Consider the following 57091-nt stretch of genomic DNA (forward strand, 5'->3'; position numbering starts at 1 on the left):
ACTCTACCACCAACCAGCGGGAGCTTGGCTCCGGGCCCTGCATCACCCGGTCACCCCGGCGACAAAAGAAAGATTACACGCGGCGAAACCCGTCTGAAACAGGGGGGTCCGTTAGCGGTGAAGTCACTGGTCAGAGCACTGGAAGCAGCGTCCTGAGCTCGTACGGCGTCACCGCGCTGCGGTAGTTGTCCCACTCTGCCCGCTTGTTGCGGAGGAAGAAGTCGTACACGTGCTCGCCGAGCGCCTCGGCCAGCAACTCGGACCGCTCCATCTCCGCCAATGCTTCACCGAGATTCTGCGGCAAATGGTCGTACCCGGCGGCTTTGCGCTCGGCGTCGGTCAGCGACCAGATGTTGTCCTCCGCGGGCGGCGGCAACTCGTAGCCCTTCTCGATCCCCTTGAGCCCGGCGGCGAGCACCACCGAATAGGCCAGGTACGGGTTGCAGGCGGAGTCGATCGTGCGGATCTCCACGCGTCGCGAGGACGCCTTGCCGGGCGAGTAGTTGGGCACGCGCACCAGCGCCGACCGGTTCGCCCGGCCCCAGGACACCGTCGTTGGCGCCTCTCCCCCGGTGATCAGCCGTTTGTACGAGTTGACCCACTGATTGGTGACGGCGGAGATCTCCCGCGCGTGGTACAGCAACCCGGCGACGAAAGCCTTCCCCGTCTCCGAGAGTTCGAACGGGTCCTCGGGGTTGTGGAAGGCGTTGCGATCCCCCTCGAACAGGGAGACGTGGGTGTGCATCCCCGAGCCCGGCTGAGCGGTGAACGGCTTCGGCATGAACGTCGCGCGCACGCCCTGGGTCAGCGCGACCTCCTTGATGACGTAGCGGAACGTCATCACGTTGTCGGCCATGGTCAGCGCATCGGCGTACCGCAGGTCGATCTCCTGCTGACCGGGTGCGTTCTCGTGGTGGGAGAACTCGACCGAGATGCCCATCGCTTCCAGCGTCTCGATCGCATGCCGGCGGAAATGCGTCGCGGTGGCGTGGCTCGCCTGGTCGAAGTACCCGCCGTTGTCCGCGGGCTCGGGCTCGCTGCCGTCCTCGGTCACCTTCGAGAGCAGGAAGAACTCGATCTCCGGATGCACGTAGCAGGTGAACCCGGCCTCACCCGCCTTCGACAACTGGCGGCGCAGGACGTGCCGCGGATCGGCCCAGGACGGCGAACCGTCGGGCATCGCGATGTCGCAGAACATGCGCGCCGAGTAGTGCCCGCCTTCCTCGGTCTCCCAGGGCAGCACCTGGAAGGTGGACGGGTCGGGTTTGGCGATCATGTCCGATTCGTAGACGCGCGCGAAGCCCTCGATGGCCGACCCGTCGAACCCGATCCCGTCGGTGAACGCGCCCTCCAACTCGGCCGGGGCGACGGCCACCGACTTGAGAAACCCCAGGACATCGGTGAACCACAGGCGGACGAACCGAATATCCCGTTCTTCGAGCGTGCGCAGCACGAACTCCTGCTGGCGTTCCATGGCCGCACCTTATGCGCGTCGTGTTAACACGATGTTTCGTGGTTCTCCCTGTGCCACGACCGAGGGAATCGCGAGCGAGAAGAGCGCAGCGAGACCGCACAAACCGCCGGCCAGATACCACGCGAGGTCGTAACTTCCGATCTCGTCGTGGATGACACCGGCACCGTACGCGGCGATCGACGCGCCGATCTGGTGCGAGGCGAAGACCCAGCCGAAGACGATCGGGCCGGTGAGGCCGAACCGTTCCCGGGCCAGCGCGACCGTGGGCGGCACCGTCGCCACCCAGTCCAGGCCGTAGAAGACGATGAACGCCCACATCGGCGGCTCGGTCGTCGGCGCGAACAGGTGCGGCAGCAGCAGGAGCGAGGCCCCGCGCAGGAAGTAGTACCCGCCGAGCAGCCACCGCGGATCGATACGGTCGGTGAACCAGCCCGATGCGATGGTGCCCGCGACGTCGAACACCCCGACCAGCGCGAGCAGTGAAGCCGCGGTGGTCGGCGGCATTCCGTGTTCGTGGGCGGCCGGGACGAAATGGGTACCGACCAACCCGTTCGTCGATGCGCCGCAGATCGCGAACCCGCCGGCCAGCAGCCAGAACACGCGGGTCTTGGCGGCGTCCCGAAGGACGGTCAACGCGCGCCTCGCCGTGCCACGGGTCGGCGCGGGCTTCTCCTCCGACTCGGTCGCGCCGTAGGCCGTCGTGCCGACGTCGGTCGGGTGATCGCGCAGGAAGACCAGCACGAACGGCACGACCACGAGCGCTCCTCCGGCGACCGTGAGGGCGGCCGAGCGCCAGCCGTGGTTCGTCGCGAGCGAAGCGATGACCGGCAGGAACACCAGTTGCCCCGCCGCGCCCGCCGCCGTCAGCACGCCGCTGACGAGCCCGCGCTGCCGCACGAACCACCGGCCGGTCACCGTCGCCACGAACGCGAGGGCCATCGATCCCGTGCCGGTACCGACGAGCACTCCCCAGCACAGCAGCAGTTGCCAGCTCGCGGTCATGAACACCGTCAGCCCGCTGCCGGCCGCGACCAGGACGAGCGCGCCCCCGACGACGCGGCGCATGCCGAGCCGTTCCATCAGCGCGGCGGCGAACGGGGAGATCAGGCCGTACAAGAGCAGGTTGATCGAGACGGCGGCCGAGATCGTCGCGGTGGACCAGCCGAATTCCTGATGCAGGGGATCGATGAGCACGCTCGGCGCGGCACGGAAACCGGCTGCCCCGACGAGTGCGATGAAGGCCGCGAAGGCCACGAACCAAGCGCGGTGCACCCGCGTTCCAGTTGCCACCTGATGAGGGTGCAAGATCACCGGCCGGCGAACGAGTGGCCGAAGCGCCAATATGTGCAAGAATGCGGCCATGCACAGGATCGTGGTGCTCGCGCTCTCCGAGGTCGTCGGATACGACCTGAACATCCCGCCGCAGGTGTTCTCCGGCGCCCGCAAGGACGGGCGGGCGCTGTACGACGTGCGAATCTGCGGGGTGGACGACCGGCCGGTGCAGGTCAGCTACGGGTACGAGGCCAAGCTCCAGCACGGGCCGGAGGCGCTCGCCGAGGCGGACACGGTGATCGTCCCGGGCACCCGCGCCACCGCGCCGCGCCATCACGGCACACTGTCCGCCGAACTGGCCGACGCGCTCGCACTCATCCCGGATGACGCGCGGGTGATGTCGATCTGCACCGGCGCGTTCGTGCTCGCCGCCGCCGGCTACCTCGACGGGCGGCGGGCGACCACGCACTGGGCTCACGCCGGGGACTTCCGCCGCCTGTACCCGCGGGTCGAACTGGATGAGAACGTGCTGTTCGTCGACGGCGGGAAGGTGCTCACCTCGGCCGGGCTGTCCGCGGGCGTCGACCTGTGCCTGCACGTGATCCGCTCGGACCACGGCAGCGCGGTGGCCAACCGGGCGGCGCGCTACTGCGTCGTGCCGCCGTGGCGTGACGGTGGTCAGTCGCAGTACATCGAGCGGCCGCTGCCGGCCGACGAGGGCAGCACGGCGGCGACACGCGCGTGGGCGCTCGAACGGCTCGGCGAGCAGCTCGGCCTGGAGTCGCTGGCGCGGCACGCGCGGATGAGCGTGCGGACGTTCAGCCGGCGGTTCCGGGCCGAGACCGGGATGTCGGCGCGCGCCTGGCTGAACCAGCAGCGGGTGCTGCACGCGCGGCATCTGCTCGAGACGACGACGCTGCCCGTGGACCGCGTCGCCGCCGAATCCGGGCTCGGCACGGCCGCGTCGTTGCGCCAGCATCTGAACGCCACGATCGGGGTCGCGCCGCTGGCCTACCGGCGCACCTTCGCCCGCCCCTGACCGGCCCAGCTACCGTGTCGGCATGCTCCGCCGCCGCACCGCGGGTGTGTTCCTGCTGATCATGGCTCTCGCCGCCGGCTGCTCGGCTTCCCCCGACACCCGCGGCCCGCTGCCCGACGCGACCGGACTCGTCACCGCCGCGGCCGCGACGCTCGCCGGTATCCGGAGCGTCCGGTTCGATCTCAGCGTCAGCGGCAGCATTCCCGGGATGGACGTGCGCGAGATCAAGGGCTGGGCGAGCCGGGACGGCACGGCGAGCGGTCAAGCGGACATGCAGGAGTCGACCAACCGGTTCGAGCTGCGGTACGAGATCGCCGGGGACAGGCTGACGCTCACCGACAAGCACGGGACGCGGACGCGCGAACCGATGCCGGCTGAGTACGCGCCGGCCGGGCTGCTGGAGCAGGGCCTGCCGAAACTGCTGACGAGCGCGACCGGGCTGAAGACGGAGACGAAGGAGAACGTCCAGGGCGTCGAGACGTACCGGGTGACCGGGGAGCTCGGCAAGGACGTGATCGCCTCCGTCGTACCGCAGATCCAGTCCGATGTGGACGTGAAATTCTGGGTCACGCGGACCGAGCCGCGCACCCTCGTGCGGATCTGGATGCAGGTGCCGCCGCGGCAGCCGAACGAAGGCGCCGTCATGCTCGAGCTGGCGCTGTCCGGGGTGAACTCGCCGCCCCCGGCCTCGACGCCTACCGGCTAGGGCAGCGCGTTCCCGGCGGGGGCAGGGTGCCGTCGACCAGGTACGCGAGTCCGTTGACGTCGACGCACTGGTCGCCGTGCAGGAACGCCGTATGCTGCGCGCCCTCGTAGGTGAGCAGGCCGCCGTGCATCTGCCGCGCCAGGTTCACCCCGTCCTGGTACGGCGTCACCGGGTCGTCGACCGTCGAAATGACGAGCGGCGAGGGCACCCCCGGCCGGATCGGGTCATGCGGCTGGGCGGTACTCGGCACCGGCCAGGACCCGCAGATACCGGGCTCTCCCTCGTCCGGCCGGCCGCCGCCGAGGAACGGTGCGGCCGCGAGCATCTGCTGATACGTCGCGGCGATGGCGGCGGGCGGCTGGCGCGGGTTGTCGACGCACCGCACGGCGTAGTAGGCGGCCTGCAGGGAGGAGTAACGGCCATCGGGTCCACGCTCGTAGTAACTGTCCGCGAGCTGGAGCAGCAGGCTGCCGTCGCCGGTCGCGAGCAGGTTGAGCGCGGCGTTGAGGATCGGCCAGGACCGCTGGGAGTACATGGCCTCGACGACACCGGTCATGGCGTCGTCGTAGGACAGCCGCCGCCCGCCGGCCGCCGTGGCCGGGGCGGTCAGCAGCGGGCGGGTCAGCTCCTCGAACCGGGCGACCGCATGCGACGGGTCGCCGCCGACCGCGCATCCGGTGTGCTTCGCGCAGGCGGCGGCGAACAGGCCGAACGCGCTGGCGAAGCCGGCACCTTGCGCGACGAGCGACCGCATCTCGTCTTCGGCCGGGTCTATCGCGCCGTCGAGCAGCAGGGCGCGGACGTTCGCCGGGAACGCTTCGGCGTACTGGAACCCGATCTGGGTGCCGTAGGAGTAACCGAGATAGGTCAGCTTCTTGTCGCCGAGCGTGGCCCGCAGGATGTCGAGATCCTTCACCACGTCCCGGGTGCCGACGTTCGCCAGCATCCGCGCGCCGTACTGGGTGCGCTGGACGCATTTCGCCGCGAAGTCCTGGCCTTCCGCGCGCCACGCGGCGTCCGACCCGGGCGTGGTGCCGTCGCCGAGATGGCTCGCGCGTTCGGCGTCGCGCTCGGCATCGGACAGGCAGCGCACGCGTGGCTCGCTGGCACCGACGCCGCGAGGGTCGAAGCCGACGAGATCGAACCGGAGCCCGATCGCCTGGTTCGCGACGGTCGGCACGAGCCGCGCCGCAGCCTCCATCCCCGAACCGCCCGGACCACCAGGATTCATCACCAGCGAACCGATCCGGTCCGCCGGATCGGACGCCTTGTGCCGCAGGACGCCGACCGTGATCGTGGGTCCCTGCGGCTGCGCGTAGTCCAGCGGGACCATCAGGCGCGCGCACTCGACGCCCGGAGTGCGGAACGCTTCCTGGCTCTGCTCCTCCGTCGCGTACGGCGCGCAGCTACCCCAGGCGAGCTTCTGGTCGTAGAACCTGTCGAGGGCGTGGGCGTCGGACACGGGGGAAGGCCCTGGCCGCGGCAAAACCTGGTTGGGCGTGCAGGCGGTCAGCAGGCACAGCACCAGGCCGAGCGCGGCCGGCAGCCGGCTGCGACGGAAAGGCATCCCTCATATCGTGCCAGCCCGGTCACTGCGCGGCACAACGTTTACCCGCCGGTGGGAGTGTCCCGTCCACCAGATAGTCGGTGCCCGCCTGGTCGACGCACGAATTCCCTTGCAGGAACACGGTGTGCTGCGTGCCCTCGAAGGTGAGCAGTGCGCCGTGCATCGCTTGCGCCAGGTTCACCCCGGCCTGATACGGCGTGGCCGGATCGTTCGTGGTCGAGATGACCAGCACCGGCGGGATACCGCCGACCTTCGGCTCGTGCGGCTCCGAAGTGTTGGGCACGGGCCAGTACGCGCACGCGTCGAGCGCCGCGCCGTTGGGCCTGCCGTCGTCGAGGAACGGGGCGACCTGGTCGTAGCGGTTCTCAGCGGAGAGGATCTCGGCCTTGTTCGTGACCCGCGGGTCGTCCACGCACCGGACGGCGGTGAAGGCGTCCTGCGTATTCGTGTAGTGGCCGCCGCTGTCGCGCTCGTTGTACTGGTCCGCGAGTGCCATCAGCGTCGCGCCGCGGCCGCTCTTCAGCTCGTCGAGACCGGAGTTCAGCGACGGCCACAGCTGCTGCGAGTACAGCGCCTGGATCGCGCCGAGCGTCGCGTCGTCGAAGGTGAGCTCACGCCCGTCGGCCAGCCGCGCCGGGTTGTCGATCAACGGCCGGACCAGATCCTGGAAGGCCTTCGTGGCGCCGGCCGCGTTCTGCCCGAGCGCGCAGTCCGAACGCGCGGCACACCACGCGGCGAACCGGTTGAACGCCACGCCGAACCCGGCGCCCTGTGCGACGAGCGATTCCACCTCGTCCTGGTTCGGATCGAGCGCACCGTCGAGGACCATCGCCCGGATGTTGTCGGGGAACTCCTCGGCGTAGGTGTAGCCCAGCCGCGTGCCGTAGGAGTAGCCGAGGTAGGTCAGCTTCTGCTCGCCGAGGGCGGAGCGCAGCACGTCCATGTCCTTCGCGACGTCGCGGCTGCCGAGATTGGCGAGCATCGCCGTGCCGTATTCGGTGCGCTGAACGCATTTGGCCGCGAAGTCCTTCGCCTCCGCTTCCTGCTTGGCCACCCCGGCGGGCGAGCCGTCGGTGTCGAGGTCCTCGGCGCGCTCGGTGTCTCGCTCCTTGTCGGTGAGACAGTTCACCTCGGGTTCGCTCGCGCCTATACCCCGCGGGTCGAAGCCGACCAGATCGAACCGCTGACCGACGTCCGTGTTCGCGACCTGCGAAGAAAGGCCGGCCGCGGCGGCCATGCCGGAGGCCCCCGGCCCGCCGGGGTTGAGCACGAGGGCGCCGATGCGGTCGCCCGAGGCCTTGTGCCGCAGCACCCCAAGACTGATCGTGGCGCCCTGCGGCGCCGCGTAGTCCAGCGGCACGGTCAGTCGCGCACACTGGAGTCCTTGCGTACCAAAGAGGGATTTCGCGTCGTCCGAAGTCGCGTAGGGTGCACAGTTGCCCCAGGTCAGCGGCTGCGCGTAGAACTTGGCCAGACCGGCGGGAACCGGACCGACCGGACCTTTCGTCTCGGTCTGGGTCTGCGGCTGCGGGGTGCTCGGCTGTGTCGAGGTGCAGGCGGCGACCGTCAGCAGGCTGACGCCGACGAGGACGGCTGCTCGCAGGGATCGGGACCGGGCACGCTGGAGGAAGGGCACGGCGTGATCGTGCCATCCTGGCGGGGAACACGGGACCACCACCACCTCGTTGGCAGGTGGACCGCAGGAAGAGACAGGAGACCAGGGGTGCCAGCACTGATCACCCGGATGGGCAAGCGGCTGCGCAGGCTCATCGAGCGACCGGGCAGCGCCGAGCTGACCCGCTACGAGGCGTTGCTCCCCGAGATCGGCGAGCTCGAAGCGGAGCTGGATGGGCTCTCCGACACCGAGCTCACCGAGCGCGCCGGCAAGCTCCGTCTGGAAGCCGAGTTCGCCGAAGCCCAGCTCGTCGAGCTGTGCGCGCTGGGCCGCGAGGCCGCGCGCCGCGCGCTTGACGAGCGCGCCTTCGACGTTCAGCTGCTGGGCACCATGGGCCTGCTCACCGGGCATGTCGTGCAGATGGAGACCGGTGAGGGCAAGACGCTCTCGGGTGCGCTCGCGGCGGCCGGATACGCCCTGCAGGGCAGGCGGGTGCACGTCACGACCGTCAACGACTACCTCGCCCGGCGCGACGCCGAGTGGATGAAGCCGGTGTACGACCTGCTGGGCGTCTCCGTCGGCTGGATCGAACCGTCGCTGACCCGTGACGAGCGGCGCGAGGCCTACGCGAACGACGTCACCTACGGCGCGGTGAGCGAGATCGGTTTCGACGTGCTGCGCGACAGGCTGATCACCCGCGTCGAGGAACTCGCGCAGCCCGAGCCCGAGGTCGCGATCATCGACGAAGCGGACTCGGTGCTCGTCGACGAGGCACGCGTGCCCCTGGTGATGGCGGGTTCGGTGGACCACGCGACCGCCGACGTCGAGGTCGCCAACGTCGTGCGGCGGCTCCGCCTCGGCCTGCACTACGAGACCGACTCCGACGGCCGCAACGCGTGGCTGACCACGGCGGGGGCGTCGGTGGTCGAGAAGGCGCTCGGCGGGATCGACCTGTACGGGGACGCCGGCTCCGAACGGCTCGCGGCGGTCAACGTGGCGCTGCACGCCCACGCACTGCTGACCCGCGACGTCGACTACATCGTGCGCGACGGGAAGGTCCACCTCATCAACACCTCGCGCGGGCGGATCGCCGAGTTGCAGCGCTGGCCGGACGGCCTCCAGGCGGCGGTCGAGGCGAAGGAGCAACTGCCCGCGACCGACCGCGGCGAGATCCTGGACTCGATCACCGTGCAGGCGCTGATGGCGCGGTATCCGCAGGTGGCGGGCATGACGGGCACCGCGGTGGCGGTCGCCGAGCAGCTGCGCGAGTTCTACAAGCTCGAGGTCGCGGTCATCCCGCCGAACACCCCGAACGTCCGCGAGGACCATTCGGACCGGATCTTCGCGTCGCCGTCGCACAAGCTGCGCGCGATCGAGGCGGAGATCCGGGAGGTGCACGAGACCGGGCGGCCGATCCTGGTCGGCACGCAGGACGTGGCCGAGTCCGAGGAGCTGGCGGAGAAGCTCGCGAAGGTGGACTTGCCGTGCGTCGTGCTCAACGCGCGCAACGACGCCGAAGAGGCCGCGATCATCGCCGAAGCCGGGACGTACGGCGCGGTCACGGTGTCGACGCAGATGGCCGGCCGCGGTACCGACATCCGGCTCGGCGGCGCCGACGGCAAGGACCGCGAGCGGGTCGCGGAACTGGGCGGGCTGCACGTGATCGGGACCGCGCGGTACCCGTCGAGCCGCCTGGACGGGCAGCTGCGCGGCCGGTCCGGCCGCCAGGGCGACCCGGGAAGCGCGGTGTTCTTCGCTTCGCTGAACGACGAGCTGGTGCTGTCGAACGCGCCGGACGTGCCCGACGGCATCCACGCCGACGACGACACCGGCGAGATCAGCGACCCCGCGGCCCAGCGGCAGATCAACCACGCGCAGCGTGTCGCCGAGGGCGTGCATCTGGAGATCCACCGCAACACCTGGCGGTACACGCGGCTGATCGAGCACCAGCGGCGCGAGCTGCTGGACCACCGCGACCAGCTGCTGCGGACGGATCTCGCCGTCACGAAGCTGAAGGAAGCGGCCGCGAAGCGGTTCGAGGAGCTGGCCGAGTCGCTCGACGAGGACGCGCTCGACCACGTGTGCCGGGAGATCATGCTGTTCCACCTGGACCAGCTGTGGTCGGATCACCTGGCCTATCTCACCGACGTGCGGGAGAGCATCCACCTGCGCGCGATCGCGCGGGAGACGCCGCTCGACGAGTTCCACCGGCTCGCGATCCCGGAGTTCCACAAGATCATCCCGGCCATCGAAGAGCGTTCCGTGAAGACGCTCGAAGAGGCGGAGATCGGCGAAGACGGGGTCGACCTGTCGGCGTCGGGCGTGCGGCGGCCGAGTTCGACGTGGACGTATCTCGTGCACGACAGCCCGTTCGATTCGGACTTCGAGCAGACCCTGAAGCAGGTCCGCAGCCTGCTCAAGCGCGGAAAGGACTGACCCACCGGGCGGGTTGCGCTTGCGCACATTCCGCTGTGGACAACCGCGGCGGTGCGCGAGAATGGGTGCATGCCGCAACTCAGGATCGCGCTGGCCCAGGTCAACTCGACGGTGGGCGACCTCGCGGGCAACGCGCAACTGCACGTGGACTGGGCGCGCAAGGCCGTCGAGGCGGGCGCCCACGTCGTGGTGTTCCCCGAGATGTCCCTGACCGGGTACCCGGTCGAGGATCTGACGCTGCGCGCGACCTTCGCCCAGGGCTCCCGGCAGGCTGTCGACGATCTGGCGCGTCGACTGGCCGAGGCCGGTTGCGGCGATCTGCTCGCGTACGTGGGGTATCTCGACCTCGACGAGGTCGGTCCGCGTGACGCGGCCGCGGCGCTGTACGGCGGTGAGGTGGTCGGGCGCCAGTTCAAGCACCACCTGCCGAACTACGGCGTGTTCGACGAGCACCGCTACTTCAAGCCGGGGCAGACGCTCGACGTGCTGCGGCTGCACGGGCTCGACATCGGCATGGTGATCTGCGAGGACATCTGGCAGGACGGCGGACCGGTGTCGGCGCTGGGCAAGGCTGGCGTCGATCTCGTGGTGTCGCCGAACGCCTCGCCGTACGAACGGTCGAAGGACGACGTCCGGCTGCCGCTGGCCGCCCGGCGCGCGGCCGAGGCGGGCGCGCCGCTGGTCTATGCGAACCTCGTCGGCGGCCAGGACGACCTGGTGTTCGACGGGGATTCGTTCGTCGTGGGCGCGGACGGTGAGCTGCGGGCGCGGGCGCCACAGTTCACCGAGCACCTGCTGGTGGTCGACCTCGACCTGCCGGCGGGCGGGCATGGTGCCGAGGGGTCGTTCGGGGGGCTGGCGGTACGGCGGCGGACGCTGAGCACCTCGCCGGTGCCGGAGTACGAGCCGGTCCCGGCGCCGATCAGCGAGCCGCTGTCCGAAGAGGCCGAGGTGTGGTCGGCGCTGGTCGTCGGGCTGCGGGACTACGTGCACAAGAACGGCTTCCGCTCGGTGACGTTCGGGTTCTCCGGCGGGATCGACTCGGCGGTCTCGGCGGCGCTGGCGGTGGACGCGCTGGGGCGGGACGCGGTGTACGGGGTGTCGATGCCCTCGGCGTACTCGTCGAAGCATTCTCGTTCCGACGCCGCGGAACTCGCGCGGCGGCTGGGTTGCCACTTCCGGACCGAGCCGATCGAGGACATGGTGCGGGTCTACGTCGATCGGTTGAAGCTCGCCGGGACCGGGCTCGCGGAGGAGAACATCCAGGCGCGGGTGCGCGGGATGCTGCTGATGGCTCTGTCCAATCTGGACGGTCACCTCGTGCTGGCGACGGGGAACAAGACCGAGCTCGCGGTGGGATACTCGACGATCTACGGGGACGCGGTCGGCGGGTTCGCGCCGATCAAGGACGTGTTCAAGACCTACGTGTGGGAACTGGCGCGGTGGCGGAACGCGGAGGCCGAGAAGCGCGGTGAGATGCCGCCGATCCCGGAGAACTCGATCAGCAAGCCGCCGTCCGCGGAGCTGCGTCCTGGCCAGCTGGACACCGACTCGCTGCCGGACTACCCGCTGCTGGACGACATCCTCGACGACTATGTCGAGGGCGACCGGGGGTACGCGGACCTGCTCGCGGCGGGATTCGACGCGGAGACGATCGACCGTGTGATCCGGATGGTGGACAGGGCCGAGTACAAGCGCCGCCAGTACCCGATCGGCACGAAGATCACGTTCAAGGCGTTCGGCCGCGACCGGCGGCTGCCGATCACGAACGGCTGGCGTGAGGGCGATCAGCGCGGCTGAACGGCCGGCGCGCCTTCGGTGTGGCGCGGTAGCCCGGCCAGATCACCGGCAGGCGCTGAGCAACCGGCGCAGGGCGGCCGGGGTATGGCCGCAGTGCTCGCGGACCGTGCGGGTCAGGTGGGCCTGGTCGGCGAAGCCGAGGTCCGCGGCCAGGCCCGCAAGGTCCGCCTCGCCGCCTTCGAGCCTGTCCAGGGCGCGACCGACACGTACGCGATTGCGGTAGCGGGTCAGCGAAACTCCCAGCTGCTGGGGAAAGGCGCGACTCAGCCGGTACGGGGAGACGGCCAGCATCTCCGCGAGCGGGAGCAACCCGCGCGACGCCGGGTGATCGGCGTGGATCGCCGCGCGGGCCCGCGCCACGAGGGTTCGGTCCGCCCTGGTCGACTCAGGGCGGTCCAGGGTCGCGGCGACGAGCGCGAGCAGCCGCTCGGCGAGCGCATAGTCGACGTCACCGTTCGTGGCGGCGGCCAGTAGCCTGCGGTGGGCGAGGTCGAGCCGGGCATCGACATAGAGGCTCGACGCCGGGCGGTTGTGCACCATCGAGTGCCAGATGCCGGGGCTGAGGCTGATCGAGGTACACACGTCGCCGCCAGCCGGATGCGCGAAACGCTCTTCGTCGCCGGGCAGGCTGAGATAGCCGAGCGTCGGATCGACGTCGGCCGTCAGGCCCGCCACCTTCCGGCGGAAACGACCACGGCGCACGAGGACCAGCCCGTACCCCGAGCGCGGTTCGGGCGCGGACCAGTCGTGGTGGTCGTCCCGGCACGACACCAGGTGCACGGCGAACTCCGGCCTCACGGCCAGTTCGACGGCGATACGCATGGCGCGCACGCTACGCCGGGGGTACGACGATTCCGGGCGCAAGAATCTTCAATACCCGTGGTGTGCGACGCGGCAGGCTCTTGTGCACGGCAAGAGGAGGAACCGCAGATGACAGCCATACTTTCCACCGTTGTGATCGACTGCGCCGACCCGGCCGGGCTCGCCGCGTTCTATGCGAAGGTCACCGGATGGGACATCACCTCCAGCGATGCGGACACCGCGTATCTGAGTGACAAGGGCGCGATCCAGCTGGGGTTCCAGCGAATCGCGGGGTACCGGTCGCCGGGCTGGCCCGACGACGCCAAGCACTTCCACCTCGACTTCGGGGTCACCGACGTCGAAGCGGCCGTGCCCGAACTGCTCGCGCTCGGCGCGGCCAAGCCCGAGTTCCAGCCGGGTGGTGCCGACTGGACGGTGCTCACCGATCCCGAGGGACACCCGTTCTGCCTCGTGCCGGAGAATTGAGCGGTGGCACAGGGCTTCACGGTGTTCGACACCGCCATCGGGTACTGCGGAATCGCCTGGGGTGAGCGCGGTGTGGTGAGTGTGCGTTTGCCCGACGGCAGCGCCGAGCGCACCCGCGCGCGGTTGCGTGCGAGCGTCTCCGACTCGGCCGAAACCGAGCCACCGCCGCACATCCGGCAAGCGATCGCCGCGATCGTGGCGCTGTTACGCGGTGAGCCGCGCGATCTGCGGGAGGTCCGGCTCGACCTGGAGGGCGTGCCGGAGTTCCATCGCCGCGTGTACGAGGTCGCGCGCACGATCCCGCCCGGAAAGACGCTCACCTACGGCGACGTCGCGCGCCGGCTGGGCATGCCGGGTTCGGCGCAGGCAGTGGGAAGGGCGCTGGGCAGTAACCCCTTTCCGATCGTGGTGCCCTGCCACCGGGTGCTCGGTGCCGACGGCAGGATGGTCGGGTTCTCCGCGCCTGGTGGGGTGGCCACCAAGCGCAGGATGCTGGTGATCGAAGGAGCGCGGCCCGACGAGCCGACGCTGTTCTAGGCCGGGGCCGACGAGGTGGTCCGGCGGATCGGGCGTGCACCGACCTCGGGGCGCGGAAGTCGAGTTCGGCGTCTGGAACGTCCAGCTCAGCGTCCCCACGGTCGAACTCGCCGTCTGGAACGTCGAACTCAACGTCCCGAACGTCGAACTCGGCGTCCCCACGGTCGAACTCAACGTCTGGAAGGTAGATGTCGGCGGCGGGAGGCGGGCGGGGCGGGGAGTTAGGGCGGGGGTGGTTGCCAGGGTTGGATCCACGGGGAGGGGGGCCAGCCTTCGGCGGCGGCCAGCAGGGGGAAGGCCTGCGCGCCGTCGATGTGCTCGCGGACGATGTCGGCGTGCCCGGCGTGGCGGGCCGTCTCCTGGATGAGGTGCAACAGCACCCACCGGACCGACCAGGCGTCGACGTCGTCCGGGAACCACGGCACGCCCTTCGGCACCGGCACCGGCCGGCCCAGATCGGGGATGCCGGCGATGATCTCCTCCGTCTCACCCGCGACCTGCTCGTACTCGGCGAGCACGGCAGGCAGTGTGTCCTCCTCGGTGAACTCGAAGTCGGCCGCGTACGCGCTCGCTCTTTCCTCCACCGTGCCGACAGGCTTCCGTTGCAGGACGGTGCCCAGCCAGCCTCGTTCGGTGCGCGCGACGTGCTTGAGCAGGCCGCCGATGGTCAGCGTGCTGCGGCTGGGCGCGAGACGCGCCTGCTCGTCGGTCAGCCCGTGGGCGGCCAGCCGCAGGACGTAGCGCTGGTGAGCGAGAAACGCGAGCAGGCCCTCGCGCTCGTCACGGACAGGGCGGACATTGCCGGACATCGGTGCTCCTTCGCTCGGATGCGGTTACCTGAGTGCATCCTCGCACCGGGGTCCGACAATTTCGGAAAGTCCTTGTGCCACAAGGAGATCAGGCGCGCGGGCGGACGAACGGGAACGGGACGATCTGGCGGATCGGCGCCCCGTTCAGCATCATCAGCAGCCGGTCGATGCCAAGGCCCAGCCCGCCCGTCGGGGGCATCCCGTGTTCGAGCGCCTGCAGGAAGTCCTCGTCCAGTTCCATCGCCTCCACATCACCGCTGGCGGCGCGCAGCGACTGGGCCTCCAGCCGCCGGCGCTGCTCCAGCGGATCGGTCAACTCCGTGTAGGCCGTCCCGATTTCGGCGCCGAACGCGACGAGGTCCCACCGTTCCGCCAGCCGCGGATCCTCGCGATGCTGCCTGGTCAGGGGCGACACGTCGGTGGGGTAGTCCGTGTAGAACGTCGGGGCGATCGTGGAAGCCTCGACGAGATGGTCGAACGCCGCGAGCACCAGGTCACCGTGACCCGCGTCGCTCGCGAACGGAACACCCGCCGCGGCGCAGTAGGAACGCAGCGCCTCCACGGAAGTCGATGGTGTGACCTCTTCCCCCAGCGCCGACGAAACCGCGTCGTGCACGGTGACGACCGGCCAGTCGCCGGAGATGTCGTGCTCACCGTCCGGCCGGCGCACCACGGGGCGCCCGTACGCGGCCACGGCGGCCTGTTGCACCAGATCCCTGGTCAGCGCCCGCATCGAGTCGTAGTCCGCGTACGCCTGGTAGGCCTCGAGCATCGTGAACTCGGGGTTGTGCGTCGCGTCGACACCTTCGTTGCGGAAGTTCCGGTTCAGCTCGAACACCCGCTCCATCCCGGCCACGCACAACCGCTTGAGATACAGCTCCGGCGCGATACGCAGGTACATCCGCATGTCGTAGGCGTTGATGTGGGTGACGAACGGCCGCGCGTTCGCGCCACCGTGCACCCGCTGCAGCATCGGGGTCTCGACCTCGAGAAAGTCGTTGGTGTGCAACCGATCCCGGACCGCGCGGACCACCGTGCCGCGCAGCCGCAACAGCTCCGGCAGGTCCGGATCGAGGTAGCGGCGCCGCACCCGGGTGTCCGGGTCGGCGAGGCCCTTTCGCCTGTCCGGCAACGGATGCAGGCATTTCGCCGTGAGCGTCCAGTCTTCGACACGGACCGAGAGCTCGCCCCGCCGCGAAGTCACCACTTCGCCGCGCACACCCACCTGATCCCCGAGGTCGACCCCGGACCGCCACAGTTCGTCCGCCCCCAGCATCAACTGCAGCTCACCGCTGCTGTCCCGCAGGCGAGCGAAAACCAGCCCGCCGAAGTCCCGCAGCGCCACCACCCGCCCGGCCACGCGCACCTCGCAGCCCGTCCGCGCGTCCGGCGGCAGCCAGCCGAACTTGCGCGAAACCTCGGAAAGCACGGTGTCGCGGACGAACCCGGCCGGATAGGGATCGACGCCCGCCTTCCGCAGCCGGTCCAGCTTCGCGATCCGCACCCGGACCTGTTCCGGTCGTCGCACCGCCGGCGGCTCGGACCGGATCTCGTCGATCTCCTCGACCCCCGCCAGGAACGCCTCGCTCACCCCGCCGCCGGAGATCGACCGGCGCGGCTGCGGCAGGAAGCCCTCCAGCGCCCCCGCGACCAGGCTGACCCGCGCGAGCCGCCGCGCCGAGCCGTAGCAGAGGAACCGCGGCTCCCATTCGGGCCCGTACTTCGCGTTCGAGCGGTACAACGACTCCAGCTGGAAGAACCGCGACGCGACACCCAGCACGGCACGCCAGGCGCGCAGCACCGGCCCGGCGCCGATCCGCTCCCCCGCCGCGAAAACCGCGCGGAACATGGCGAAGTTCAGCGAAATCCGCTGCGCGCCGAACTTGCCGGCCACGTCGACGAGCCGCGCGACCATGAACTCGTTCAAGCCGTTCTCGGCGTCGCGGTCACGGCGCATCAGGTCGAGGGACAACCCGCGGCGCCCCCAGGGCACGAACGACAGCAGCCCGCGCAGGGTGCCGGACGCGTCGTACGCCTCGACCATCACGCACCGGCCGTCGCTCGGGTCGCCGAGCCGGGACAGCGCCATCGAGAAACCGCGTTCGGTCTCCGCGCCGCGCCACTGCTGCGCCCGCTCGACTATCTCGTCCATTTCGGACGGTGAGATCTCGTTGTGCCGCCGGGCGACCGCGGTGTACCCGGCTCGTTCGATCCGGCTGACCGCCTGGCGCACGGTACGCCGTTCCGGGCCGGTCAGGCTGAAGTCGCGGACGTCGAGCACGGCCTCGTCACCGAGTTCGAGCGCCTTGAGCCCGGCCCGCGCATACGCCCGCGCGCCGCGCTCGCTCGCCCCCAGCGCACCGGGCGACCAGCCGTAGGTGTGCGCCTCCGCCAGCCACGCCTCGATCGCCTGCGGCCATGCTTCGGGATCCCCGATCGGATCCGCGCTGGCCACGCTGGTACCGGCGAGCACCCGGTAGGTCACCGCGGCCCGCCCGTTCGGCGCGAAGATGACGCTCTTGTCCCGCCGTGTGGCGAAGTACCCGAGCGAATCGTCTTCGCCGTACTTCGCCAGCAATGCCCGCAGCCGTAGCTCTTCGTGGTCGGTTCGGTGCCGGCGGCTGCGCACACCACGGAAGAACGTCGACAGGGTCAGCACCGCGACGAGGCTGCCGCCCAGGTCGAGCGCCAGATCCAGCCACGGTGGGCCTTCGCGGACACCGAGCCGCCGCAATTGCACAAGCTCACCGGTCGCGTGGTTGGCCGCCCACAGGAAGGTGTCGCCGAGGCCGGTGAGCCTGCCCGGCCACGCCACGAGCAGCGCCCAGCCGCTGAAGATCACCATGAGGATCCCGGACGCGCCCACGATCAGCCCATGCCGCCACGCACCCGGTGCGAGCCGGGCGGGAAACGCCGGGCGCAGGGCGAACAGCAGCACGATCAACCCGATCGAGAGCAGATCGCCGACGCTCAGTGCCCCGAACGGCACATGCGGATGGCGTTCCCCGAGAATCTCCGGCGCCCACAGCAGGGTCGCCTGGTAGCCCAGGTTCATCGCCAGGCCGCCGAACTGGAACAGGATCAGCGTGTTCAGCGCCGCGCGCTTGCGCCGCCGCAACGCCGCGCCCAGTACCACGAGCACCAGAGCGATCAGGATGTTCGAGTCGGCCGGGATGTTGACCAGGCTGAACAGCCCGACGGTCCATACGTAGAACCTGTGGTGCCCGCCCCAGATCAGCAGGGCCACAGACATCAGCGCGCCCAGTTGCACGACGGTGGCGACCACGCCACCGGCCTTACGTCGCCATCGGGGAACCATCGTCACCACCCGTGTGAAGCTCATCGCACGCGCTTGGGCGCGCGCGTCCACCAGTGTCACGCTGGAGTTCCCAGATCCACGACCCGGGGACCCGATGAGGGCCTCGAGGGAAGGTTGGTCGACGACGATGTCCACTTCTGGTGAGACCGCTGCGCCCTACGGCAGCGGGCCACGGCAAGCCGCACCCGTGAAGAAGGTGCGCATCCACCATCTGCAGGAGCTCAAGGACCGCGGTGAGCCCTGGCCGATGCTGACGGCGTACGACATGTACACCGCCGAACTGTTCGACGAGGCGGGCATTCCCGTGCTGCTCGTCGGCGACTCGGCCGCCAATAACGTATTCGGCTACGAAACCTCGCTGCCGGTGACGGTCGACGAACTGCTCCCGCTGGTCCGCGCGGTGACGAGGGCGACCAAACGCGCCCTGGTGGTCGCCGACCTGCCGTTCGGTTCCTACCAGCTCTCGCCGGAGCAGGGGCTCGCGACGGGCATCCGGTTCATGAAGGAGGGCCGGGCGCACGCGGTCAAGCTCGAGGGCGGGCGCCGGTTCGCGCCGCATGTCGAGGCGCTGACCAGCGCCGGTATCCCGGTGATGGGGCATATCGGGTTCACCCCGCAAAGCGAGCACAACCTCGGCGGCTACCGGGTGCAGGGCCGGGGCGAGGCCGGCGAGGCCCTGGTCGAGGACGCGCTGGCGCTGCAGGAGGCCGGGGCGTTCGCCGTCGTGATGGAGATGGTGCCGGCGGAGGTCGCGAAGCGGATCACGCATGAGCTGAAGATCCCCACCGTCGGCATCGGCGCGGGGCCGGACTGCGACGCGCAGGTGCTGGTCTGGCAGGACATGGCGGGGCTGCGCCGCGGGAAGACCCCGCGCTTCGTCAAGCGCTACGCGGACCTGGCCGGAGTGCTCTCCGGGGCCGCGACGGCGTTCGCCGACGAGGTGCGACGAGGCGAATTCCCGGCGCCCGAGCACGCATTCCACTAGGCCAGCCTCTCACCCGACCGCCCACCGACACGCTCCGCGTGGCTCACCTCCGCCGGAACCTTTCGGCGAGCTGAGGATCGTTCTCCCACCAGAGGCCGCTCGGGGCCTCGCCCTTCTCCTCCCGCTCGTCGAGTTCGCGGTCGATCCGCTTGGCCTGCCGGTCGTCGTCGCGCATCCACCGGGTGAACAGCGCGCCGACGAACGGCAGGCCGGCCACGTCGCCGCCGATCCACAGGATGCCCGCGCCGATGATCTGGTCGGTATGCGGGTCAGGGCCCCACGCCCGGGCCAGCGCATGGTAGTAGTCCGCGGCGCGCAAGGGGCCGAGCCACAGCACGAGGCCGAGCGCCGCGTCGAGGATGACCTCGGTGAGGCTGACGCCGAACGAAACCAGGTGATGGTCCTCGCGCGGCGTCGGATCGACGCGCAGCCGTGTCCAGAAGTAGACGAACCCGCAGCACAGCACGCCGAGCCGGACGATCTCGTCGACCGCGCCGTGCCGGAGCGTGAGCTCGTACAGCGGGGTCAGGTAGATCGCGAACGGCGGAATGATCAGCAGAACGGTGATCACCAGCGGGAAGGTCAGCGCCCGTGCGAAGGTGCCACGGCCGAGTTTTCGCAGCCGGTCCGCGAACGGGGCGGTCGCGAGCACGAGGGTCAGCGGGGCGCCCAGCGCCAGCAGCAGCGGGGTGACCATCAGGAACACCACGACCTGCACCGCGCGGGCCCAGAACAACTCGTCGTCGTAGACGCCCAGGAACGAGCAGGTCATCAGCAGGATCGTGGCCAGCCCGGCGAGAAACGCGGCGCGGCGCCCTCGTGGCCAGCCGGGCATCCGGTGCGCGGCCGCCAGGTAACCGGCACCGAGCACCAGCACGAAAACGACCGCCGGGACGTCGAATGTCCTGGCCGTGAACACGCGACCCCAGGAAAGCGGGACATTCATATCGAGAAATACACCAAACTACCGATTCCGGCGACGACACAGTAGACCGCGAACGGGTTCAGCGTACGCGTCTCGAAATACCGGATCAGGAATCGCACCGAGATATACGCCGCGATTCCCGCCACCAGGCTCCCGGCCATCGCGGGCCCGAGCGACGCCCGGTTCTCTTCGGTGAACAGGGACGGCATTTTCAGCACCCCGGCGGCCAGGATCACCGGCGTGGCGAGGAGAAACGCGAACCTGGCCGCGTCCTCGTGGTCGAGCCCGCGGCGCAGGCCCGCGACCATCGTGATGCCGGAACGGCTGATTCCCGGGAACAGGGCCAGGATCTGCGCGGCGCCGATGAGGACGGCCTCGACCACGCCGAGCCTCGACAGGCGGATGTCGGACGCTTCCTCGAGGCTGACCGCGCGCATCGGCATAGTGGCCTCGGCGGAGAAGTCGATGGTCTCGTCAGCCGCGCGCGACTCCGTCTTTCGCGGTCTGCCGAACCGTTCGACGGCCAGCAGCACGGCGCCGTTGAGCGCCAGGAAGATCGACGTGGGCACGGGTTTGCCGAGGAAGTCGCGCAGCGGATGCTCCAGCAGCAGGCCCGCGATACCGACCGGGATGGTCGCGAGCACCAGCAGCCAGGCAAGGCGCTGATCAGGGTTCACGACCTCGCGGTCGCGGATCGAGGTCCACAGGCCGCGGATGATGCGTACCCAGTCGCGCCAGAAGAAGATCACCAGCGCGAGCGCGGTGGCCACGTGCATCGCCACAAGGACCGAAAGGTAGGGCGAACCCTTGCCGATACTCAGATCGGTTGCCCATTTTCCGCCGATCCACGCCGGCAAAAGAATACTGTGCCCGAGACTGGACACCGGGAACAATTCGGACACACCCTGCAAGGCGCCGACGACAATAGCCTCGAAATATGTCACTGCGGACATTGAGGACCTTTCCCTGGGCGCGACGCGACGAACCAGGGTCGAAGGTACCTGACCGAGTTTCGGTGTTTTCTTGGAGTCGCCCGCTCGTCACAACGCCCGGCGGAGCTCCCGGTGGGCAGCGACGAGTGACGGTCCGTACCACGTCAGGTAACGGCCCGAGACGAGCGCGTAGCCCACCCCCGGGAACGCCTCGGGCCCGTCCGCGGCGGTGAACTCGTACGGTTCGTCCGGCAACACGAGCAGATCGGCCTGGTCCGAGGCGAACCACGAAAGCATCTCCTCGAGCTTCGGGCGCGGGTACCGGTCCTCATGCTCGCCGTACACAATGGACACGCCGAGCCGCCGGAGGACATCGCCGGCGAACGTGTCCCGCCCGAGGATCACCCACGGTTTGCGCCAGACCGGGACCACCGCGTGGCGGCGGACCGGCGGCGTCTCCCGCCACAGATCCTCCGCCTGGACAAGCCATTCGGGCTCGTCGGCCTCGAAGGCCTGCGCGAGCAAGCGGCGCAGGGAGGCGAGCGCATGCGGCACGGTCGACGGCGCCTCGGTCACCCAGACCGAGAACCCGTTGGCACGCAAGTGTTCTACGTCCTCCAGGCGGTTCTCCTCGGAGTTCGCGAGTACGAGATCCGGCCGAAGCTCGACTATCCGGTCGACTCTCGGGTACTTCGAGCCGCCGACCCGCGGCACGTCGAGATGCTCCGGATGCGTGCAGTACTCCGTCGCCCCCGCGACCACGCCAGGCATCGTGGTCTCGATCGCCTCGGTCAGGGACGGGACCAGCGACACGACACGACGCGGCACGCCGCGCAGCGGGACGTCCTCGCCGAGGTCGTCGAACAGCGTCATTCCAGGTGCTCCACGATCATGCCCGTTCGAACGACACCTTCCGTTTCGCCACATCCACGGCCGTGAGCCGGACCGTGATCCGCTCGCCCTCCGGCAGGTTCGCGCCCGCGCATCTTCCCATCACGGGCGGATCCTCCACCAGGATCTCCGCACGGGCCTCCTCCGCGCGAAGCACGACCGCCTCGAAGGTACCGCCGATCCGCTCGGCCAGCATCCACGCTTCGACCTGGTCGATGCACGCCCGCTCGACCCGTGCGGCAAGCGAATCCGACGCGCTCATCAGCAGCGGCAGGTCCGGTAGCGCGGCACGCACCCAGCCCGGCACCTCGCGATCCGCGCTCACCGACAGGCAGATCTCGGCCGCGAACCGGTCCACCAGGCGCCGGATCGGGGCGGTCACATGCGCATACGGGGCACCGATGCCCGCATGCGTCGTCGAGGGTGGCAGCTGGCCTTCGAACGACGTGTACCCCGCGCCGCGCAGCAACCTTCTGGTGCACGCGGACAGCGCCATCGACTCGGGCAACGCCGGGTCGACGCCCGCGAGCAGCCTCGCGACCGGCACTCCGTCGGGCCAGGCGATGCCCAGCGCCTGCGCGGACCGGCGCAGCCAGGCGAGCGAGTCGCCGTCCGCGTCCGGGAGCGTCCGCAACACGCCCACGCGCGCTTCGATCATGATCGAGGCGGCCGCCATGCCGGTCAGCAGCGAGATCTCCGCGTTCCACGCGTCGACCTCGTTCCGCGGCCGCATCCCGAGCGCCCAGCCGTCCGCGGAGTCGCCGTTGATGGCCTGCTCGGGTAGCTGCAGCTCGACCGCCCCGCGTTGCACGGCCAGTTCGCGGCGCAACCGGCCTAGCTCCGGCAGCACGGTGACGGACGGGTGGGCGGCGCCCGTTTCCAGTGCGGCCTGGACGGATTCGTAGTCGAACTGCTCGGCGGACCGGACCAGCGCGCGCCGGACCCGGATCGCGGTCGGCTCGCCCCGTGAGTCCAGGTCGATCGTCCACAGCACCGCGGGCCGCGTCTCCCCCGGGAGGAGGCTGGCGGCGCCTTCGGACAGCACCGGCGGATGCAGCGGGACATTACCGTCCGGCAGGTACAGCGTCTGCCCGCGGCGGCGGGACTCGCGGTCCACGGGACCGCCCGGTACGACGAACGCGCCCAGGTCGGCGATGGCGTACTGCACGCGGAACCCGTCGCCGCGGCGGGACAGGAGCATGGCCTGGTCGAGGTCCTTGGCGCCGGGCGGGTCGATCGTCACCAGCGGCAGGTCGGTGGCGTCCTCGCGGTCCTCTTCGCGCGGGTCCACGCCCGCCGCCTCGGCCTCGGCGAGCACCTCCGCGCGGAAGGACTCCGGCAGCTCGAACTCGGCGCGCAGGTGACCGAAGCCCCCGTCCGCCGTAGTTGCGCCGGGCACCAAACGAGGCACGTACTCACCCTAACGCGACCGGACCGGGTTGATCCCCTGTTCGTGGCTGGGCCGGCCGGGTGTACCTTGCTCGAGCAGTAATGAAAATCGATATCATTTTCGGATGGAGCCAGCCGTGAAGGTCGCCTTCGTCGGCAAGGGCGGCAGCGGGAAGACCACGCTGACCTCCCTGTTCGCCGCTTACCTCGCCGCATCGGGGAGGCCGGTACTGGCCATCGACGCCGACATCAACCAGCATCTGGCCGCAGCGCTGGGCGCGAGCGAAGAAGAAGCCGCCGCGCTGCCGACGCTGGGCGAGCACCTGCTGCTCCTCAAGGACCACCTCCGCGGCGGCAACCCGCGGATCGCCAGTGCCGAAGCGATGATCAAGACCACCCCGCCGGGGCGAGGTTCCCGCCTGCTGCGGCCGTTCGCCGAGGACGCGGTGCTCGACCGGTGTTTCCGGATGGTCAACGGGGTGCGGCTCGGCGTCACCGGCCGGTTCACCGAGGGCGACCTGGGCGTGGCCTGCTACCACTCGAAGGTCGGCGCGGCGGAGTTGCTGCTGAACCATTTCGCCGACGAGGCGGGCGAGTACGTGGTGATGGACATGACCGCGGGCGCCGACGCGTTCGCCTCGGGCCTGTTCACCCGCTTCGACGTGACCTTCCTGGTCTGCGAACCGACCTTGCGCAGTGTCGGCGTGTACCGCCAGTACGCCGATTACGCACGGGACTTCGGCGTGCGGCTCGCGGTAGTGGGCAACAAGGTCACCGACGACGAGGACGCCGAGTTCCTGCGCGGCCAACTCGGTGACGCGCTGCTGTGCTGGCTGACCGGATCGGGTCACGTCCGCGCGACCGAGCGTGGTCAGGTCCGGCCGATCGAGACGCTCGAGCCGGGCAACGTGGCGGCACTGGAGAAGCTTGTGTCCACTGTGGACTCGGTGGAGCGGGACTGGGTGCGCTACCACCGGCAGGCCGTGCAGCTCCACCTGCGCAACGCGCGCGCGTGGGGTAACGAGCGGACCGGCCGGGACCTCGCCGAGCAGGTGGACCCGGAGTTCGTACCCGGCACGCATGCCCGGGCCTGAGAGAGAAGGAGAAGAGCATGTCCTTGGACGTACCCGCCGCGCTGCTGGAGCGCGCCTCGTCCGGCGAGGTGACCGACGCCGAGTTCGTCGCGTGCGTGCGTGACTCGCTGCCGTACGCGTGGCAGGTGATCAGCGAGGTGGCCGCGGGCCTCGCGGACGGGGCCGACTTCGCCGACCACGCGACCCCGCCGCCGAGCGAGACCGAGCGCGGCCAGTTGTTGCGGGCCCTGGCCTCGGACGCGATCCGCGGCGGTCTGGAGCGGCATTTCGGGATGAAGCTGGCGTTCCAGAACTGCCACCGCGTCGCGGCGTTCCGCCCGGCCGCCGTGGACAGTGCCGCCTATCGGGACTTCATCTCCCCCACCGGCCAGCTCCTCAACCAGACCCCCGAGCTCCGCGACTGCTAACCCGCGGAGGTGGTCAGGGGCGGTAGCGGTAGGGGAGTTCCGTTGGTTGGCCTGTTGGGCCGAACTGCGGTGGGTCCTCGTCCGGGTAGTTGTCGAACCAGCCGCGTTCGGCGGCTGGGATGCCGCGGGGCGGGGTGTCGGTTTCGGGCTCGACGGGGTCGGGGTCCTGCGCAGGGTCGGGGTCCCGCGCAGAGTCGGAGTCGCGCACGGGATCGGGGTGGCGCACGGGGTCGGGGTCAGCCTGTGGCGCAGAGTCGGCCTGGTGTGCGGGGTCGGACTGGGGCGCGGGGGCGGGGGGCTCGAAGCCTAGCGGCGCCACCGGTGGCTTGGTTTCCTCCTCGGCGGGCGGCTTCGCCTCCGGGGGCTCTGGCAGCGGCGGCACGTCCTCGGGTGCTTTCGCCGGTGTCGTACGCCAGACCGGTGCCGGGGGGATGTTCATCGCCGCCGCGCGCGGGCGGTCCAGGGCGGGCTCGGCCGGCGGCTGCTGGGTGCTGCGCGGCGCGATCGGGTCGAGCACCGAGACGAGCACCCGCGTGTGCTCCGGGTCCTCGACCTTCCGGCCGCTGCGCTCGCGATAGACCATGTCCCCCTCGGCGTCGATCTCGACCAGGTAGCCCGCCTCGGCGAGCTGCTCCTCGTCCAGGTCGACCAGGTTCTCGTACCGCGAAGGCACCACGCGGTACACCGGCCACGACAGGCGCTGATGTGCCTGGTGGAACTGCGCGAGCAGCGCGGCCATCTGCTGTTGCCACGGCAGGGACATGCCCTCGGCGAGCGAGCGTGGCAGCACCACGTAGTTCTCGTCCACCCCCGGCCAGTTCGGGGCGAGGTAATCCGCCAGCGGGGTGCTCGAAGCCGGGCGCGCGGACGACCGCGGCGGCGGGGGCGTGCCGAACAGCTCCCGCGCATCGCCCGAGGAACCGCGACGTTTGCCGAATTTCTTGGCCACAGGACTCTCCGTTGATCACACACCCGGCCGCACGGCCTGCGGCACGAGCTCGTTCTCGTCGAACGACACCGACCGCACGTGCACGGGCACGCCGGTCTGCTGGGCTTCGACTATCTTCCCATTGCCCAGGTACATCGCCACATGGTGAATAGTGTTCGGGTTCGACGGGTCGTAGGCCCAGAACAGCAGATCCCCAGGCTGGGCGTCGCGAACCGGCAGCATCGCGCCGTCGTGGTACTGATCCTGCGACACCCGGTCGAGCGTGATGCCGGCGGCCTCGTACGCCCGCAGCATCAACCCCGAGCAGTCGTACGCGTTCGGCCCGGTGGCGCCCCACACGTACGGCTTTCCCTGCTCCCCCAAGGCGAACGCGATCGCCCTGGCCGCCGCCTGGTTCGCCGGCAACGCCAGCCCGACGCTCTGCCCGCACCCGACCATGTCGGCTACCTGACCGACGTGCTGCACCAGGTACGCGGCCATCGGCTCCCACCGGTGGTACCGGTCCGGGAACGCCGAGCGCTCGACGTCCTGCGCCGAGGTGCCCGGCCGCTGCTGGTCCCAGCCCGGCACGGCCAGCAGCACGTCGTAGAACTTGTTGATCTCGTACCCGACGTCCTGCAACTGGGCCACGCTGCCCCAGCCCATCGACGGCCGCATCTGGAAGACGCCCAGCGAGTCCCGGTCGCCGTAGCCGAGGTTGCGCAGGCCCGACTCCGTCATACCCGCCTGGATCGCGATCTGCCAGGCCCGCGGCGAAAGCCCGCGCTGCTTGCCGACGGCGATGATCTGCTGCACGATCTGCTGCTGCTGACCGTCGAGGTTGCTCGCCTGCCCCTGCGCGGTCTGCGCCTGCCCCGGGCTCGTCGGCCCGATCGCCGCGTCACAGCCGGTGTTCTGCACCGCCTGCGCCTGCGCGGCCTGCTGGTCGGTCACCACCTTGACCACCACGCCCGCGGTCAGCACCGCCCCGAACAGGGCGGCGACCACCACCCCGATCAGCAACCCGAGCCGCATGGTCAGCTCGCCTGGTCGTACTTGGCCACGCGCCAGCCGGCGGGGGTCTCCGTGACGGTGATGCTCAGCTTGGGGCCGTCCGTGGGTACGACGGCGACGACGGAACTGGTGTAGGACTGCGCGGCGACCGGTTCACCGGTCAGCTTCGTGGCCGGGATGTTCGTCGGGTCCACACTGGACATCTGCGGCAGGAACTCGTCGGTGGTGTAGGGGCGCAGGCCCGCCAGCCATTGCGCGTTCGTGATGCCGGGCGGGTGGTTGACCCACGCCTGCGCCCACAGCTTCGCGACGCCCAGCGCCTGCGGGTTCGGCGCGGCCGGGGTCGGTTGCAGGAGCGGCGCGGTCAGGCGCGTCGACATCGGCACGGGCGAGCTTCCGGGCTGCCGCGCCGCCGAAGACGAGGTGTCCGGGATCGTCGCCGGGGTGATCTTGTTCTGCTGCCGCGGCCCCAGCAACTGCGGCACGAGAAGCCCGATCGCGATGACGAGGATCGCGACGCCGATCGCCGTGCCGGCGAGATGGCGCGGCGAGCGCAACGGGAATCCCCACAGGCGGCGGTAGACCGCGGCACGCCCGCGGTTGGTCCTGATCGGCATGGCTCACCTGACCACTTCGTCGGTGTCGCGCACTTCGATCCCCCGTGAGGGCCGGTACAGCACGAAAACCGGCTTGCCGCCTACCAACTCGCGCTCGGCCCGGCGTGGTTGCGGCGCGCTCGTCCGGTGGGGCGCGGGCGGTGTGGACCGCAGCCGCGACGGCACGACGACCGAGTCGGGCAGATCGTCCCGGTTGAACACGGGCGAAGTGTCCACGCGGCGGCTCTGCGGCTGCGGCGGGACCCAGCCCGCGTCCACCCGACGGGTTGAGCCCGGCGGCGCGGAGTACACGTACGCGTCGTCCCCAGGGGCACGAGCGGAAGGCGCGTACGCCGGGTACACCCCCGGACCGCCACCGGCCGGCAGCGCGCGCCGATTCCCGTTGCCCGGCAAGGATCCCCCGCCCGGCCACGGGGCGCCGGACCACGCGGCGGCAGGCCGCGCAGCCATCGAACCCGCGCCGTCGAGTCGCTGCGCGTTCGCGAAGATCGTCGCCTCGGGGCGGTCGCGGCGACCGCCGGCCGTCGCACCGATCGGGCCACGGGTCTCGAGATCGCTGTCGTCGGAGTCGCGGACGTTCTGCCAGAACTCGTCCTGCGGCGTCGGCCCCTGCTTCCGGCGGAACCGGGAGAAGATCCCACCGCTGGGCGCCGGGATCGACGAGCCGACCATGCCGACGGACATCTCGACCATCTGCCACAACCGCCGCACCGGGCGGCCGACGAGGAACAGCAGTACCGTCACCAGACCGGCCATCACCATCTGCGTGAGCATCGACAGCGAATTGCCGGCGGCGAAGATCGCCTGCAGCAGCAGGGCGTGCACCCCGGCGAGCACGGCGAGCACGATCAGGTTGAACGCGACCCCGCCCAGTACCTTGCCCACCCGGCGGAGGATGTCGTGATGCACCAGCGCGACCAGGCCGATGAGCGGCGCGGTCAGCGCGAACAGCCGGATCAGGACCTGCGCCAGCAGCACGGAAGCCTTGGCCAGCAACTGGAACAGCGCGTACACGAGACTCTGCAGCAGCGCCAGGAAACCTGCACCCGTTCGGCTGCCGCCTTCGCCGGTGAAGTACGGCGTGGCCGGGCCGAGCTGGCCGGCGATGTTCTTGTACGAAGCCTGTTTCGCGTCGATGACGGACTGGTTGGCGTCGTCACCGTTGCGGATCTGATCCCACGTGAACGCCTGCGCGTCGAGCAGCGGCCGGCCGAACTGCTGCGCCTGCGCGGCGTCGGACGCGCCGAACTCGCCGCGCAGCCAGTTGTCGTAGACGACCTGGGTGTGCAGTTCGGTCGGCAGGATCTCGCGGACCACCCGGTTGCCCGAATCGTCCACGAACCCGGCCTGGATGTTCGTGGTGGTCTGGACGATCGCCTTGTCTATCGGTTCGAAATAGCGCAGCATCGCGAGCGAGGACGCGGCGAGCCATACCGCGCCGAGCCCGTAGAGCGCGCGTTTCGACACCGCCGACAGGTCGCCGCGCCAGATGTTGCGGAACATCATGATCGCGAGCACGAGCGCCGCGAGACCGAACAGCTGGGCGTAGATGTTGTTGTAGACCTTCTCCGCGCCGCTCTTCACCGCGCCGTAGATCGGGTTGAGCAGGCCGCCTTCCATCACCGTGTAGTGCAGCGAGTTCGTGGCACCGACGATGTTCTTGCCGATGTTGAACAGCTCGTTGCCCGCCCACGTGTCGATGGTCGAGTTGGGGCTCGTGATGCCCGACAGCGGGCCGCAGTCGGTCTGGTAGACGTACCAGACCATCCCGGCGTAGCCGTAGTCGAGGTACGCGCTGCCGTTCTCGCCGTGGGTGGCCGGCGGGTCGATCGCGCCGACCATGCCCGAGCCCGGCCGCTCCGGCGTCGGCGCCTGGCCGCAGGCCGCCGCCGACGCGGACGGCGCCGTCGCCACGGCCTGCAGACCGAGCAGCACCGCGACCGCGAACATGGTGGCCCAGCGGCCCGGACGCCGGCCCTTGAACCCGCCACGGCGCACGAATCCCTTGACCGCGTGCCAGCCCCAGGCGAAACCCAGCACGGCCGCGAGCGTGAGCAGGGTCGTCATGCGGCGTCCCGGCCGTGGCCGCCCCGCTTACCCGCGGTCGCGTGTTCCCCCTCCGGCTCGGTGCCGTTCCCGTTGCCGCCGTGGACCTCCTCGGCGAGCAACTGCTCCTCGGTCAGTCCGACCTCGCGCTCCGCCGCCAGCTCCAGGTCCTGCTCCAGTTCGTCGTCCGGCGGCGGGACGGGCACGTAGGTGGCCTCCTCGGGCTCGGCGTCGTGGTTCGCGGGCACGGTCTCCTGGGGCTGCGAGCCGGGGGTGGTGTCCATCGCGGCGCGCAGATGCTCCAGATGCGGACCGGAGAAGTCGACGCGGATGCGCTCCACACCGCCGGCGCCGTCGCCGAAGATGAACTGCCGTGGCTCGCGGTCGCGCTCGACGTCGCGGTGCGCGCCGGGGCGGCGGCCCAGTGCGGCGACGACCTGCTCGTAGCCGACCCCGACCGGAACCTTCAGCAGCCGCAGCGCATCCGCCTGCGCTTCGTCGTCGTCCAGGCGGCCGACGAACACCGAGTCCAGCAGCGCGACGAAACCCTGGATCCGCAGAAAGTCCGCCGGGATCTGCGAGGACAGCAGCACCCGGACGTTCCACTTGCGCGAGTCACGGGCGAAGCGGTTCATCAGCACGCGCCCGGTCGGCACCTCGGACAGGAAGAACGCCTCGTCGATCCAGACGCCCTTGCGCTGGTCCTTCGGCTTCTCGTAAACCGACCGCTGGGTCAGCCAGGCCGCGAGGTTCAGCATCTCCACGCCGAGCGCCTCGGCGTCGGTCCAGTGCTCGCGGCTGACGCCGTCCTTCGGCAGGGTCAGCCCCGCCATGGTGAGCACCGTCAGGCGGTCGTCCCGGGTCTCGGAGTACGGGTCGGCGTCGTTTTCCGGGATCAGCAGGGACATTCGCTCGCGCATCTCGTCGAGGAAGTCCGCCACGACGACCGCGTGCTCGTGATGCTCGCTGGAGTCCCGGCGCAGCGCGTCGATGACCTGGCCAGGGTCGGCGTCGTAACGGCCGCCGACCGCGCGGACCGCGCGCAGCAGCACGATCCGGCTCTGCGGCATGCGCGCGACCTCGTACGGCAGGATGCCGCTCAGCACGTCGAGCACGAGCCGCCGCCGGGTGGCCCCGGCCAGCGCCCGCTCGCGACGCCACGCTCGCTCCGGGTTCTCCTCGTCGAGGAAGTGCTCGAGCAGCGGCTCGGCGACCACGCGATACGGGTTGAGGATCCCGGGCTGGGCGTTGAGCAGGTTGATCGGCCGCGCGTACGGTTTGATCTCCGGCAGCTCGCACAGCCTGGACAGCGGGCCGGACGGGTCGAGCAGCGTCCAGTACGCACCCGCGCGCAGCGTCTTGTAGACCATGCCCCCGCCGAGGAACGAGTTGTGCGTTGGGATGCACGTTTCCCCCGCGAGATACATGTGGTCGGCGTTGTCCACCTGGACACACCGCACCGGCACGGACTCCACCGGCACCACATCCGTGATATAGCGATAACGGTTCGTGTCCCGAACCCTCGGATTGAGACGCGCCAGTTTCTGGGAGAGCCGAAACACCTTGTCCGAGGTGGTGAACGACAAGATGTACGCAATCGAGGTGTGTGGATGCCGCCCCTTCACCCGCTTCCTGCTCAACCGGACCTGGTACCCGAGACTCAACACCAGTTCGCGGACGTCGCGAGCCAGCTGCTCGTTGGTGACCGAAAACTGGATACCACCCGTCGGCTTGCAGTACCCATCCGTGTCGAGCAGACCTGCCAGTAGGGCACGGCGTTGCCGCTCGGAGGCTCGCAAGTAGCGGGCCGGGATGTGCTTGTTCCCCAGCAGGCCCATCTGCCGCAAACGCGTCTGTACGGTGCCCGGCAAGCTGTAGTCCCGTTGCGACGGACGATAACGGCACTCTTGGCCGCCTGCCTCAATCTCCTCGATGATCTCACAATCGAACACCGTGATGGCCGCTCGGCACGATGTTCCGTCTCCGAGCCAGGCGCCAAGCAGATAGGGATCGACGGGTAGCTCCTTGTCCGGCAACTCGAACGCCGATGCGACCGGAACCGCATGGTTGCTCTGCGGACCAGACCTGAGGGACTCGGCGATCTCGGCCGTCGTGTGCACCGTAGGACGTTGATTGGCTACCAACGAAATTTCTCCACGACGCCAGTGGCCACGAACGAAACGGGAATGGTAGAACTCGCCATCAGCACGCGCGGCAGGGGTCCGCTGGTAGTTCCATCGGGTCGTCGGCTGGTCACAACCACACGCACAGCTTCCCGGAGGCGGCAGCGGGCTGGGGACAGCAGCGGCGGCCAGCCGGACTCGTTCATCAAGGCGGTTCTGCGCCTTCCAGTCTTTCCTCGTCCGTGTCAACCACTGATGCTCTGCATCCGCGCGAATGACCGAACCGTCGGAAAACACCACGTCGAAACACGGGCGGTCGAACATGACCTCGGTTGCCGCGATCACCCGTGTCGGCTTGCCGTCCATACCCAGTAGCTGATCACCAACCTTGACCTCACCCATCGTGGTCCAGCCGGTCGCCGTGGGCAGCGGCGTGTCCAGGGCGAGCGCCTTGCCACCGCCGAGGCCCGCGACCATGGCCGTCAGGCCCGAACCGTCGCGGATCTCCTGCGCCATCCACGGGTCCCAGGCGACGGGGCGCCGCGTCGCGGTGACCGTCTCGCCGAGCAGGATCCCCCGCCGGTCACCGACCTCCGCGGTCGCCGTCGGCACCGCCGCGGCCGCCCAGACGACCGACCCGCGGCGCATGTACGCCGAGGCCGCCAGCGGCTCGCCCGGGATGAACTCACGCGCCATCGCGTACTGCGCCTCGGGATGCTCGATCGCGATCTTCGGCTTGTACAGGTCCAGCAGCTGCTGGGCCAGGCGCAGCGCATCCCGCTCGGTCGGGCCGGAGACCGCCAGGCGCCACCATGACCGCACCCGGGTGGCGAGCGCGGTGAAGCCCGAGGTCATCTCGTCGTCGATCTCGAGCACGCGCGACGCCTGCCGCGACAGCGACTGCGGCGGCTCGAGTTCGTGCTCGTCGGTGTAGTGCTTGACCTGCGAGCGGACCTTGTTCATCTGCCGCTGCAGCTCCCCGGCGACCTCCTCCGGGCGGCGCACGTAGATCCGCGCCGACCATTCGACGGAGGCCGGCAGCCGGTCGGCGTGCTGCACCCACGGGTCGTCGACCTCGGGGATCTGCAGGCCGTGCATCTGCCCGACGGTCAGCACCGCGACATGCCGGCGGACCCCGGCGTTCGACCCGGTGCGCCCGCGCACGGTCAGCGTCGGCGCGTAGGGCTCGGCGTGGAAGTCCGCGGCGTCGGTGAAGCTCGCCAGGTCCTCCGGCTCCCACTCGTCGCCCGGCACGGCGGGCAGGCTGCGGGGCGCGGGCAGGCCCAGTGAACAGGACCGGTGCATCAGCCAGACCATCTCCTCGGCGTGCACCGGGCGGCCTTCCAGCCCGGAGGAGCCGATGACCTGGTCGAGGTGCTCGACCTCGGAGTCCAGCGCGGTCAGCTCCGCGTCCACGGCCTCCGGCAGGATCTTCCGCAGCAGCGGCGCGGCGCTCTCCACCGCGCGGTCCACCATCCGGCGCGTCTGTACCTGGACGCCGACGTAGACCTCCTTCTCGGCCATCGAGCGGCCCATGAGCTGCTGCTGCTCGCCGATCAGGTAATCGTCGAAGGACAGCGCGCCCGGGGTGTCCCGCGGGCGGCCGACGGCGTTGTGCACGTGGGCCTCGGCCCACATCCGGATCGGGTACGGCCGGGTGGTCACCCGCAGGTGCAGCCAGCGGCCCTGCAGCTCGGCGTACTGGCCCGCGATCGCGGCGATGAGGTCCCGGCGCTGCGAGTCCGACCGGAACGACCAGCGCTGCGGCGCCAGCCGGTACCACGCGTAGACCTCGTGCCCGGTGCGCAGCAGATGACCGTCGATGCTGCGCGCGGCGATGGACGGGGTGTAGGAGGGGATGGCCTGCTCGCCGGGCAACCGCCGGCCCTGCCTGGGTTTCTTGGCATTCGGCGACACGCCGCGGCCGGGCTGCGGCTGCCACTGCGTGGCGCCGCCCGCGTCGTGCTCCCGGTCCTTACGGCGACCGAACAACAGCTACCTCCTCGCCGGAGCCGGGCTACGGCGTGGTCTCGACCTGTCAGTGTTGTCTCCGGCCACCTTCCGGGGGCCCACCCCCACCGCGTTGTCTCCGGCCCCCTTCCGGGGGCCCACCCCCACCGCGTTGTCTCCGGCCCCCTTCCGGGGGCCCACCCCCGCCGCGCGCTTGTGCTTGGGCAACGGGCGCTGCGGGCGGACCCGGAGCTTGGTGGCGGTCACCGCGCCGCCCTCACCCCGTGGCCGCTCACGCGGGGCGTGCAGCTCGCGCAGCCACATCGTGAACACCGCACCGAGCGGGCGCTCGTGACTGATCTTTCTCGTGATCAGCCTGGTGATCAAGATGGTGGCGACGAAGGCCCACGCGGTCGAAAAGAATCCGAACCCGACGCCGAGCTGGCGCTCGACGGTCAGCACGACCAGGAAGATCGCGATGCCCAAGCCCCAGGCGACGTAGCGGGCGCGCCAGGGGAACGTGGCCTTCGGCGGGCCGAGCCAGACCGCGTCGACCCGGTAGACCTCGTCATCGGTTCGAATCCGCACGAGGGCCCCGTCAACCGGTGAACAGGCCGGCGATCCATTCGCCGACGTTCACGCCCAGGCCGCTGACCGCGAGACCGATGATCGCCAGTGCGATCACGACACCGGCGAGCCGGCGCATGACACCGGCGTTGTCGCCCTTGCCGCCGCCCAGCCAGAGCAGCAGCAACGCGACGGCCAGCAGTACCAGCGGGATGATGTTGTCGAGCATCCACTGCTGGACGCCTCGTGTCTTGATCTCGCCCTGTGCGAGGTGCTGCACAAGCGTCATCATGGTCATCGCGTACTCCCGGGTGCGAGGAGTGTGGTCGGGTGGGTCTCGCCGGGCGGGCCCACGGGGTTGGAGCTTGTCCGGTCCGGTCTACCTCATCATGGCGTGACTAGCTGTAACGGTCAAAGTGCGTTCCGTTGCAGTTCGTCGCTCCATGCCAGACACAGTGAGGCCACTCTCCCTGAACTCGTCGCCCTCCATCATCGCTGCAAGGCCGCTCAGGATTAACCCCGTCCACTCGTATTTCGTAGTTTGACCTATCGGTGAGCGGTTCGCTCACTCTGTGTTGGTCGAACCGCCGCTCGATTCCGGCGGGACATAGTCTGGCATGCCCCGTTCGGACGCAGGAGTTCTACCCGACAATCACACCGCGCCCCGGATAGTCGATCATGAACCGGTTACCCATTCGCATGAACTCTTCCCCACGACGTCACTATCCGTGCACGTCAGGCGCGCGGCGCGGCGAAGAACCCGTCCGGGAAGGCGCCTGCGGCCACGGCCGTCCGGCTCAGACCGCGGCCGAGTTCGCGCAGCCGCTCCGACTTCTCGGCGCCGAGACGGCGCCATGGCGCGGCGGCGGCCGCGTTGGTCTGCTCCTCGACGCGTTCCCGCACCTGCTCGCCCTCCTCGGTGAGGCCGCCTTCGCCGTCGAGGACCCCTTCGTCGCGCAGCCGGGCGCTCGCCGCGTCCCAGTCTTCGTCGGACCAGCCGCGCAGCGTCTTCGCGGCGGCGGCGACGAAACCCTTCCCGGTCGCGGTGTGGGTGATCAGCGCTTCGAGCCCACGGAGGCCGTTGCTCACCAGCGCCGCGATGTGCCCGTCGCCGCGGTACTCGCGCAGGAGGGTGATCGCATGCCACAGGACGAGATGCGGTTCGGCGGGCCAGTCCAGTTCGGTGTGACCGGCGTAGAGCGGGCGCCCGTCGGGCGTGCAGGCTTCGGCGGCCTCACGCGCCAGTTCGGCCGCCTCGGCGACTTCGGGGGACGACACGGCCTCGCCGAGCAGCCGCCGCAACACGACGTCGACAGCTTCGAATCGCGCCTCGACGATCCGCGCCGGGCTGGCGAGCGTCCAGGCACGTGGGATGTGCTTGGCGACGAGGGCCGGGTTGAAGTTGTAGAAGGTGGCGGCGACCGTCCCGGCGCTGACCTCGCCCATCGGCGCCGAGCGGCTCGCGAAGTAGGTCATGCGGCCGGGCCGCAGCCCCGTGGCGGCGAGCCGCTCGTCGGTCTCGGGGGCGAAGTAGCTCGCCGAATGCAATGGATCGAGGGCTCGATGACACCGGAACGCCAGCGTGCGGGCTTCTTCGCTCTCCACGCCGTCGACCTTAGGGGTGATCAGCCCGGAGCCCAAGAGGCGGACGAGTTGGCCTGTAAGCCGGATCCTGTGCCGCTTGCGCGGTGGCGGCCATCCATCTAGGCCTGCCGTCGCCGGCAGGCTCGAGCGGCCTACCCGCAGGCTCGGGCGGGCAGCCCTCGAACGCCTGCGCAGGCACCGGTGAAGGTGCCCTCTTGGCCTTGCTCCGGGTGGGGTTTACCGAGCCATCCCGGTCACCCGGGATGCTGGTGGTCTCTTACACCACCGTTTCACCCTTACCCCAGCAAGCTGGGGCGGTCTGTTTTCTGTGGCACTTTCCCGCGGGTCGCCCCGGGTTGCCGTTGGCAACCACCCTGCCCTGCGGAGTCCGGACTTTCCTCGAAGGCTCGCGCCCTCGCGGCCGCCCGGCCAACTCGTCCGCCTGATCAGGGTAGCGTGACGAGGTGCTGGCGGCGTCCGGGAGTCTTGGCCTGCTGCTCGTCGTTCTCGGCTTCGCCACCACGCGGCCGCGCGGACTGCCCGAGGCGACGGTCACGCTGCCGGCCGCCGGGCTGGTGCTGCTCGCCGGCTGGGTCTCGCCCGCCGAGGCGTGGCGCGAGACGCTGGCGCTGCTGCCGACCCTCGGCTTCCTGGCCGCGATCCTGCTGCTCGCGCATCTGGCCGACCTCGACGGCGTCTTCTCCTGGCTGGGCGCGCGGCTCGCGGTCGCCTGCCGGGGACGCCCGCGCCGCCTGCTGGCGCTGACCTTCGCCGCGGCGGCCGGGACCACGGCGGCCCTGAGTCTCGACGCGACGGTGGTGCTGCTGACCCCGATCGTGCTGCTGACGGCCAATCGGCTGGCCCTGCCCCCGCGGCCGTATCTCTACGCGTGCGCGCACCTGTCCAACTCGGCGTCCACACTGCTGCCGGTCTCGAACCTGACGAACCTGCTCGCCTTCACCGCGTCCGGGCTCACCTTCGCCCAGTTCGGCGCGCTCATGGCCGCCCCGTGGCTGGTGACTATCGCGATCGAACTGGCCGTGTTCCTCCGGTTCTTCAGGCCTGACCTGGACGGGTACGCGGCCGACGCGCCCGAGATCCCGCCCGCTCCCGTATTCGCCCTCGTCGTGCTCGGCGTGACGCTCGCCGGGTTCGGGGTGGCCTCGCTCGTGCACGTCGAACCGGTGGTGGTCGCCGCGATCGCCGCGGCCGTGCTGGCGGCACGGGCGCTGTCGGCCCGGCGGATCCGGCCCGTGACCCTGATCGCCGAGGCGAACCCCTTGCTGTGCCTGTTCGTGCTCGGACTGGCCATCGTCGTCGAGGCCGTTTCCCGGCAACTGCTCGGCGCCCCGCTCCAGGCCCTGCTGCCCGATGGGACCAGCCTGCCGGAATTGCTGCTGACCGCGGCGCTCGCCGCCGTCCTGGCTAACCTGGTCAACAACCTGCCGGCGACGCTGCTGCTGTTGCCGTTGGCGGGCTCGAATCCGGGGCTCCTGCTCGCCGTGCTCCTCGGGGTGAACCTCGGCCCGAACGCCACCTACCTCGGTTCACTCGCGACGCTGCTGTGGCGCCGGGTGCTGGTGAGAACCGGGGAACCGCCGCGGTGGCAGGAATTCCTGCGCCTCGGCGCGCTGACCGTGCCGCTCACACTCGCCGCGTCGGTCGCCGCGCTGTGGCTGGCGCTTCAGGTGAGATGACAGGTGTCGTTCACCAGGCGCACGGACGCGTTGCCGTCCGGGTAGAACTCGACGATCGACAGCGACGCGAGATCCAGGTGCAGCCGGAACAGCAGCGACGGGCCCGCGTCCAGTCCGAGGCGCAGCAACGATTTGATCGGCGTCACGTGGCTGACCACGACCACGGTGCCCCCGGCGTGCTCCCGAGTCAGCTCGTCGCGGACCGCGAGCACCCGGCTGTGCACGCGTTCGAAGCTCTCGCCGCCCGGCGGCGGTACCGAGATGTCGCCGAGCCACCTCGCGTGCAGCTCCGGATCCCGCTCCGCGGCCTCGCGGAAGGTCAGCCCCTCCCACTCGCCGAAGTCGGTCTCCAGCAGCCCCTGGTGCGTCTCGACACGGCTACCGAGCGCGTCCGCGACCGCCTGCGCTGTCTGCTTCGCCCGCGACAGTGGCGACGCGACGACCGGGAGCGTCTCCCCGTCGGCCATCGCGGCCACGCGTTTCGCCGCGGCCTCGGCCTGCTGGCGGCCCAGTTCGGTCAGCGGGATGTCCCCGCGACCGGAGTACCGGCGCTCGACGGACAGCTCCGTCTGGCCGTGGCGTAGCAGCAACAACCTCGTCGGTTTGCCCTGCGCCCCGGTCCAGCGGGCGGGTGTGGTGGCCGGCTCGGCCTGGGTGTCCATCGCCTCGTTGGCGAGCCGGTCGGCGTGCGCGTTCTGCGCGCGCGGGATCCACTCGTATCGCACGCGCTCGAACCGCGCGGCCAGCTCGCGAGCCTCGGCCGCGAGCGGCTGCAGCGCCGCGTGCTTGATCTTCCACCGCCCGGACATCTGCTCGACCACGAGCTTCGAATCCATCCGGACGTCCACAGTGGACGCTCCGAGCTCGGCCGCCGCGGTCAGCCCCGCGACGAGGCCGGTGTACTCGGCCACGTTGTTGGTGGTGACCCCGAGCCCCTGCTTCCGCTCGGCGAGCACCGCACCCGTCGCGGCGTCCTTCACCACCACGCCGTAGCCAGCGGGGCCCGGGTTGCCCCGCGAACCGCCGTCGGCTTCGACGATCACGTTCACAGGCCGGACTCCATCGTGCGCACCATGATGGCGCCACAGTTGTCGCACTGGACGACCTCGTCTTCGGCGGTCGCCTTGATCTCCGCGATCGTGCTGCGGTCCAGCTCCAGCTGGCACGCGCCGCACCGGCGGGAGCGCAGCAGCGCGGCACCGATGCCCTTGTGCGCGCGCACCCGCTCGTACAACTTCATCAGCGGTTCGGGGAACCGCGGCGCCAGCTTGGCCCTGTCCTCCTCGCGGCGGGCCTGCGTGGTGTCGAGGTCGGCGACGCTCTCGTCGCGGCGGCGACGCGCGTCGGCCAGTTGCTGCTCGGCCTTGTCGACCTCGGCGCCCGTCCGCTGCGCGTCCATCTCCAGCGCCTCGCGGCGTTCCATCAGCTCGAGCAGGTCGTCCTCGAGCGCGGACTGGCGCCGGGCCAGCGTTTCCAGCTCGTGCTGCAGGTCGGTCATCTGCTTGGCCTGCACCGAACCGGACTCCATGAGCTTGCGGTCGCGCTCCTCGCGCGCCCGCACCGACTCGATCTCCTTCTCCTGGCGGGCGATCTCGCGGTCGAGGTCGGAGCCCGCGGTCTGCGTCGAAACGAGCGCGTCGCGCCGGCTACGGACCAGCTTCTCGGTCTCGTCGATCTGGGCCAGTTCCGGCAGCGTTCGGCGACGGTGCTCCACGCGGGACAGCTCGGCATCCACCTTGGCGAGGTCGAGCAGCTGACGCTGGACGGCGGGGTCTGCCTTCACTCGGTGCGCTCCCTTGCGGTTCGGATGGTCCACGGGTCCGTACGGCGGGTGGACACGTGGCTGTCGACGTTACCCGTAAAGGCTCGCCGCAGGACCCCCGAGGCTTGCTCGCACCAGGGCCACTCGCTCGCCCAGTGCGTCACCCCGACGAGCGCGGGCCCGCCGGCCTCGAGATGCTCGCTCGCCGGGTGGTGGCGAAGGTCGGCGGTCACGTAGGCGTCGGCCCCGGCCGCGGTGGCCGCGGCGAGGTAGCCGTCGCCGGCGCCGCCGGACACCGCGACCGTCCTGATCGGACGGTCCGGATCGCCCGCGCCGAGGACCCCGGGTTCGGTTTCCGGCAGGGCGTCGGCGACGCGCTGCACGAATATGGCGAACGCTTCGGGCTCGGGGAGTTCCCCGATCCGGCCGATCCCGGACTGATCGTCGAGCGACCCGAGGACGCGCAGCCCGATGGCCTCGGCGAGCGCGTCGGACACCCCGGGGTTCGCGGCGTCGGCGTTCGTGTGCGCGCAGTAGAGGGCGATCCCGGCGCGGATCATCCGGTGCACGAGGCGGCCCTTGGCGGTGTCCGCCGGGACGCCGTGCACCCCGCGCAGCAGCAGCGGGTGATGCGCGACGATCAGGCCGGCGCCCAGTTCGACGGCCTCGTCGACGGTCGCCTCGACCGGGTCGACGCACACGAGCACCCGGTCCACGTCCTCGGCCGGGTCACCGCAGACGAGGCCGACGGCGTCCCAGCTCTCCGCCAGCCCGGGCGGGTAGGCCTCCTCCAGTACGGCGATGATCTGCGAAAGTGCGGGCATACGGGGATCTTCGCACCCGTCACTATGGAGGCGTGACCACACTCCACATCTGTTTCGTCTGTTCCGGGAACATCTGCCGCTCCCCCATGGCGGCGCTCGTCTTCGGTGAGCACCTGCGCCGCGAAGGGCTTGCCGGCCGCGTGCGGGTGACCAGCGCCGGCACCGGGCCGTGGCATGTCGGCGAGCCCGCCGACGCACGCGCGCTCGCGACGCTCGAAGCGGCCGGCTACCGCGGGAAGCACATCGCCAGCCAGATCGACGAAGACCATCTCGAAGCGGATCTTCTCCTGGCCGCCGATACCGGGCACGTCCGCGACCTGCGCCGCAAGATCGACGACCCGTCGCGAGTGCGCCTACTGCGCGAGTTCGACCCGTCGGCTCCCGAAGGCGCCGAGGTGCCCGACCCGTACTACGGCGGCGGCGACGGTTTCGACGAGGTGCTGGCGATGATCGAGCGCACGGTCCCCGCCCTGGTTGATTGGGTTCGAGACAGGCTGGGCACACTGCACGTGTGACGAGTCACATTGGGGCCCGGCCGTGAACGCGCGCGACGCCGTCGAGCGGCTGTACGGCCGGCAGGTCACCGGTGTCCGCCATTGGGGCGGCTCGATCTTCCTCGTGAGCAGCGGAAACGAGACGGTGGTAGCCAAGCAGGGCGTCGGGCCGGGCGCGACCACAGCCGAGGCCGCGGGCCTGCGCTGGCTCGGCGAGTCCGGCGACGTGTCGGTGCCGCGGGTCCACGCCCACGACGATGAGTGGCTGATCATGCAGTACGTCCCGCCCACCTCGCCCACGGCGGAAGCCGCCGAGACGTTCGGGCGGAACCTCGCCAGGCTGCATCTGCGCGGCGCCGAGGGGTTCGGCAGCCCGCCGCCCGGCGGCCCGGTCGACGCGTGGATGGGCGTCGCGCCGATGCGCAACGAGACGTGCCCCGACTGGCCGTCCTTCTACGCGCAGCACCGCATCCTGCCGTACCTGCGGGAATGCGCCGACCAGAAGCTGTTCAGCGCCGACGAGGTCGAGGTCTTCGAGAAGCTGTGCGGCCGGCTGAAGGAGGTCGCCGAGCCGGAGCCGCCCGCCCGCCTGCACGGCGACGCGTGGAGCGGCAACGTCCATTGGGCGCGCGACGGCGTGTGGCTGATCGACCCCGCGGCGCACGGCGGCCACCGCGAAGGTGATCTCGCCATGCTCCAGCTGTTCGGTACCTCACAGCTGAGCCACATCCTCGGCGGATACGCCGAAGGCGCGCAGGACGAGGGCGCCCCGCTCGCCGCGGGCTGGCAGGACCGCGTCCCGGTCCACCAGCTGTTCCCGCTGCTCATGCACGCCGCGGTGTTCGGCGGCGGATACGCCCGGCAGGCACTGATGGCGGCCCGGGCCGCGCCGCGCTGACCGTACGGGGCTACCGTGGGAGCGTGCGGTGGAAGTTCCTGCTCCGGCCCAGCTGGCTCGCGCTCGTCGCGGGTGTCCTGGCTTTCGCTTTCGCCTGCTTCTACCTGCTCTCGCCGTGGCAGTTCGGCCGCAACTCGGAGCGCGAGGCACAGAACAGCGCCATCGAAGCGTCTCTGAAGGCCGGGCCGAAGCCGCTGGACAGCGTGCTCACCCCCGGCGCCGCGCCCGACCAGCACACCGAGTGGACCCGCGTCACGATCACCGGCACGTACCTGCCGCGGGACGAGGTGGTCGCGCGGTTGCGGACCGTGCAGGGTGAACCGGCGTTCGAGGTCCTCACCCCGTTCCGCGCCTCGAACGGCGAGGTCGTGCTGATCGACCGCGGGTACGTCCGGCCTGGCGACCACGGCTCGGTGCCGCCGTATGCCGCGCCGTCCCCGGGCACGGTCACCGTGGTGGCCCGGATCCGGCAGGACGAGACCGACCAGAAGAACCGCCCCGCGTTCGCGGACGCCTCGACCGGCGGCAAGCTGCAAAGCTATGACGTGGACTCCCGGGTCGTCGCGCGCTCGAGCGGGCTGCCCATCCGGCCGGGCTACTTCCAGCTCGGCCAGAACACGCCCGGTGTGCTGAACGCGCTGCCGCTGCCGCAACTGGACACCGGCCCGTTCTTCTCCTATGCCCTGCAGTGGATCGCGTTCGGCGTGATGGCGCTGGGTGGTCTCGCCTACTTCACGATCCGCGAGCTCAAGCCGGGCGGCGTGCTGGCCGAGATGGGCGACCGCGCCAAGGAAAAGCGGGCACGCCGGCGGAAGTCCGTGGCACAGATCCTGGCCGAGGACGAGGCTGCCGAAGACCGGTCAGAAGAGCCAGCGCGGCAGAACTGATCGCGGTCAGCCACCCGATCACGCGCGAAAGCTCGACCGCCCTCGTGACGTGTCCGGCGTCGGGATTGCGCCCGTCCCCGAGCACCGGCCGTTCCTGAACCCGGTGCGGGTAGACGGTCCGGCCGCCGAGGCGAATCTCGAGCGCCCCGGCGAAGGCCGCCTCGACCCGGCCGGAGTTGGGGTCCGGATGCGCGACGGTGTCCCGCTGCCAGGCCCGCCACGCGCCGCTCGCCGAACCGCCGACGACCGGGGCGCTGGTGACGGTCAGTGCCGCGGCGACCCTCGCCGGCGCGAAACCGGCCAACCGGTCAAGGCTTCCGGTGAAGCCGGGGCCGCGCAGCAGGCTGAGCACGCGCGCGCCGACGAGCCCGGGAATCCCCGCGACCGCGCCCCAGAACATCGGCGCCACAACGGAATCCGACGTATGCCGGGCGAGCGACTCGACCGAGGCGCGGGAAAGCCCGATGACCTCAAGGCTTTCGGCGCACCGATCGTCCAGTCCGGACAGCGTTTCACGAGCCGCCGCGAGCTCACCCTCTTCGAGATCGCGCGCGAGCGCCGTACCGTCCGCCGCGAGCCTCGCGCCACCGAGGACGGCCCACGTGGCGATGGCTGTGCCGAGCGCCTGAAAAACGGGACTGCGCCTGCTGATCCGCTCGACGACGACCGCCGCGACGACGAGCCCACCACCCGCGGCCGCGCCGGGCAGTGACCGTTCGAGTGCCCTGGGTGCGCCCCGCTCGATCACCCCGTCAGCGGCCGCGCCCAGCAGCAGCCCGATCGCCCGCGCCGCGTTCATTTCGCCCCCGGTAGTCGTCTTCCGGGGGCGAAGACTACTCGAACTGCTCGGCCACCTCGTCGCGCGCCTGCTCCATGATGCCGCGCATGGCCCGCTCGGCGGCCTCGGCGTCGCCGGCGTCCACGGCCATCGCGACCTGGACATGCATCGCGACCGCGGCGGGCTGGGGTTCCGGCGGCATCAGCCCGTGCGTGGTCCGTCCCGTGAGGACCTGGGCGACGACGTCGGAGAGCTGGCAGAACATCGCGTTACCGGACGCGGCGAGCACGACGTGATGGAAGGCGATGTCGTGTTCCAGGAACGTGGTCAGGTCCCGTGCCTTGGCCGTGGTCTGCAGCCGCGTGGCCAGCGCGCGCAACCTGCCGCGATCCTCCGGACTCGCGCGCAGCGCGGCGAAACGCGCGGCGGTGGGCTCGACGGCCCAGCGCAGTTCCATGAGCGTGCGCAACGCCTGCGCGCGGTTCTCGTTGTCGAGCTGCCAGCCGATCAAGCGCGCGTCGAAATGGTTCCACTCGCACCGGTCGCGCACGGTGATCCCGACGCGGCGCTTGCTGCTGGTCAGGCACATGACCTCGAGGGCGCGGACTACTTCTCGGGCGACCGTGCGCGAGGCGCCGTAGTCCTCCTGCAGTTCTTCGAGCCGCAGGACCGTGCCCGCCGGGAGTCGCCCGGTGACGATCGCGGTACCCAGTTCGTCGAGCATCCGCCCGTGCCTGCTGTCAGCCACCTGGATCAATGTAGCGACGCGCAGCGTCTCCGTTGAGGGGGGCGGTGGGGAAGAGGCTGGCGGTTATACCTCTGTTTCGACTAAGTAGTACTTGTGCTCTCATCAAGTATTACTTTTAATGGGCACCGGTTCGAGGACAAGGGAGTCGTGAGGACGAGATGACGGTCGTCGTGGTGATGGGTGTGGCCGGGTCGGGCAAGACGACCGTCGGGCAGGAGCTGGCCGAGCGCCTGGGTGTCGAGTACGCCGAGGCGGACGCGTTCCATCCGAAGGCGAACATCGAGAAGATGTCGTCCGGCCATCCGCTCACCGATGCCGACCGCCGGCCGTGGCTGCACGCGATCGCGGCGTGGATCCGTGCGCACCAGGCTGCCGGTGGCGTCGTCTCCTCCTCCGCGCTCAAACGCGAGTACCGCGACGTGCTGCGCACCGGGGGCGATGTCTGGTTCCTGCACCTGAACGGGCCGCGGGAGCTCATCGCCGACCGCATGCGGCACCGGCACGGTCACTTCATGCCGGTGTCCCTTTTGGACTCCCAGCTCGCCGACCTCGAACCACTGGAAACCGATGAGCGCGGTGTCGTCGCGGACATCACCAAGACGCCCGGGGAAATCGTGCGCACCGCGCTCGACGCACTGCCAAAGAAGCCGAAGTGAACCTCTATAACCCCCGCGGGTTAGGGAGCGGTGACGTAGGGCTCGAGCTGGAGCTGGACGCGGTGCACCACGTCGCGGCGCTCGCGCAGCTGGCGGCGGAAGGACGGGTTGTCCGTCGCCGCGATCTCGGCCGAGTAGTCACCGAGGCGGCCGGCCAGCACCTCGTGCAGGACCTTCGCCTCTTCTGCCGTCAGCTCGAGCTTCATCGCTTCTCCCGCGGATTCGGTGGTTGGTGCTACTCACCTTCGCGCGAAAGGGGCGGCGTCTCGATGGCCGAAGGTCCCCGGCGCCGGGGCCTTCGGACCACCGTCACGTAGCCGGTGTTGAGCACCACCAGCACAGCGAACACCACCGCGAGCACCGCATGCCCCGTCGCGAACAGGGCGGCGACCGCGGCGCCGAACACGACCGCCTTCACCACCAGCACACCCGCGACCGGCAACCCGAAACTCGCGCGCGGCGCGGCGAACAGGCTCCAGACGACCGCGGCCAGCACGGGCGCACCGACGCCAAGCACGATCTTCAGCCCCGCGCCGTCACCGACCGCGAAACCCCAGTGCGCCAGCGCCGCCAGGGCCAGCAGCTCGAGCAGGAACGCCAGCCCGTCGTTCACCAGCCGCACATCACGCCCCCGACTCGGCGTACGCCCAGGCTGCCAGCATCACGCGGGCGATCGAGGAGTTGCCGGGCAGCATGATCGTCGAACTCCCGTCCCCGATCGGGGTCGGCCGGCCGGCGTTCTCGAACGCGGCCCGGACATCCGCGCGGGCGACCCACAGCGCTTCCTCGATCTCCCCGTCCGCGAGAGTCAACGGGAGCGACGAGTCCGCCCGCGCGGCGAAGCCGAGCATGATCGAACGCGGGAACGGCCACGGCTGGCTGCCGAGATACCGCACATCGCGCACCTCGGCGCCGACCTCCTCCCGGATCTCGCGCGCCACGCAGCCCTCCATGGACTCCCCCGCCTCGACGAAACCGGCGAGCACCGAATACCTGCCCTCCGGCCAGACCGGTTGGCGCGCAAGGAGAACACACTCCCCGTTCACGCCGACCTCGTCATGGACCAGGCAGATGATCGCCGGGTCGGTACGCGGGTACTCCTCGTGCCCCTTCGCCTCGCAGCGGGTCGCCCAGCCGAACTGGACCCGCCGCACCGGACTGCCGTCCCTGGCGCAGAACCGGGCCGTCCGGTGCCAGTGGCGCAGCGCCTGGGCGGTCGTGAACAGCCCAGCCGACGTGTCGTCGAGCCGGTCGCCGTACGCGCGCAGGTCGACCCACAACTCCCCGTCGTAGCGCGGGAACTGCTCGATGATGCCCCAGCTGCCGCTGGCCTCGATCAGCTCCGGCTCACCCTCGGGCTCGCCGGGCAGCGACCAGAAGTCCACGCCCTGCCACTCGCCCAGGAACACGGCCTCAGCCGGCGGGACGTCCCCGAATGTAAGCGCTTTCCGAGTGGCGAGCGCGCGCTCACCTTCACGCACGGGCGTACGCGCCTTGGCGTCCAGCAACAGCACCTGCGCTTCGCCCCAGCGTCCGATCAACCGCTCCGGGTCGGTACGCAGTGCCTCCTGACGGTCCACAGTGGATCGGGACAGGGTCGGAAGCGCACCGAGCTGGAAGGGCTCGCTCATGACTCGGCTGGCTCTCCCACGGTGAACCCGCCCAGCGCGGCCAGTCTCGGCGCTAGACTTTCGGCGTCTCCGACGACGACCCCGGTGAACCGGGTCGGCGCGAAGAAGTCCAATGCCGCCTGGGCGACCTCGTCCCCGGTGACGGCAGCCAGCCGCGCCGGATGCTCGGCGAGCCACTGCGCGCCCAGCCCGCTCACCGCGAGCGCCGAGAGCTGACTGGCCAGGCCCGCCTGCGAAGCGGTCGACGTGAGCAGCGAGCCGACGGCGTACTGGCGCACCGACTCGACTTCCTCGGCCGAGGGCGGCACCAGCGCGAGCCTGCCCAGCTCGTAGAACGTCTCGAGAACCGCCGCGGCGGTCACCTCGTTGGCGGTGTCGGCGTCCACCCCGACCGTCGCCGTGGCTCCGGTGAACTCGAACCCGGAATGCGCGCTGTAGGTGTAGCCCTTGTCCTCACGGATGTTCTCCACCAGTCGCGAGGAGAAGTACCCGCCGTAGGCCAGGTTCGCCAGCTGAAGCGCGGCGTAGCGCGGATCGGTCCGGGGCAGAGCCTGCGCGATGAGCCGGATCTGCGCCTGCACGGCGCCGCCGCGCGGGACCAGCAAGACGTCTCCGCCACTCAGCGCGGGCAACTCCGGCAGCACGGCCGCTTCGGCGTCGGACTGCCAGCCCCGCAAGGCCTTTTCGATGTCGGCGACGGCAGCCTCCGGGGCGAAGTCACCGACGATCACCAGCACCGAACCCCGCGGCAGCACCGCACGGGCGTGCAGCGCGCGCACGGCTTCCGGGGTCACCTTCGCGACGTCCTCGGCCTCCGGCATCTCGCGGGTGACCGGATGCTCGCCGTACACGTGCTTCAGCAGCGCCTCGCGCGCGATGACCCGCGGCTGGGTGCGCGACACCGCGAGCCGCTCGACCAGCCGGGCGGACTCACGGCCGACCTCGTTGTCCACATAGGACGCCGAGATGAGCACGTCGGCGAGCACGTCGAGCAGCGTCGGCAGGCCGGAGGCGAGCGCGTTCCCGTTGACCGACAGCCGTTCCGGGTCCACCGACGTGTTCATCTCGCCGCCGATGAGAGCCAGCTCGGTGTCGATCTCCACGCGATCGCGCCGGGCGGTGCCGGTCAAGATCGTCTCCGCGAGCACCTCGGCCGTCGCCGAATGCAGCTGGTCCGCACCCGCGAACGGGATCCGCACGCGCAGCTCCACGAGCGGCACGTTCGCCTTGCGGACGGCCAGCACCCGCAGCCCGTTGCCGAGCGTGGTGTCCACAGAGGACAGATCGGCGGCGGCACGCTGCTCGCCAAGCTGCGGGACCGGACGCGGGCCACCGGTGGTGCGGCCGATCTCCTCGGCGGTGCGGTGGATCAGACGGTTGGTCACGGCGCTCACTTGCTCTCCCCGGTGGTCTCGGTATTGGGCTCGACCAGCAGGACGGCGCGGGAGTCGGGCCGCAGCGCCTTCGCCGCCGCCGCGACGTCCTCCGCGGTCACCGCGGCCATGCGGTCGGCCAGCCGGTACATCAAGGACGGATCGCCGTAGAGCAGCTCGAACGAGCCGAGCCCCAGCGTGCGCGAGACCAGGCGGTCATGCTCGGAGTGCAGGCTCGCGCTCCAGCGCGCCGTCACCTTCGCCAGCTCCTGCGGCTCGGGCGGGGCCGTGGCGAGCTTCTCCAGTTCCTCGTCCACCGCCGTGAGCACCCGCTCCGGCGAGACGTCCGGCGCGTGGATCGCGGTGACGGAGAACGTGTCGGGATCCCGCGCCTCGAACGGGCCGAAGAGGCCGGCGCCCGCGCCGATGTCGGTCACCAGCGGCTCGCGGTGCACGAGGCGCTGCTGCAACCGGGCCCCGTCGCCGTCGGTCAGCACCCCGGCGAGCACGAGGTTCGCCAGGTAGCCGTCCAGCTCGTTGATCGGGTCGGGCATCCGGTAGCCGATCGCCAGGGCGGGCAGCGGGGCGTGCGGATCGGTGTGGGTGCCACGCAGCTCACCGGCGGGCGGCGGCTCGGCGAACGAGCGCTTCGCCGGCGCGGGCCGGTGTGGCACGTCGCCGAAATGCTTCTCGATGAGCTCACGTGCCCGCTCCGGCTCGAAGTCACCGGCAACGGTGAGCACCGCGTTCGCGGGCGAGTAGTAGGTGTCGAAGAAGGCCGCGCAGTCGTCGAGGCTGGCCTGCTCGAGATCGGTGAAGTCGCCGTATCCGTTGTGCGCGTTGGGAAAGGTCTGGTAGAGCACCGGCGGCAGGAGGATCCACGGGAACCCGCCGTAGGGCCGGTTCAGCACGTTGAGCCGGATCTCCTCCTTGACCACGTCGATCTGGTTCGCGAGGTTCTCCCGCGTCAGCTTCGGCGCGCGCATGCGGTCGGCCTCGAGGAACAGCGCGCGCTCGAGCGCCGCGGACGGCAGCACCTCGAAGTAGTCGGTGTAGTCCGGATGCGTCGAGCCGTTGAAGGTGCCGCCGCTGGACTGCACGATCTTGAAGTGGGCGAGCTTCTCCAGGCTTTCGCTGCCCTGGAACATCAGGTGCTCGAAGAGATGCGCGAACCCGGTGCGCCCCTCCGGCTCGGAGCGGAAGCCCACGTCGTAGTGCACGGAGACGCCGACGACGGGTGCGGTCGAGTCGGGCGCCAGGACGACGCGTAAGCCGTTGTCCAGGGTGAAGCGCGAGTTCTCGGGTTCGGCCATGCGCCCACCTTACGGCTAATGTGCATCGTCTGGTCGGCGGCCGAGCATGAGTCCGATCGCGTCGGTGATCTCGCGCGCGAGCTTCGCGTCGACCGGGGCGTGATGGTGCTGCATGCGGTACCACATCGTGCCGAAGGCGAAGTCCACGACGAGCGGCAGCGCGACGCGCTCCTGCCAGACGCCGTTGTCCACCCCGCGCTGGAGCACTTCGCGCAGGGCATCACGGCGGGGACCGATCACGGTGTCCTGCAGGCGCTTGGACAGCCCGGGGTCGTCCTGCGCGTCGGCGAGCAGGCCGACGAGCGCCCTGCCGGTGATCTCATGCGTGAGCGCGAAGGTGACTTCGAGGAGCTGCCGCACGTCCCGCAGCGGGTCGTCGGTCTCCCAGACGCGCTTGGGCAGCTCCCGTTCACGCAGGTCGATAAGGGCGTCGAGGAGCACCTGCGCCTTGTCCGGCCACCAGCGGTACACCGTCTGGCGCCCGACGCCGGCCCCGTCGGCGATCGACTTGATGGTCACCTGCCGGTAGCCGTCGCGCGCACACAAATGCAGGGCGGTGTCGAGGATCGCGCGCCGGGCTTCCTCGCTTCTGGGCCGTCCTCGCTTCACCGGGCTCACTTTACAAGACACTGTGCCTCGAATATATTTACGAGGCACAGTGACTCGAAAAAGGAGTGAAGATCGTGACGGAACGAGTCGTGATCGTGGGCGGGACCTCGGGGATCGGCCTGGCCACCGCGCAACGACTGGTCGACGCCGGCCGGGAGGTCGTTATCACCGGCCGGAACCAGGACAAACTCGACGCCGCCCTGGCACAGCTGGGCAAGAGCGCGAGCGGGCGGACGCTGGACGCGCGTGACGCCGAAGCACTGCGGGCGTTCTTCGCACAGGTCGGCCCGGTCGACCACGTGGTGGTGACGGTGACCGGCGAACCGGGCGCGAAGCCGTTCACCGAGCTGACCGTGTCCGACCTGCGGGAAGGTGTCGACGGGAAGCTGCTGCCGCACGCGGTGACCGCGCAGGCGGCGCTGCAGGCCTTGGGCGACAACGGATCCCTCACGTTCGTCAGCGCCGCGTCCGCCGGTGCCGCGATGCCGGCGACGGCCGCGCTCGCGGCGGTGAACGCGGGGATCGAGGCGATGGTGCCGGTCCTCGCGGTGGAACTCGCGCCGCGGCGGGTGAACGCCGTCTCGCCGGGTGTCGTCGACACCGGTTGGTGGGATTTTCTCGGCGACGCGCGTGACGAGACGTTCGCTCAGCTCGCGTCCGGCACTCCGGCCGGTCGCGTCGGGAAGCCCGAGGACATCGCCTCGGCGATCACGTTCCTGCTCGACAACACGTTCACCACCGGCGTGGTCCTGCGCGTCGACGGTGGAGCCAGGTTGGGGTCGGCCGCGTAGTTCGCCAAGAAATCACCCGAAAGGCGGGCACACCCCTTATGCTCCAAGGCGCACACCGAGGGGTGTGCCCGAGCACCGGGAGCGAGCGGGCGAGATGAGCCAACCCCCACCAGGCCAGTGGCCGCCGCCCTGGGCTCCCTACCCGCCGCCGCGACCGCCGAAGAAGACACCCGCCGGGGCGATCGTCGCGATTTCGCTCGCCGTGGCGGTCGTGCTGACGGTGACCCTGATCATCACGCTGAACTCGGGCTCGTCCGGTTCGAGCAGCGCCGCGTCCTACGACGTGACGGACTCGCCGACGCCCACCACGACCACCACGAGCAGCAGCGCGTCGAGCACGTCCACCACGACGCGCACGACGTCCTCGTCGAGCGAAACCACGACGGCCACGGCAAGCGGACCGCACAAGATCATCGCGCTCGCCGGCCACCCGCTGATGGCCGATCCGAACGCGGGACTGTCCAACGCCGGATGCACCGTGCCGGGCTGGCCGAGCAGTCCGGCCGCTTCCCAGGCCTTCTTCACCGCCGCCGCGCAATGCCTCAACGCCCGGTGGGGCCAGCTGCTCGAAGCGATGGACCTGCCGTTCCACCCGCCGCAGCTGGAGTTCCCGGCGGGCCCGAGCTTCACCACCGCCTGCGGCACGATCAACGTCGGGCTGTCCACCGCCGCCTACTACTGCAAGGACCACCTGTACGTCCCGTACCGGGGGCTGCAGACCGACCAGTACGGCGACAAGCCCGGTGTCTATCTCGCGCTGTTCGCGCACGAGTACGGCCATCACGTGCAGGACCTGGTCGGCCTGATGGACGCCGTGTGGCAGGTGATCTACGCCGACGGTCAGCAGAGCCAGGGCGGGCTGGAGATGTCACGCCGCAAGGAACTGCAGGCGCAGTGCTTCTCGGGCATGTTCATGGGCGCGACGGCCAACCGCGGCGGGACGATCACGCAGAACGTGTTCGACGTGGCGTGGAACGACCAGCAGACCCGCGGGGACGACACCTCCGGCAGCGACGACCACGGCACCAACGCCCACTACGCCGAGTGGTGGCGCAAGGGCGCGGAGAGCGACCGGCTCGCCCAGTGCAACACCTTCGCCGCCCCCTCCTCCGACGTCAGCTAGTGCGATCGGCCGGCCCGGTTCAGGAACGCCAGACCGGATCGCGGCCGATGAACCCCATCAGCTTCTCCTGCGCGGACGCGCCTTCGGGGACGGGCACGGCGGGGCCGAACTGCCCGCTGTCGCGCAGCAGCTGCTCGATGGGCTTCATGCCTGCCAGCGCGGCGGCGCACCGTTCCTGCCCCAGGTCGGGCTCGCGGCCGAGCGCCTTGGCGAGGTCCCAGGTGTGCATCCAGATATCACCGGTGTAGAACTGGTCGATCGCCTCGTCCACGGGCTTGTCGCCGGTGTGCGGGTTGCTGAGCACCCGCTCGGCGGGGTCGTCGAGGATGGCCTGGATGTCGGTGACGTGCTGCTTCCAGGCGGCGACCGGGTCGGCCTCGACATCCAGGGCAGGCAGGTAGATCCCGGCGCCCGTCAGGAAGCCGCGGGACCACTCGACGAGATGCTTCACGACGTCGAGCGCAGTCCATTGCGCGACCGGCGAGGGCCGGGCCCAGTCCCCGGCCGAAGCCGACTCGACCAGCGCGGTGAACCGGGCGGCGTCGTGGGCGTGCTGCTGGGCCGGCCCCTTGGGTGCCGAAGTCATGTCAGGCCCCCTTCGCCAGTAGCGCGTCGAGCTTGTCGTAGCCCTCGTTGACCCCGGTGTCCATGCCGCTGGACAGGATGCCGTCGCGGGTCTCGAAGTTTTCCACCACGCTCAGCGTCCTCAGTCGCGTACGTCCGCCCTCGAGCTCTTCGAACGTCAGCGTCTCCAACGCGACCCCGTCGGGCTGGCCTTCGTAGGTGAAGGTCCACACGATCCGCTCGTTCGGCCGTACCTCGTGGAAGCTGCCGTAGAAGGCGGCGATCTCCTCACCGTCCCGGTCGTTGGCGAAGGCCCACTCACCGCCCGTGCGGGCGTCCCATCTGGTGATCCTCGTGGTCACCGAGTGCGGGCCGATCCACTGCGCGTAGAGCTCGGGATCGACGTGGGCGTGGAACACCTGCCCGGGCCTCGCGTCGAACTCCCGGACGATCTCGATCGTGGGGACCTTCGCGTCGGCCTTGATCTCGGTCTCGTGCTTGCTCCTGGTCATGATGCGTCCCTCGTTTCATCGGGTGTCTGTTCCCCGGTGCCGGTCATCCGGCCCAGCAGGGCGTCGAGGCGGCGATAACGCTCCTCGACTTCGCGCCGGTAGCGCTCGATCCATTTCGTCATCAGGTCGAACACCTCCGCGTCCAGGTGTGCGGGCCGGCGCTGGGCATCCCGGCCGCGGGTCACGAGCCCGGCCTCCTCCAGCACTTTCAGGTGCTTGGAGACGGCCTGGAGGCTCATGTCGTAGGGCTCCGCCAGCTCGCCCACCGTCGCGTCCGCGCGTGCCAGCCGGGCCACCAGATCGCGCCGGGTCGGGTCGGCCAGTGCCGCGAACACCCGGTTGAGCCGCTCCGTACTGTCGTCCACCATCGCTTCCTCAACCAATCGGTTGAATAAACCGTAGAGCGAGGGTGTCCGTGTAGTCAACTAGTTGGTTGAGAACGGCGGATACGACCGGTTGCGGCGTTCGGCGAGGACGGCCATCAGGTAGGCCCACGGCGGCACGCCCGGCGGCACCGGCGTGCCGATCCGCTCTGCCACCTCCTGCGCCAGGTGCCAACCCAGGCTGTCGGCCGCTTCCGGCCGCAGCGACAGGTATCGCGCGAGGTACTGCCGCACGGCGAGCGCGAGGTCGTCCGGCAGCCCGGACAGATCGAGTTGCGCCGCCCACGAGATCAGTGGCGCCGGCATCACGATGTCCACCGCGACCTCCTGGGGCGCGCGCTCCATCACGACGACCGTCCCGGCGAGGAAATCACCCACCCGCTTGGACTTCTCCGACACCAGCGAACAGATCAGCGCGACCGCGCCCCACACGAACACCGGCCCGAAGTCGACGATCGCCCCGGCGAGTGCTCTGGTCAGCGCGTGACGAAAGCGGATCGGCCCGCCGTCGTCGCGCACCACCCGCAGTCCGAACGCGGCCTTGCCCGGTGTCTTCCCGCGGCTGAGCGTCTCGAACAGCAGCGGATACCCGACCCGCACCAGCACGAGCAGCGACAGCAGGATCGCCGCGCGCAGGGCGTCGTCACCCGGACCGGCCACGGTGACCACGATCAGGCCGGCGAGCAGGACCACCAACTGGATGAGCGCGTCGATCGCGAGCGCGAGCCCGCGGCTGGCCACCCGGGCTAGCCGCAGGTCCAGGACGACCGCGTCACCGGTCACCAGATCGGGTTCGGGGCTCACCCGGTAACTGTAGTCTTGCCGCGTGGACGTCGATCTGTTCGTCGCGGCCCATCGCGCCGAATGGGACCGGCTGACCGAGTTGCTCGACCGCCGCCGGCTGCCCGGCGCGGAAGCGGACGAGCTCATCACGCTCTATCAGCGCACCGCCACCCATCTGTCGATGGTGCGTTCGGCGGCCCCGGAACCCGCGCTGCTCTCCCGCCTCTCGTCACTGGTCGCGCGCGCCCGCTCGGCGGTGACGGGCACGCACAACCCGGCGTGGCGCGAGATCGGCCTGTTCTTCGCGCAACGGTTCCCGGCCGCCGTCTATCGCGCCCGTCGCTGGTGGCTCTCGACGGCCCTGGCCACGATCGTGGTCTCCAGCCTGCTCGCCGCCTGGATCGCGACCAGCCCGGGCGTCCAGGCGAGCATCGCCGCACCCGAGCAGATCCGGCGCCTCACCGAGCCGGGCGGCGAGTTCGAGACGTACTACTCGTCGAACCCCGCCGGTTCGTTCGCCGCGCAGGTCTGGACGAACAACGCGTGGGTCGCCGCGACCTGCCTGTTCTTCGGTGTCCTTGCGGGCATCCCGGTGTTCATCGCGCTGTGGGCGAACGCCGCGAACGTCGGCGTCAGCGCGGGCCTGATGTCCGCCGCCGGCCGGCTCGACATCTTCTTCGGACTCATCACACCGCACGGCCTGCTGGAGTTGACCGCGGTGTTCGTCGCCGCCGGCACCGGCCTGCGGCTCGGCTGGGCGGTGATCAACCCGGGGCCGCGCAGCCGCACGGTCGCGCTCGCGCAGGAGGGCCGCGCGACAGCGGCGATGGCGCTCGGGCTGGCCTGCGTGCTGCTCGTGTCCGGCGTGATCGAGGCGTTCGTGACCCCGTCCGGCCTGCCGACCTGGGCCCGGATCGGCATCGGTGCGGTGGCCGAGGCGGCGTTCCTGACCTACGTGTTCGTCCTCGGCAGGCGCGCCGCGCGGGCGGGCGTGACCGGCGACGTAGACGCCCGCTACGGCGGTGACGTTCGGCCGGAGGCCGGCTGAGCGACACACCCGCGAACCTTCGGCCGACGTCGTCGCGTGACGTCGTAGAGTGCCGCCATGGGGAAGCGGCTGGCACTGTCTCTGTCGGACGACACGCATGCCCAGGTGACGGCTCTCGCCGCCGAAGCCGGGCTTTCGGCGCACGTGTGGATCGTCGCCGCCGTCGAGCGCGAGGCGTTCCGGCAGGTATGCGAGAAGGCCGACGCCTGGTGGCGCGCGCATCCGGACGCGGCCCTCGCGGAGACCGCCGCGTATCACCGCCGCCAGGAGTGGCGTACCGAGAGCCGGCGTGGTTCCTCGGCCGCGTAGAGGTCAGCTGTGGACGGTCGCCGGCCCGGACAGGCGGCGCGTGCTTGTGTACAGCGGCGACATGTTCAACGATCTCGACTCCGTCCCGTACGTGATCACGATGGACGTCGTGGACACGCCCGACCCGCTGACCGTGGCTACTCCGGGCGGGCGGCACATCTCCTACACCCGGCTCGATCACGTGCCCAAGGCCTCGCTGGGCGAGCAGGTCGGCGAGATTTCCGCGCAGTTACTGGAAACCGTGAACACACGCCTGTTCATGGTGCTGACGACTTCCTGATTGTCTTTTGTGGACACTGCCGGGAGCCCGTGGCTCCCGGCAGTTCCGGCTAGCAGGCGCCCCGCACGTTCGGGAGGAGGCATCCCGAACTGAATGTGCCTTCGATCGGCGCCGGGATACCGTTGGTGGTGTCGGTGAGCGTGACGTTGGTATACGTCACCTGAGCGAGTTGGAGACTTTGCCCTGGCGGGCAGGTGAGGCTGGTCGGTGGCGGCGAAACCGTCAACGACGCGGTGATTTGCCCGTTCTTCCCGGAGTTGAAGGTGCCGGTGGCACTGACGGGTCCGGAGACCTCGGTCTTGTTGGACGCGGACGGGTTGGCACCGCCCCGGTTGACGCACACGTAGGTCGCGGTGGCGTCCGCCGACAGGACGTAGGTGATGTTCTGGTTATTCCCGAGCCCGGCTTCCTTGAACGCCACGGTCAGCGTGCCATTGGCGTTGAGCGTGGCGTCGGCTCTGATGAAATGCGGGCTGACAGCCTGGGCCGGCAGCGTGGTCAGCAGGGCGAGCAGTAACGGCAGGCCGAGGATCACCAGTAGTCGTTTCCTCATGCGATTTCCCCTTTCTCAGCCCCCCGATTCTGCGAAATATTCACCGGTGGTACGCGAATTCCGGGCGCGTCACGTCGACATTCGCCCCGATAGTGTGAGCCCCTTGTGAGGTAAGCCAAAGAGCTTCTCACCCACCTGGGTAGTAGCGGAGTCATTCCATCTCATGAGGACGGTTTTCCCGAAATTCCTGCCCGCGCGATCCGCATTTCCGGTGATTTCTAGCCGCGGCTGGCTTTCATGGCCAGGTAACGGTCCGCGAGAGCCGGGGGCAACTCGGTCGGGGTGGCGTCGACGACCTCGACACCGTGCCGGCGCAGCAATGCCGAGACGTGGCGGCGCTCGGCGAGCGTGCGCTCGGCCGCGGCGGCGTCGTAGACCGCTTCGGCATTTCCCCTTCCCTGAGCCATTTCCGCGATGCGAGGGTCCGCGACGGACGCGACCACCAGCCGGTGCCGGGCGGTCAACGACGGCAGGACCGGCAGCAGCCCCTCTTCGAGCGGGGCCGCGTCGACCGCTGTCAGCAACACGACGAGGGACCGTTGCCGCGTGCGCCGCAGGACCTCACCGGCCAGGCCGCGGGCGTCGGTCTCCAGCAGGCTCGGCTCGAGCGTCGCGAGCGCGTTCGTCAGCGCGGGCAGGGAACCGCCGGTCACCTTCGCGCGCAACTGCCTGTCGTAGGCGAGCAGATCGACGCGATCGCCCGCACGGGAGGCGAGCGTCGCGAGCAGCAGCGCGGCTTCCATCATCGCGTCCAGCCGCGGCTCGTCGCCGACGCGGCCCGCCGAGGTACGCCCGGTGTCGAGGACGAGCAGCACGTGCTGATCGCGCTCCGGACGCCAAGTGCGGACCATGACGTCGGACGAACGGGCTGTCGCACGCCAGTCGATGGACCGGACGTCGTCGCCGATCACGTACTCGCGCAGGGAATCGAATTCGGTGCCGGCACCGCGAACCAGCGCCGCCTGGCGCCCGTCGAGTTGCTGCAACCGCGCGAGCCGAGACGGCAGATGCCGCCGGCTGTGGAACGGCGGCAGGACCCGGACGACCCACGGCACCCGATGCGAACCCTGCCGGGCGGCGAGCCCGAGCGGACCGACCGACCGGACGGTCACGCGGGCGGCGGGCCGCTCACCGCGCCGCGAGGGCCGGAGTGTGACGGTGATGGTGCGCCGCTCCCCCGGTGGGATCGCGATCGCAGCCCGGTCCTGCTCGACCCCGGCGCTCGGCGGCCACGCGTCGCGGACCATCCCCCGAACCGGGCGGCTGCCGGGATTCGCGACGGACAGGTGCACTTCGGCCGGTTCGCCGAGCCGCGTGGAGGTCGCGCCGGACCGGGTGAAGACCAGGCCGCGCACGCGGCCGGCGAGCGCGAGATCGGCCAGGATCAGCAGCAGGAGCACGCCCGCGACGGCCGCGATCCCGGTCCACGACGGCACACCGAGCCCCACGACCACCACGCCGATGAGCGCCAGAACCCCCGCCCGCGCGGTTATCGCCATCGTGCTCTCACCGCGGCACCGCGACCGTCGAGAGCACCCGGTCGAGCACCCCGTCCGCCGTCGCGCCCTCCAGCTCCGCCTCCGGCCGCAGATCCAGCCGGTGCCGCAAAGCCGGGCGCGCCAGGGACTTCACGTCGTCCGGCGTGGCGTAGTCACGCCCGGCCAGCCAAGCCCACGCTCGCGTGGCCGCCAGCAACGCCGTCGCCCCACGAGGGGAGACACCCAACCGGATCGACGGCAGCGACCGCGTCGCCCGGCACAGA

55 protein-coding genes, 1 other RNA gene and 1 pseudogene (1 of these 57 cut by a window edge) are annotated in these 57091 nt (G+C 70.3%); 19 read left to right on the top strand and 38 right to left on the bottom strand.

All coding sequences use genetic code 11. The features are described from left to right. Nucleotides 1-130: 130 nt before the first annotated feature. Together glnA and FG385_RS22210 are read right to left on the bottom strand one after the other, a co-directional pair. Nucleotides 131-1474 carry a type I glutamate--ammonia ligase gene (gene glnA / locus FG385_RS22205; RefSeq protein ID WP_139098703.1) on the bottom strand — a complete coding sequence of 448 codons (1344 nt, stop codon included), beginning with the start codon at nt 1472-1474 and terminating at the stop codon, nt 131-133. A gap of 9 nt (nt 1475-1483) precedes the next feature. Beyond that, nucleotides 1484-2836 (bottom strand): MFS transporter, encoded by a 1353-nt coding sequence (locus FG385_RS22210; protein ID WP_139098704.1) that lies wholly within the window; start codon nt 2834-2836, stop codon nt 1484-1486. On the opposite strand from FG385_RS22210, the gene FG385_RS22215 reads away from it, so the two are divergent. Further along, nucleotides 2835-3785 (top strand): GlxA family transcriptional regulator, encoded by a 951-nt coding sequence (locus tag FG385_RS22215; RefSeq protein WP_139098705.1) that lies wholly within the window; start codon nt 2835-2837, stop codon nt 3783-3785. The genes FG385_RS22210 and FG385_RS22215 overlap by 2 nt on opposite strands. Nucleotides 3786-3807: 22 nt before the next feature. After that, a complete protein-coding gene (locus FG385_RS22220) occupies nt 3808-4491 on the top strand; it encodes an LppX_LprAFG lipoprotein (protein ID WP_139098706.1) in 684 nt (227 codons plus the stop codon). Here the strand turns inward: FG385_RS22220 and FG385_RS22225 are convergent. Both FG385_RS22225 and FG385_RS22230 read right to left on the bottom strand, forming a co-directional pair. After that, nucleotides 4481-6058, bottom strand: coding sequence for an alpha/beta hydrolase (locus FG385_RS22225; protein WP_139098707.1), 1578 nt, complete (start codon nt 6056-6058; stop codon nt 4481-4483). The genes FG385_RS22220 and FG385_RS22225 overlap by 11 nt on opposite strands. 22 nt (nt 6059-6080) lie before the next feature. Further along, entirely contained in the window at nt 6081-7628 is a 1548-nt protein-coding gene (locus tag FG385_RS22230; protein ID WP_200834607.1) for an alpha/beta hydrolase, read from the bottom strand. A gap of 153 nt (nt 7629-7781) precedes the next feature. On the opposite strand from FG385_RS22230, the gene secA2 reads away from it, so the two are divergent. Together secA2 and FG385_RS22240 are read left to right on the top strand one after the other, a co-directional pair. After that, nucleotides 7782-10109, top strand: a complete 2328-nt coding sequence (gene secA2, locus FG385_RS22235; protein WP_139098709.1) for an accessory Sec system translocase SecA2 — start codon at nt 7782-7784, stop codon at nt 10107-10109. A 69-nt stretch (nt 10110-10178) separates the two neighbouring features. After that, entirely contained in the window at nt 10179-11909 is a 1731-nt protein-coding gene (locus FG385_RS22240; RefSeq protein WP_139098710.1) for an NAD+ synthase, read from the top strand. Nucleotides 11910-11951: 42 nt separating this feature from the next. Here FG385_RS22240 and FG385_RS22245 read toward each other — a convergent pair whose 3' ends face one another. Beyond that, nucleotides 11952-12731, bottom strand: a complete 780-nt coding sequence (locus tag FG385_RS22245) for an AraC family transcriptional regulator (RefSeq protein WP_139098711.1) — start codon at nt 12729-12731, stop codon at nt 11952-11954. Nucleotides 12732-12839: 108 nt separating this feature from the next. On the opposite strand from FG385_RS22245, the gene FG385_RS22250 reads away from it, so the two are divergent. Continuing rightward, nucleotides 12840-13196: a VOC family protein gene (locus FG385_RS22250; RefSeq protein WP_139098712.1), complete on the top strand. Its 357-nt coding sequence runs from the start codon at nt 12840-12842 to the stop codon at nt 13194-13196. Between the two features lie 3 nt (nt 13197-13199). Then, nucleotides 13200-13733: a methylated-DNA--[protein]-cysteine S-methyltransferase gene (locus FG385_RS22255; protein WP_139098713.1), complete on the top strand. Its 534-nt coding sequence runs from the start codon at nt 13200-13202 to the stop codon at nt 13731-13733. Between the two features lie 221 nt (nt 13734-13954). Here FG385_RS22255 and FG385_RS22260 read toward each other — a convergent pair whose 3' ends face one another. Both FG385_RS22260 and lysX read right to left on the bottom strand, forming a co-directional pair. Beyond that, the gene (locus FG385_RS22260) at nt 13955-14542 is read right to left on the bottom strand and encodes a DinB family protein (protein ID WP_139098714.1); all 588 of its coding nucleotides are present in this window, start codon (nt 14540-14542) and stop codon (nt 13955-13957) included. A gap of 88 nt (nt 14543-14630) precedes the next feature. Beyond that, the gene (lysX, locus tag FG385_RS22265; protein ID WP_139098715.1) at nt 14631-17885 is read right to left on the bottom strand and encodes a bifunctional lysylphosphatidylglycerol synthetase/lysine--tRNA ligase LysX; all 3255 of its coding nucleotides are present in this window, start codon (nt 17883-17885) and stop codon (nt 14631-14633) included. Nucleotides 17886-17988: 103 nt separating this feature from the next. Here lysX and panB point away from each other — a divergent pair, with 103 nt between their 5' ends. Then, nucleotides 17989-18846: a 3-methyl-2-oxobutanoate hydroxymethyltransferase gene (gene panB / locus FG385_RS22270; protein ID WP_139098716.1), complete on the top strand. Its 858-nt coding sequence runs from the start codon at nt 17989-17991 to the stop codon at nt 18844-18846. 43 nt (nt 18847-18889) lie between these two features. Here the strand turns inward: panB and FG385_RS22275 are convergent, their stop codons facing one another. The 4 genes from FG385_RS22275 to FG385_RS22290 form a co-directional block, all read right to left on the bottom strand. Next, nucleotides 18890-19792: a cytochrome c oxidase assembly protein gene (locus FG385_RS22275; protein ID WP_139098717.1), complete on the bottom strand. Its 903-nt coding sequence runs from the start codon at nt 19790-19792 to the stop codon at nt 18890-18892. Further along, a complete protein-coding gene (locus FG385_RS22280) occupies nt 19789-20724 on the bottom strand; it encodes an undecaprenyl-diphosphate phosphatase (RefSeq protein ID WP_139098718.1) in 936 nt (311 codons plus the stop codon). Before FG385_RS22280 ends, FG385_RS22275 begins: the two co-directional genes overlap by 4 nt. Nucleotides 20725-20811: 87 nt before the next feature. Continuing rightward, entirely contained in the window at nt 20812-21576 is a 765-nt protein-coding gene (locus FG385_RS22285; RefSeq protein WP_139098719.1) for a helical backbone metal receptor, read from the bottom strand. A gap of 16 nt (nt 21577-21592) precedes the next feature. After that, nucleotides 21593-23005, bottom strand: coding sequence for an RNB domain-containing ribonuclease (locus tag FG385_RS22290; protein ID WP_235022722.1), 1413 nt, complete (start codon nt 23003-23005; stop codon nt 21593-21595). Nucleotides 23006-23120: 115 nt separating this feature from the next. Between FG385_RS22290 and FG385_RS22295 the strand changes: the two genes are divergently transcribed. Together FG385_RS22295 and FG385_RS22300 are read left to right on the top strand one after the other, a co-directional pair. Next, complete coding sequence (locus FG385_RS22295; RefSeq protein ID WP_139098807.1) at nt 23121-24077, top strand: ATP-binding protein; 957 nt, start codon at nt 23121-23123, stop codon at nt 24075-24077. Nucleotides 24078-24094: 17 nt separating this feature from the next. After that, nucleotides 24095-24484 carry an SCO5389 family protein gene (locus FG385_RS22300; protein WP_139098720.1) on the top strand — a complete coding sequence of 130 codons (390 nt, stop codon included), beginning with the start codon at nt 24095-24097 and terminating at the stop codon, nt 24482-24484. A 13-nt stretch (nt 24485-24497) separates the two neighbouring features. On the opposite strand, the gene FG385_RS22305 is transcribed toward FG385_RS22300, so the two are convergent. The 9 genes from FG385_RS22305 to rnpB form a co-directional block, all read right to left on the bottom strand. After that, nucleotides 24498-25433, bottom strand: a complete 936-nt coding sequence (locus tag FG385_RS22305) for a hypothetical protein (RefSeq protein ID WP_139098721.1) — start codon at nt 25431-25433, stop codon at nt 24498-24500. A gap of 15 nt (nt 25434-25448) precedes the next feature. Continuing rightward, nucleotides 25449-26447: a C40 family peptidase gene (locus tag FG385_RS22310; RefSeq protein ID WP_139098722.1), complete on the bottom strand. Its 999-nt coding sequence runs from the start codon at nt 26445-26447 to the stop codon at nt 25449-25451. A gap of 2 nt (nt 26448-26449) precedes the next feature. Then, entirely contained in the window at nt 26450-27043 is a 594-nt protein-coding gene (locus tag FG385_RS22315) for a hypothetical protein (protein ID WP_139098723.1), read from the bottom strand. A 3-nt stretch (nt 27044-27046) separates the two neighbouring features. Next, the gene (locus FG385_RS22320) at nt 27047-29110 is read right to left on the bottom strand and encodes a magnesium transporter (RefSeq protein WP_139098724.1); all 2064 of its coding nucleotides are present in this window, start codon (nt 29108-29110) and stop codon (nt 27047-27049) included. Further along, nucleotides 29107-33204: an ATP-binding protein gene (locus FG385_RS34990; protein WP_235022723.1), complete on the bottom strand. Its 4098-nt coding sequence runs from the start codon at nt 33202-33204 to the stop codon at nt 29107-29109. The genes FG385_RS22320 and FG385_RS34990 overlap by 4 nt, the downstream gene beginning before the upstream one ends. Before the next feature lie 3 nt (nt 33205-33207). Beyond that, on the bottom strand, nt 33208-33750 hold the full coding sequence (locus FG385_RS22335; protein WP_235022724.1) for a hypothetical protein: 543 nt from the start codon (nt 33748-33750) through the stop codon (nt 33208-33210). Nucleotides 33751-33760: 10 nt separating this feature from the next. Beyond that, the gene (locus tag FG385_RS22340; RefSeq protein ID WP_139098725.1) at nt 33761-34027 is read right to left on the bottom strand and encodes a hypothetical protein; all 267 of its coding nucleotides are present in this window, start codon (nt 34025-34027) and stop codon (nt 33761-33763) included. Nucleotides 34028-34464: 437 nt separating this feature from the next. Beyond that, complete coding sequence (locus FG385_RS22345; protein WP_139098726.1) at nt 34465-35334, bottom strand: SCO6745 family protein; 870 nt, start codon at nt 35332-35334, stop codon at nt 34465-34467. 40 nt (nt 35335-35374) lie between these two features. Further along, an RNA gene (rnpB, locus tag FG385_RS22350) (RNase P RNA component class A) lies at nt 35375-35750 on the bottom strand. A gap of 27 nt (nt 35751-35777) precedes the next feature. Between rnpB and FG385_RS22355 the strand changes: the two genes are divergently transcribed. Then, the gene (locus FG385_RS22355) at nt 35778-37010 is read left to right on the top strand and encodes an SLC13 family permease (RefSeq protein WP_139098727.1); all 1233 of its coding nucleotides are present in this window, start codon (nt 35778-35780) and stop codon (nt 37008-37010) included. Here the strand turns inward: FG385_RS22355 and FG385_RS22360 are convergent. Genes FG385_RS22360 through FG385_RS22370 form a run of 3 tightly spaced genes read right to left on the bottom strand, consistent with a single transcriptional unit; the run spans nt 36998 to nt 39596 of the window. Beyond that, nucleotides 36998-38053 carry a bifunctional RNase H/acid phosphatase gene (locus FG385_RS22360; RefSeq protein WP_139098808.1) on the bottom strand — a complete coding sequence of 352 codons (1056 nt, stop codon included), beginning with the start codon at nt 38051-38053 and terminating at the stop codon, nt 36998-37000. The two genes, FG385_RS22355 and FG385_RS22360, sit on opposite strands and share 13 nt — an antisense overlap. Nucleotides 38054-38055: 2 nt before the next feature. Continuing rightward, a complete protein-coding gene (locus FG385_RS22365; RefSeq protein ID WP_139098728.1) occupies nt 38056-38793 on the bottom strand; it encodes a zinc ribbon domain-containing protein in 738 nt (245 codons plus the stop codon). Then, a complete protein-coding gene (locus FG385_RS22370; RefSeq protein WP_139098729.1) occupies nt 38790-39596 on the bottom strand; it encodes a Nif3-like dinuclear metal center hexameric protein in 807 nt (268 codons plus the stop codon). The genes FG385_RS22365 and FG385_RS22370 overlap by 4 nt, the downstream gene beginning before the upstream one ends. Before the next feature lie 32 nt (nt 39597-39628). Between FG385_RS22370 and FG385_RS22375 the strand changes: the two genes are divergently transcribed. From FG385_RS22375 to FG385_RS22385, 3 genes are read left to right on the top strand one after another with little or no spacing between them, the layout of a single operon-like run. Further along, a complete protein-coding gene (locus FG385_RS22375) occupies nt 39629-40111 on the top strand; it encodes a low molecular weight protein-tyrosine-phosphatase (protein ID WP_139098730.1) in 483 nt (160 codons plus the stop codon). Between the two features lie 22 nt (nt 40112-40133). Next, nucleotides 40134-40988 carry a fructosamine kinase family protein gene (locus tag FG385_RS22380; protein ID WP_139098731.1) on the top strand — a complete coding sequence of 285 codons (855 nt, stop codon included), beginning with the start codon at nt 40134-40136 and terminating at the stop codon, nt 40986-40988. A gap of 23 nt (nt 40989-41011) precedes the next feature. Further along, on the top strand, nt 41012-41875 hold the full coding sequence (locus FG385_RS22385; RefSeq protein ID WP_139098732.1) for an SURF1 family cytochrome oxidase biogenesis protein: 864 nt from the start codon (nt 41012-41014) through the stop codon (nt 41873-41875). Here the strand turns inward: FG385_RS22385 and FG385_RS22390 are convergent. Together FG385_RS22390 and FG385_RS22395 are read right to left on the bottom strand one after the other, a co-directional pair. Beyond that, nucleotides 41835-42674, bottom strand: a pseudogene (locus FG385_RS22390) (cobalamin biosynthesis protein CobD/CbiB); the annotation flags it as partial. The gene FG385_RS22385 and the pseudogene FG385_RS22390 sit on opposite strands and share 41 nt — an antisense overlap. Nucleotides 42675-42708: 34 nt before the next feature. Beyond that, nucleotides 42709-43377, bottom strand: coding sequence for a FadR/GntR family transcriptional regulator (locus tag FG385_RS22395; RefSeq protein WP_139098809.1), 669 nt, complete (start codon nt 43375-43377; stop codon nt 42709-42711). Between the two features lie 182 nt (nt 43378-43559). On the opposite strand from FG385_RS22395, the gene FG385_RS22400 reads away from it, so the two are divergent. Then, nucleotides 43560-44057 (top strand): gluconokinase, encoded by a 498-nt coding sequence (locus tag FG385_RS22400; RefSeq protein ID WP_139098733.1) that lies wholly within the window; start codon nt 43560-43562, stop codon nt 44055-44057. Nucleotides 44058-44077: 20 nt separating this feature from the next. On the opposite strand, the gene FG385_RS22405 is transcribed toward FG385_RS22400, so the two are convergent. The 6 genes from FG385_RS22405 to FG385_RS22430 are packed head-to-tail and all read right to left on the bottom strand — an operon-like array spanning nt 44078 to nt 48983. Continuing rightward, nucleotides 44078-44263 carry a hypothetical protein gene (locus tag FG385_RS22405; RefSeq protein ID WP_139098734.1) on the bottom strand — a complete coding sequence of 62 codons (186 nt, stop codon included), beginning with the start codon at nt 44261-44263 and terminating at the stop codon, nt 44078-44080. Between the two features lie 29 nt (nt 44264-44292). After that, nucleotides 44293-44670 (bottom strand): YrdB family protein, encoded by a 378-nt coding sequence (locus tag FG385_RS22410; RefSeq protein ID WP_235022726.1) that lies wholly within the window; start codon nt 44668-44670, stop codon nt 44293-44295. Nucleotides 44671-44680: 10 nt separating this feature from the next. After that, nucleotides 44681-45688 (bottom strand): NAD(+) diphosphatase, encoded by a 1008-nt coding sequence (gene nudC / locus FG385_RS22415; RefSeq protein ID WP_139098736.1) that lies wholly within the window; start codon nt 45686-45688, stop codon nt 44681-44683. Further along, a complete protein-coding gene (locus FG385_RS22420; RefSeq protein ID WP_235022727.1) occupies nt 45685-47082 on the bottom strand; it encodes a M16 family metallopeptidase in 1398 nt (465 codons plus the stop codon). Before FG385_RS22420 ends, nudC begins: the two co-directional genes overlap by 4 nt. Further along, entirely contained in the window at nt 47079-48374 is a 1296-nt protein-coding gene (locus FG385_RS22425; RefSeq protein WP_139098737.1) for a M16 family metallopeptidase, read from the bottom strand. The genes FG385_RS22420 and FG385_RS22425 overlap by 4 nt, the downstream gene beginning before the upstream one ends. 15 nt (nt 48375-48389) lie before the next feature. Further along, entirely contained in the window at nt 48390-48983 is a 594-nt protein-coding gene (locus FG385_RS22430; protein ID WP_200834599.1) for a TetR/AcrR family transcriptional regulator, read from the bottom strand. Nucleotides 48984-49057: 74 nt separating this feature from the next. Here FG385_RS22430 and FG385_RS22435 point away from each other — a divergent pair, with 74 nt between their 5' ends. Continuing rightward, nucleotides 49058-49774, top strand: a complete 717-nt coding sequence (locus tag FG385_RS22435; RefSeq protein ID WP_200834600.1) for an SDR family oxidoreductase — start codon at nt 49058-49060, stop codon at nt 49772-49774. A gap of 94 nt (nt 49775-49868) precedes the next feature. Beyond that, on the top strand, nt 49869-50897 hold the full coding sequence (locus FG385_RS22440; protein WP_139098739.1) for a neutral zinc metallopeptidase: 1029 nt from the start codon (nt 49869-49871) through the stop codon (nt 50895-50897). Between the two features lie 19 nt (nt 50898-50916). Here FG385_RS22440 and FG385_RS22445 read toward each other — a convergent pair whose 3' ends face one another. The 4 genes from FG385_RS22445 to FG385_RS22460 are packed head-to-tail and all read right to left on the bottom strand — an operon-like array spanning nt 50917 to nt 53160. After that, a complete protein-coding gene (locus tag FG385_RS22445; protein ID WP_139098740.1) occupies nt 50917-51483 on the bottom strand; it encodes a TIGR03086 family metal-binding protein in 567 nt (188 codons plus the stop codon). Between the two features lies 1 nt (nt 51484). Next, the gene (locus FG385_RS22450; protein WP_139098741.1) at nt 51485-51973 is read right to left on the bottom strand and encodes an SRPBCC family protein; all 489 of its coding nucleotides are present in this window, start codon (nt 51971-51973) and stop codon (nt 51485-51487) included. After that, the gene (locus tag FG385_RS22455) at nt 51970-52338 is read right to left on the bottom strand and encodes an ArsR/SmtB family transcription factor (protein ID WP_139098742.1); all 369 of its coding nucleotides are present in this window, start codon (nt 52336-52338) and stop codon (nt 51970-51972) included. The genes FG385_RS22450 and FG385_RS22455 overlap by 4 nt, the downstream gene beginning before the upstream one ends. A gap of 60 nt (nt 52339-52398) precedes the next feature. Continuing rightward, nucleotides 52399-53160 (bottom strand): RDD family protein, encoded by a 762-nt coding sequence (locus tag FG385_RS22460; RefSeq protein ID WP_139098743.1) that lies wholly within the window; start codon nt 53158-53160, stop codon nt 52399-52401. A gap of 22 nt (nt 53161-53182) precedes the next feature. Here FG385_RS22460 and FG385_RS22465 point away from each other — a divergent pair, with 22 nt between their 5' ends. The 3 genes from FG385_RS22465 (at nt 53183) to FG385_RS22475 (ending at nt 54776) form a co-directional block, all read left to right on the top strand. Next, nucleotides 53183-54187, top strand: a complete 1005-nt coding sequence (locus FG385_RS22465; protein ID WP_139098744.1) for a stage II sporulation protein M — start codon at nt 53183-53185, stop codon at nt 54185-54187. 57 nt (nt 54188-54244) lie between these two features. Beyond that, nucleotides 54245-54496, top strand: coding sequence for a hypothetical protein (locus FG385_RS22470; RefSeq protein WP_139098745.1), 252 nt, complete (start codon nt 54245-54247; stop codon nt 54494-54496). A gap of 61 nt (nt 54497-54557) precedes the next feature. Then, complete coding sequence (locus FG385_RS22475; RefSeq protein ID WP_139098812.1) at nt 54558-54776, top strand: hypothetical protein; 219 nt, start codon at nt 54558-54560, stop codon at nt 54774-54776. A gap of 49 nt (nt 54777-54825) precedes the next feature. On the opposite strand, the gene FG385_RS22480 is transcribed toward FG385_RS22475, so the two are convergent. The 3 genes from FG385_RS22480 to FG385_RS22490 all read right to left on the bottom strand — a co-directional run. Beyond that, nucleotides 54826-55311: a hypothetical protein gene (locus FG385_RS22480; RefSeq protein ID WP_200834601.1), complete on the bottom strand. Its 486-nt coding sequence runs from the start codon at nt 55309-55311 to the stop codon at nt 54826-54828. A 236-nt stretch (nt 55312-55547) separates the two neighbouring features. Beyond that, nucleotides 55548-56828, bottom strand: coding sequence for a DUF58 domain-containing protein (locus tag FG385_RS22485; protein WP_139098746.1), 1281 nt, complete (start codon nt 56826-56828; stop codon nt 55548-55550). Between the two features lie 7 nt (nt 56829-56835). Further along, nucleotides 56836-57091, bottom strand: partial view of an AAA family ATPase gene (locus tag FG385_RS22490; RefSeq protein ID WP_139098747.1) — the final stretch only. 704 nt of this gene lie beyond the right edge of the window; only the last 256 of its 960 coding nucleotides appear in the window; its start codon lies off the right edge, out of view — the gene reads right to left on this strand; it ends in the stop codon at nt 56836-56838.

The sequence above is a fragment of the Amycolatopsis alkalitolerans genome (assembly GCF_006152065.1).
Taxonomy (GTDB): domain Bacteria; phylum Actinomycetota; class Actinomycetes; order Mycobacteriales; family Pseudonocardiaceae; genus Amycolatopsis_E; species Amycolatopsis_E alkalitolerans.

Coding starts and splice junctions, on each gene's coding strand:
- FG385_RS22250 (WP_139098712.1), top strand. CDS start 12,840: ATGACAGCCATACTTTCCACCGTTGTGATCGACTGCGCCGACCCGGCC.
- FG385_RS22405 (WP_139098734.1), bottom strand. CDS start 44,263: ATGAAGCTCGAGCTGACGGCAGAAGAGGCGAAGGTCCTGCACGAGGTG.
- FG385_RS22260 (WP_139098714.1), bottom strand. CDS start 14,542: ATGTCCGGCAATGTCCGCCCTGTCCGTGACGAGCGCGAGGGCCTGCTC.
- FG385_RS22485 (WP_139098746.1), bottom strand. CDS start 56,828: ATGGCGATAACCGCGCGGGCGGGGGTTCTGGCGCTCATCGGCGTGGTG.
- FG385_RS22245 (WP_139098711.1), bottom strand. CDS start 12,731: ATGCGTATCGCCGTCGAACTGGCCGTGAGGCCGGAGTTCGCCGTGCAC.
- FG385_RS22425 (WP_139098737.1), bottom strand. CDS start 48,374: ATGGCCGAACCCGAGAACTCGCGCTTCACCCTGGACAACGGCTTACGC.
- FG385_RS22280 (WP_139098718.1), bottom strand. CDS start 20,724: ATGTCCGCAGTGACATATTTCGAGGCTATTGTCGTCGGCGCCTTGCAG.
- FG385_RS22315 (WP_139098723.1), bottom strand. CDS start 27,043: ATGCCGATCAGGACCAACCGCGGGCGTGCCGCGGTCTACCGCCGCCTG.
- FG385_RS22310 (WP_139098722.1), bottom strand. CDS start 26,447: ATGCGGCTCGGGTTGCTGATCGGGGTGGTGGTCGCCGCCCTGTTCGGG.
- FG385_RS22400 (WP_139098733.1), top strand. CDS start 43,560: ATGACGGTCGTCGTGGTGATGGGTGTGGCCGGGTCGGGCAAGACGACC.
- FG385_RS22475 (WP_139098812.1), top strand. CDS start 54,558: ATGTTCAACGATCTCGACTCCGTCCCGTACGTGATCACGATGGACGTC.
- FG385_RS22340 (WP_139098725.1), bottom strand. CDS start 34,027: ATGACCATGATGACGCTTGTGCAGCACCTCGCACAGGGCGAGATCAAG.
- nudC (WP_139098736.1), bottom strand. CDS start 45,688: ATGAGCGAGCCCTTCCAGCTCGGTGCGCTTCCGACCCTGTCCCGATCC.
- FG385_RS22370 (WP_139098729.1), bottom strand. CDS start 39,596: ATGCCCGCACTTTCGCAGATCATCGCCGTACTGGAGGAGGCCTACCCG.
- FG385_RS22275 (WP_139098717.1), bottom strand. CDS start 19,792: ATGAATGTCCCGCTTTCCTGGGGTCGCGTGTTCACGGCCAGGACATTC.
- FG385_RS22395 (WP_139098809.1), bottom strand. CDS start 43,377: ATGCTCGACGAACTGGGTACCGCGATCGTCACCGGGCGACTCCCGGCG.
- FG385_RS22320 (WP_139098724.1), bottom strand. CDS start 29,110: ATGACGACCCTGCTCACGCTCGCGGCCGTGCTGGGTTTCGCCTGGGGC.
- lysX (WP_139098715.1), bottom strand. CDS start 17,885: ATGAGCTTCACACGGGTGGTGACGATGGTTCCCCGATGGCGACGTAAG.
- FG385_RS22210 (WP_139098704.1), bottom strand. CDS start 2,836: ATGGCCGCATTCTTGCACATATTGGCGCTTCGGCCACTCGTTCGCCGG.
- FG385_RS22445 (WP_139098740.1), bottom strand. CDS start 51,483: ATGACTTCGGCACCCAAGGGGCCGGCCCAGCAGCACGCCCACGACGCC.
- FG385_RS22450 (WP_139098741.1), bottom strand. CDS start 51,973: ATGACCAGGAGCAAGCACGAGACCGAGATCAAGGCCGACGCGAAGGTC.
- FG385_RS22215 (WP_139098705.1), top strand. CDS start 2,835: ATGCACAGGATCGTGGTGCTCGCGCTCTCCGAGGTCGTCGGATACGAC.
- FG385_RS22470 (WP_139098745.1), top strand. CDS start 54,245: ATGGGGAAGCGGCTGGCACTGTCTCTGTCGGACGACACGCATGCCCAG.
- FG385_RS22225 (WP_139098707.1), bottom strand. CDS start 6,058: ATGCCTTTCCGTCGCAGCCGGCTGCCGGCCGCGCTCGGCCTGGTGCTG.
- panB (WP_139098716.1), top strand. CDS start 17,989: ATGTCCACTTCTGGTGAGACCGCTGCGCCCTACGGCAGCGGGCCACGG.
- FG385_RS22240 (WP_139098710.1), top strand. CDS start 10,179: ATGCCGCAACTCAGGATCGCGCTGGCCCAGGTCAACTCGACGGTGGGC.
- FG385_RS22220 (WP_139098706.1), top strand. CDS start 3,808: ATGCTCCGCCGCCGCACCGCGGGTGTGTTCCTGCTGATCATGGCTCTC.
- FG385_RS22300 (WP_139098720.1), top strand. CDS start 24,095: ATGTCCTTGGACGTACCCGCCGCGCTGCTGGAGCGCGCCTCGTCCGGC.
- glnA (WP_139098703.1), bottom strand. CDS start 1,474: ATGGAACGCCAGCAGGAGTTCGTGCTGCGCACGCTCGAAGAACGGGAT.
- FG385_RS22440 (WP_139098739.1), top strand. CDS start 49,869: ATGAGCCAACCCCCACCAGGCCAGTGGCCGCCGCCCTGGGCTCCCTAC.
- FG385_RS22285 (WP_139098719.1), bottom strand. CDS start 21,576: ATGACGCTGTTCGACGACCTCGGCGAGGACGTCCCGCTGCGCGGCGTG.